52 protein-coding genes and 1 riboswitch (2 of these 53 running past the window's edge) are annotated in these 57,671 nt (G+C 40.6%); of the genes, 31 read left to right on the forward strand and 21 right to left on the reverse strand.

The window, feature by feature from the left end:
• Together B5Y40_RS17245 and B5Y40_RS17250 are read right to left on the reverse strand one after the other, a co-directional pair.
• A protein-coding gene (locus B5Y40_RS17245; RefSeq protein ID WP_079688021.1) for a mannose-1-phosphate guanylyltransferase crosses the window boundary here: on the reverse strand, positions 1-606 show its 5' portion. Its footprint begins 474 nt before the window's first position; the window shows 606 of its 1,080 coding nt (coding positions 1-606); it begins with the start codon at positions 604-606; its stop codon lies off the left edge, out of view.
• Positions 607-678: 72 nt separating this feature from the next.
• Positions 679-1,647: a KpsF/GutQ family sugar-phosphate isomerase gene (locus B5Y40_RS17250; RefSeq protein ID WP_079688482.1), complete on the reverse strand. Its 969-nt coding sequence runs from the start codon at positions 1,645-1,647 to the stop codon at positions 679-681.
• A 58-nt stretch (positions 1,648-1,705) separates the two neighbouring features.
• On the opposite strand from B5Y40_RS17250, the gene recQ reads away from it, so the two are divergent.
• The 4 genes from recQ (at position 1,706) to B5Y40_RS17270 (ending at position 7,348) form a co-directional block, all read left to right on the forward strand.
• On the forward strand, positions 1,706-3,895 hold the full coding sequence (recQ, locus tag B5Y40_RS17255) for a DNA helicase RecQ (RefSeq protein WP_079688481.1): 2,190 nt from the start codon (positions 1,706-1,708) through the stop codon (positions 3,893-3,895).
• Between the two features lie 212 nt (positions 3,896-4,107).
• Positions 4,108-5,394 carry a phosphoribosylamine--glycine ligase gene (gene purD / locus B5Y40_RS17260; RefSeq protein ID WP_079688022.1) on the forward strand — a complete coding sequence of 429 codons (1,287 nt, stop codon included), beginning with the start codon at positions 4,108-4,110 and terminating at the stop codon, positions 5,392-5,394.
• Positions 5,395-5,399: 5 nt separating this feature from the next.
• Positions 5,400-6,875: a PSP1 domain-containing protein gene (gene ricT, locus B5Y40_RS17265; protein ID WP_079688023.1), complete on the forward strand. Its 1,476-nt coding sequence runs from the start codon at positions 5,400-5,402 to the stop codon at positions 6,873-6,875.
• On the forward strand, positions 6,872-7,348 hold the full coding sequence (locus tag B5Y40_RS17270) for a gliding motility lipoprotein GldH (RefSeq protein ID WP_079688024.1): 477 nt from the start codon (positions 6,872-6,874) through the stop codon (positions 7,346-7,348). The genes ricT and B5Y40_RS17270 overlap by 4 nt, the downstream gene beginning before the upstream one ends.
• A 76-nt stretch (positions 7,349-7,424) precedes the next feature.
• Here B5Y40_RS17270 and B5Y40_RS17275 read toward each other — a convergent pair whose 3' ends face one another.
• The 7 genes from B5Y40_RS17275 to B5Y40_RS17300 all read right to left on the reverse strand — a co-directional run bounded on the left by B5Y40_RS17275 (position 7,425) and on the right by B5Y40_RS17300 (position 15,247).
• Complete coding sequence (locus tag B5Y40_RS17275; protein WP_079688025.1) at positions 7,425-8,501, reverse strand: transporter; 1,077 nt, start codon at positions 8,499-8,501, stop codon at positions 7,425-7,427.
• A 103-nt stretch (positions 8,502-8,604) separates the two neighbouring features.
• Positions 8,605-9,003 (reverse strand): hypothetical protein, encoded by a 399-nt coding sequence (locus B5Y40_RS17280; RefSeq protein ID WP_079688026.1) that lies wholly within the window; start codon positions 9,001-9,003, stop codon positions 8,605-8,607.
• A gap of 268 nt (positions 9,004-9,271) precedes the next feature.
• Positions 9,272-10,501, reverse strand: a complete 1,230-nt coding sequence (locus B5Y40_RS17285; RefSeq protein WP_079688027.1) for a homoserine dehydrogenase — start codon at positions 10,499-10,501, stop codon at positions 9,272-9,274.
• On the reverse strand, positions 10,498-11,544 hold the full coding sequence (locus B5Y40_RS17290; protein WP_079688028.1) for a homoserine O-acetyltransferase family protein: 1,047 nt from the start codon (positions 11,542-11,544) through the stop codon (positions 10,498-10,500). Before B5Y40_RS17290 ends, B5Y40_RS17285 begins: the two co-directional genes overlap by 4 nt.
• A gap of 74 nt (positions 11,545-11,618) precedes the next feature.
• Complete coding sequence (locus tag B5Y40_RS17295) at positions 11,619-12,941, reverse strand: O-acetylhomoserine aminocarboxypropyltransferase/cysteine synthase family protein (RefSeq protein WP_079688029.1); 1,323 nt, start codon at positions 12,939-12,941, stop codon at positions 11,619-11,621.
• A 137-nt stretch (positions 12,942-13,078) separates the two neighbouring features.
• A complete protein-coding gene (locus B5Y40_RS29680; protein WP_159453726.1) occupies positions 13,079-13,222 on the reverse strand; it encodes a hypothetical protein in 144 nt (47 codons plus the stop codon).
• Between the two features lie 7 nt (positions 13,223-13,229).
• A riboswitch (SAM riboswitch) is annotated at positions 13,230-13,350 on the reverse strand.
• Positions 13,351-13,483: 133 nt separating this feature from the next.
• The gene (locus B5Y40_RS17300) at positions 13,484-15,247 is read right to left on the reverse strand and encodes an ATP-binding protein (protein ID WP_079688030.1); all 1,764 of its coding nucleotides are present in this window, start codon (positions 15,245-15,247) and stop codon (positions 13,484-13,486) included.
• A 247-nt stretch (positions 15,248-15,494) separates the two neighbouring features.
• Between B5Y40_RS17300 and B5Y40_RS17305 the strand changes: the two genes are divergently transcribed.
• Complete coding sequence (locus B5Y40_RS17305; RefSeq protein ID WP_079688031.1) at positions 15,495-17,204, forward strand: GMC oxidoreductase; 1,710 nt, start codon at positions 15,495-15,497, stop codon at positions 17,202-17,204.
• An 86-nt stretch (positions 17,205-17,290) separates the two neighbouring features.
• Entirely contained in the window at positions 17,291-17,893 is a 603-nt protein-coding gene (locus B5Y40_RS17310; protein WP_079688032.1) for a gluconate 2-dehydrogenase subunit 3 family protein, read from the forward strand.
• 152 nt (positions 17,894-18,045) lie between these two features.
• Here B5Y40_RS17310 and fabG read toward each other — a convergent pair whose 3' ends face one another.
• Complete coding sequence (fabG, locus tag B5Y40_RS17315) at positions 18,046-18,792, reverse strand: 3-oxoacyl-[acyl-carrier-protein] reductase (RefSeq protein ID WP_079688033.1); 747 nt, start codon at positions 18,790-18,792, stop codon at positions 18,046-18,048.
• Positions 18,793-18,967: 175 nt separating this feature from the next.
• On the opposite strand from fabG, the gene lpdA reads away from it, so the two are divergent.
• Entirely contained in the window at positions 18,968-20,359 is a 1,392-nt protein-coding gene (gene lpdA, locus B5Y40_RS17320; RefSeq protein WP_079688034.1) for a dihydrolipoyl dehydrogenase, read from the forward strand.
• Between the two features lie 77 nt (positions 20,360-20,436).
• Here the strand turns inward: lpdA and B5Y40_RS17325 are convergent, their stop codons facing one another.
• The 4 genes from B5Y40_RS17325 to B5Y40_RS17340 form a co-directional block, all read right to left on the reverse strand.
• The gene (locus B5Y40_RS17325) at positions 20,437-21,231 is read right to left on the reverse strand and encodes a DUF3050 domain-containing protein (protein WP_079688035.1); all 795 of its coding nucleotides are present in this window, start codon (positions 21,229-21,231) and stop codon (positions 20,437-20,439) included.
• Positions 21,232-21,357: 126 nt separating this feature from the next.
• Complete coding sequence (locus tag B5Y40_RS17330; protein ID WP_079688036.1) at positions 21,358-23,613, reverse strand: TonB-dependent receptor; 2,256 nt, start codon at positions 23,611-23,613, stop codon at positions 21,358-21,360.
• Positions 23,614-23,788: 175 nt separating this feature from the next.
• Positions 23,789-24,160, reverse strand: a complete 372-nt coding sequence (locus B5Y40_RS29785; RefSeq protein WP_079688037.1) for a hypothetical protein — start codon at positions 24,158-24,160, stop codon at positions 23,789-23,791.
• 136 nt (positions 24,161-24,296) lie between these two features.
• The gene (locus B5Y40_RS17340; protein ID WP_079688038.1) at positions 24,297-27,263 is read right to left on the reverse strand and encodes a glycosyltransferase family 117 protein; all 2,967 of its coding nucleotides are present in this window, start codon (positions 27,261-27,263) and stop codon (positions 24,297-24,299) included.
• 142 nt (positions 27,264-27,405) lie between these two features.
• Between B5Y40_RS17340 and B5Y40_RS17345 the strand changes: the two genes are divergently transcribed.
• The gene (locus B5Y40_RS17345) at positions 27,406-28,521 is read left to right on the forward strand and encodes a DegT/DnrJ/EryC1/StrS family aminotransferase (protein ID WP_079688039.1); all 1,116 of its coding nucleotides are present in this window, start codon (positions 27,406-27,408) and stop codon (positions 28,519-28,521) included.
• Positions 28,522-28,724: 203 nt separating this feature from the next.
• A complete protein-coding gene (locus B5Y40_RS17350) occupies positions 28,725-29,993 on the forward strand; it encodes a sugar MFS transporter (protein ID WP_079688040.1) in 1,269 nt (422 codons plus the stop codon).
• Between the two features lie 58 nt (positions 29,994-30,051).
• On the opposite strand, the gene B5Y40_RS17355 is transcribed toward B5Y40_RS17350, so the two are convergent.
• Entirely contained in the window at positions 30,052-30,690 is a 639-nt protein-coding gene (locus B5Y40_RS17355) for a hypothetical protein (RefSeq protein WP_079688041.1), read from the reverse strand.
• A 67-nt stretch (positions 30,691-30,757) separates the two neighbouring features.
• On the opposite strand from B5Y40_RS17355, the gene B5Y40_RS17360 reads away from it, so the two are divergent.
• Entirely contained in the window at positions 30,758-31,990 is a 1,233-nt protein-coding gene (locus B5Y40_RS17360; RefSeq protein WP_245840608.1) for a tetratricopeptide repeat protein, read from the forward strand.
• A gap of 80 nt (positions 31,991-32,070) precedes the next feature.
• On the forward strand, positions 32,071-33,399 hold the full coding sequence (locus B5Y40_RS17365; protein ID WP_079688043.1) for a hypothetical protein: 1,329 nt from the start codon (positions 32,071-32,073) through the stop codon (positions 33,397-33,399).
• Here the strand turns inward: B5Y40_RS17365 and B5Y40_RS17370 are convergent.
• Positions 33,351-34,427 carry a glycosyltransferase gene (locus B5Y40_RS17370; protein ID WP_079688044.1) on the reverse strand — a complete coding sequence of 359 codons (1,077 nt, stop codon included), beginning with the start codon at positions 34,425-34,427 and terminating at the stop codon, positions 33,351-33,353. The two genes, B5Y40_RS17365 and B5Y40_RS17370, sit on opposite strands and share 49 nt — an antisense overlap.
• A gap of 188 nt (positions 34,428-34,615) precedes the next feature.
• On the opposite strand from B5Y40_RS17370, the gene B5Y40_RS17375 reads away from it, so the two are divergent.
• The 18 genes from B5Y40_RS17375 (at position 34,616) to panB (ending at position 53,071) form a co-directional block, all read left to right on the forward strand.
• Complete coding sequence (locus B5Y40_RS17375) at positions 34,616-35,449, forward strand: ABC transporter permease (RefSeq protein ID WP_079688045.1); 834 nt, start codon at positions 34,616-34,618, stop codon at positions 35,447-35,449.
• Positions 35,446-36,639 (forward strand): ABC transporter ATP-binding protein, encoded by a 1,194-nt coding sequence (locus tag B5Y40_RS17380; RefSeq protein WP_079688046.1) that lies wholly within the window; start codon positions 35,446-35,448, stop codon positions 36,637-36,639. The genes B5Y40_RS17375 and B5Y40_RS17380 overlap by 4 nt, the downstream gene beginning before the upstream one ends.
• Positions 36,632-37,330 carry a TylF/MycF/NovP-related O-methyltransferase gene (locus tag B5Y40_RS17385; protein WP_079688047.1) on the forward strand — a complete coding sequence of 233 codons (699 nt, stop codon included), beginning with the start codon at positions 36,632-36,634 and terminating at the stop codon, positions 37,328-37,330. Before B5Y40_RS17380 ends, B5Y40_RS17385 begins: the two co-directional genes overlap by 8 nt.
• Positions 37,327-38,058 (forward strand): class I SAM-dependent methyltransferase, encoded by a 732-nt coding sequence (locus B5Y40_RS17390; protein ID WP_079688048.1) that lies wholly within the window; start codon positions 37,327-37,329, stop codon positions 38,056-38,058. Before B5Y40_RS17385 ends, B5Y40_RS17390 begins: the two co-directional genes overlap by 4 nt.
• A 2-nt stretch (positions 38,059-38,060) precedes the next feature.
• Positions 38,061-39,077 carry a glycosyltransferase family 2 protein gene (locus tag B5Y40_RS17395; RefSeq protein ID WP_079688049.1) on the forward strand — a complete coding sequence of 339 codons (1,017 nt, stop codon included), beginning with the start codon at positions 38,061-38,063 and terminating at the stop codon, positions 39,075-39,077.
• A 1-nt stretch (position 39,078) separates the two neighbouring features.
• Positions 39,079-40,932, forward strand: a complete 1,854-nt coding sequence (asnB, locus tag B5Y40_RS17400; RefSeq protein WP_079688050.1) for an asparagine synthase (glutamine-hydrolyzing) — start codon at positions 39,079-39,081, stop codon at positions 40,930-40,932.
• A gap of 99 nt (positions 40,933-41,031) precedes the next feature.
• Positions 41,032-42,057 carry a glycosyltransferase family 2 protein gene (locus B5Y40_RS17405; protein WP_079688051.1) on the forward strand — a complete coding sequence of 342 codons (1,026 nt, stop codon included), beginning with the start codon at positions 41,032-41,034 and terminating at the stop codon, positions 42,055-42,057.
• A 130-nt stretch (positions 42,058-42,187) separates the two neighbouring features.
• The gene (locus B5Y40_RS17410; protein WP_079688052.1) at positions 42,188-43,126 is read left to right on the forward strand and encodes a hypothetical protein; all 939 of its coding nucleotides are present in this window, start codon (positions 42,188-42,190) and stop codon (positions 43,124-43,126) included.
• A 13-nt stretch (positions 43,127-43,139) separates the two neighbouring features.
• Positions 43,140-44,198, forward strand: coding sequence for an acyltransferase family protein (locus B5Y40_RS17415; protein WP_079688053.1), 1,059 nt, complete (start codon positions 43,140-43,142; stop codon positions 44,196-44,198).
• 47 nt (positions 44,199-44,245) lie between these two features.
• Positions 44,246-45,067, forward strand: coding sequence for a glycosyltransferase family 2 protein (locus B5Y40_RS17420; protein ID WP_079688054.1), 822 nt, complete (start codon positions 44,246-44,248; stop codon positions 45,065-45,067).
• A 21-nt stretch (positions 45,068-45,088) separates the two neighbouring features.
• A complete protein-coding gene (locus B5Y40_RS17425; protein WP_079688055.1) occupies positions 45,089-45,991 on the forward strand; it encodes a glycosyltransferase family 2 protein in 903 nt (300 codons plus the stop codon).
• Positions 45,988-47,100, forward strand: coding sequence for a glycosyltransferase family 4 protein (locus B5Y40_RS17430; RefSeq protein WP_079688056.1), 1,113 nt, complete (start codon positions 45,988-45,990; stop codon positions 47,098-47,100). The genes B5Y40_RS17425 and B5Y40_RS17430 overlap by 4 nt, the downstream gene beginning before the upstream one ends.
• A 40-nt stretch (positions 47,101-47,140) precedes the next feature.
• A complete protein-coding gene (locus B5Y40_RS17435; RefSeq protein WP_079688057.1) occupies positions 47,141-48,037 on the forward strand; it encodes a glycosyltransferase family 2 protein in 897 nt (298 codons plus the stop codon).
• Between the two features lie 4 nt (positions 48,038-48,041).
• A complete protein-coding gene (asnB, locus tag B5Y40_RS17440) occupies positions 48,042-49,910 on the forward strand; it encodes an asparagine synthase (glutamine-hydrolyzing) (protein WP_079688058.1) in 1,869 nt (622 codons plus the stop codon).
• A complete protein-coding gene (locus tag B5Y40_RS17445) occupies positions 49,907-51,085 on the forward strand; it encodes a glycosyltransferase (RefSeq protein WP_159453729.1) in 1,179 nt (392 codons plus the stop codon). Before asnB (B5Y40_RS17440) ends, B5Y40_RS17445 begins: the two co-directional genes overlap by 4 nt.
• A gap of 84 nt (positions 51,086-51,169) precedes the next feature.
• Positions 51,170-51,652, forward strand: a complete 483-nt coding sequence (locus B5Y40_RS17450; protein WP_079688060.1) for an Lrp/AsnC family transcriptional regulator — start codon at positions 51,170-51,172, stop codon at positions 51,650-51,652.
• A gap of 51 nt (positions 51,653-51,703) precedes the next feature.
• Positions 51,704-52,210, forward strand: a complete 507-nt coding sequence (locus tag B5Y40_RS17455; protein ID WP_079688061.1) for a phosphoribosyltransferase family protein — start codon at positions 51,704-51,706, stop codon at positions 52,208-52,210.
• 42 nt (positions 52,211-52,252) lie between these two features.
• The gene (gene panB, locus B5Y40_RS17460) at positions 52,253-53,071 is read left to right on the forward strand and encodes a 3-methyl-2-oxobutanoate hydroxymethyltransferase (RefSeq protein WP_079688062.1); all 819 of its coding nucleotides are present in this window, start codon (positions 52,253-52,255) and stop codon (positions 53,069-53,071) included.
• A 41-nt stretch (positions 53,072-53,112) separates the two neighbouring features.
• Here panB and B5Y40_RS17465 read toward each other — a convergent pair whose 3' ends face one another.
• From B5Y40_RS17465 to B5Y40_RS17475, 3 genes are read right to left on the reverse strand one after another with little or no spacing between them, the layout of a single operon-like run.
• The gene (locus B5Y40_RS17465; protein ID WP_079688063.1) at positions 53,113-54,009 is read right to left on the reverse strand and encodes a methylated-DNA--[protein]-cysteine S-methyltransferase; all 897 of its coding nucleotides are present in this window, start codon (positions 54,007-54,009) and stop codon (positions 53,113-53,115) included.
• Between the two features lie 50 nt (positions 54,010-54,059).
• Positions 54,060-54,311, reverse strand: a complete 252-nt coding sequence (locus tag B5Y40_RS17470; protein ID WP_079688064.1) for an Ada metal-binding domain-containing protein — start codon at positions 54,309-54,311, stop codon at positions 54,060-54,062.
• Complete coding sequence (locus B5Y40_RS17475) at positions 54,308-55,006, reverse strand: 2OG-Fe(II) oxygenase (RefSeq protein ID WP_079688065.1); 699 nt, start codon at positions 55,004-55,006, stop codon at positions 54,308-54,310. Before B5Y40_RS17475 ends, B5Y40_RS17470 begins: the two co-directional genes overlap by 4 nt.
• 159 nt (positions 55,007-55,165) lie before the next feature.
• Here B5Y40_RS17475 and B5Y40_RS17480 point away from each other — a divergent pair, with 159 nt between their 5' ends.
• Both B5Y40_RS17480 and B5Y40_RS17485 read left to right on the forward strand, forming a co-directional pair.
• On the forward strand, positions 55,166-56,050 hold the full coding sequence (locus tag B5Y40_RS17480) for a DNA-3-methyladenine glycosylase family protein (protein WP_143785803.1): 885 nt from the start codon (positions 55,166-55,168) through the stop codon (positions 56,048-56,050).
• A gap of 65 nt (positions 56,051-56,115) precedes the next feature.
• On the forward strand, positions 56,116-56,442 hold the full coding sequence (locus B5Y40_RS17485; protein WP_079688067.1) for a DMT family transporter: 327 nt from the start codon (positions 56,116-56,118) through the stop codon (positions 56,440-56,442).
• A 70-nt stretch (positions 56,443-56,512) separates the two neighbouring features.
• Here B5Y40_RS17485 and B5Y40_RS17490 read toward each other — a convergent pair whose 3' ends face one another.
• Together B5Y40_RS17490 and B5Y40_RS17495 are read right to left on the reverse strand one after the other, a co-directional pair.
• Complete coding sequence (locus tag B5Y40_RS17490) at positions 56,513-57,595, reverse strand: beta-ketoacyl synthase N-terminal-like domain-containing protein (RefSeq protein WP_079688068.1); 1,083 nt, start codon at positions 57,593-57,595, stop codon at positions 56,513-56,515.
• Between the two features lies 1 nt (position 57,596).
• Positions 57,597-57,671, reverse strand: the end of a protein-coding gene (locus B5Y40_RS17495; RefSeq protein ID WP_079688069.1) for a beta-ketoacyl-[acyl-carrier-protein] synthase family protein. The gene runs 1,134 nt beyond the window's last position; the window shows 75 of its 1,209 coding nt (coding positions 1,135-1,209); its start codon lies off the right edge, out of view; it ends in the stop codon at positions 57,597-57,599.

Consider the following 57,671-nt stretch of genomic DNA (forward strand, 5'->3'; position numbering starts at 1 on the left):
TCCCCAAATGAAAACTCCTGAGTTCCATACAAAATCTCCACTCTCTAAAAATTTCTTTGCAAGAGATAGCTCAGGCTTTTCAGTAAAGGTCTTTACTTTTTTTGCAAAGGTTTTATCTGTATGATATTGTATATAGCCATAGCCTGTTTCAGGTCGTGTAGGAGTGATGCCTAAGGTCATCAATTTATCTTGTCCCTTCGCTTGATCGGCAGCCTTCTTGATCACATCCAGAAACTCCTGCTCCCGAAGTATAAGATGATCGGAAGGAGTTACTACTATGATAGCATCTGTACTTCGCTGTGCAATCTTATAGCTGGCATACGCTATACAGCAAGCTGTATTTTTTCGCATGGGCTCTGTTAGAATCTGCTCGTCCTTTATCTCCGGAAGCTGCTGCTTTACAAGCTCTGCATGTTCTTCATGCGTCACTATATAAATGTTCTCTGCTGGACAAATGGGGAGGAAGCGTTCGAACGTAGATTGAAGTAAGGTTTTACCGGTGCCAAGAACATCTAGAAATTGCTTCGGTTTAGAGTTACGACTGTATGGCCAAAAACGGACTCCGACACCACCGGCCATTAGCACTACATATAAATTTTTGTTCATTTAGTTTTTAGACGTAAGACGTTTTACAAAAGAAGTCAGTAACAGAATTTTATAAAAGAAATATTTGAAATATTAGACGATTCCTTCTTTCAGAAGGTCATGTAAATGTACAAAACCGACAACTCGCACTCCGTCCATGACAGGTAGTTGGGTAATATTTCCCTCTTGCATCTGATGTAAGGCTTTGACTGCAAATTCATCTTTTTCGATATTTTTTGGATTACGCGTCATTATAGCGGAAGCTTTTATACCACTTAGGTCAGTATTCTTTTCAAGCATACGTCTAAGATCCCCATCAGTTATGATTCCTAATAAATTTTGGTGTTCATCCACTACTGCAGTACAACCAAGACGTTTAGACGATATTTCCAATATAACATCCTTAAGTGGAGCGTCTGGACCTACAAGTGGTAATGCATTATGACTATAAACATCTGATACTTTTAAATATAGTTGCTTGCCCAATGAACCTCCCGGATGGTATTCAGCAAAGTCGCGACTTGAAAAATCCCGGATCTCCAACAAGCATACAGCAAGAGCATCACCGAGTGCAAGATGTGCAGTAGTGCTCGTAGTCGGTGTAAGATTATGAGGACATGCTTCTTCTGCAATCGTTGCATTTAATATGAAATCAGCTTGTTGCGCTAAATATGAATTTGTATTGCTAACTAAAGCAACAAGCTTCGATCCTCTGCGTTTGAGTAGTGGAACCAATACTTTGACCTCTGGAGTGTTGCCACTCTTGGAGATACATATAACAATGTCATCTTTCTGAATCATGCCGAGGTCTCCATGTATAGCATCAGCAGCATGCATGAAAAGTGAAGGAGTTCCAGTGGAGTTTAACGTAGCAACAATTTTATTGGCGATGATGGCACTTTTGCCAACGCCTGTAATGACAACGCGGCCTTTCGCAGAATAAATTTCTTTAACACAGGCTTCGAAATCGTCATCAATAAAATTGGTGAGATTCTGAATTGCTAAGGATTCATTTATTAATACATCCCGTGCAATTTTTTTAATATTTTTTCCTAAATTCAATGCCTTTTCAAAATTAGCTTTGTCTGTGGACAAAGATATAACTTATCAAGACGAAATGATGTTGGTCGAAGAGAAAGATGCACTAAAAGAAAGACTCAAGGAGATATTTGGGTATAGCCAGTTTCGTGGTAATCAGGAAACGATTATCCGTAATTTGCTGGATGGAAGAAATACATTTGTAATCATGCCAACAGGAGCAGGTAAATCACTGTGTTACCAGTTACCTGCTATGATCAATGATGGATTAGCGATTGTTATATCACCACTCATCGCGCTAATGAAAAACCAGGTTGATCAGATGAACGCATACGGTGTTAACGCGCGCTTCCTCAATTCTACATTAAGCAAAAGTGAAATCACCAGGTTGAAGAAAGAGTGTATGAACGGTAACGTAAAACTTCTTTACGTTGCACCGGAATCACTCAACAAAGAAGAGACTATAGAATTTCTCAAGAAAGTAAATGTCTCTTTCGTTGCTATAGATGAAGCACACTGTATATCTGAGTGGGGACATGACTTCCGTCCGGAGTATAGAAGAATCAAAGCAATGATTCACAACTTAGGTGATATGCCTGTGATTGCACTTACAGCAACGGCTACACCGAAAGTACAAATCGATATTCAGAAGAACCTTCAGATGGAAGAAGCAGATGTATTCATCTCTTCATTCAATCGTAAAAATCTATACTACGAAGTTCGTCCGAAGAAAGAAACGAAAAAGCAACTGATCAAATTCCTGAAAGACCACAAAGGTAAATCTGGAGTGATCTATTGTCTCAGCAGAAAGAAGGTTGAAGAGATCGCACAATTACTAAATGTAAACGGATTTAAAGCTGCACCTTATCATGCTGGTCTTGATCCGGATGTGCGTATGAAAAATCAGGATGACTTTCTGAATGAAGAAGTAGACATCATCGTTGCTACTATAGCATTCGGTATGGGTATAGATAAACCAGATGTTCGCTTCGTAGTACATTACGATGTTCCTAAATCACTTGAAGGATACTATCAGGAAACAGGTCGTGCTGGTCGCGATGGATTAGAGGGCCTCTGCTTAATGTTCTATAGTCATAATGATTTGAACAAGCTCGAGAAATTCAATAAAGATAAACCTGTACAGGAAAGAGAGAACGCGCGTATTCTTTTACAAGAGATGGAATACTATGCGGAGTCTCCTGTGTGTCGTAGAAGACAACTGCTTCATTACTTTGGTGAAGAGTATAAACAGGAGAACTGTGGCATGTGCGATAACTGTGTACATCCGCGCGAACGCTTTGAAGGTATGGATGCTGTGGGACTTGTAGTGCAGGCAGCAAAACTTACCAACGAGCGCTTCGGACTTAATCACCTTGTAAATGTTATACGCGGTGTTGAAGATGAGTATGTAAAAAGTTACGGACACTTTGATCTATCTGTATATGGTAAAGGAGCAGATGAAGATGCTGACTATTGGAAATCAGTAATCCGTCAGACATTGATATACCAGTATCTTGAAAAAGATATTGATAATATAGGGGCGTTGAAGGTTACGAAGCGAGGAGAAGATTTCATCAAGAAACCTCACTCGATAGAACTTGCCCGCGATCATGACTTTACTACCGAGGTAGATGAAGAAGAAGAATCAGCTGAACGTGTACCGGTGAATACAAAATCGTATGACGTTAAGTTGTTCGAGATTCTTAAAACACTTCGCAGGAAAATAGCGAAGGAAAAAAATCTTCCTCCGTATGTAATTTTCCAGGATCCTTCATTGGAGGAAATGGCTACAACGTATCCTACAACCAAAGATGACCTTGCGCAGGTGAATGGTGTAGGTATGGGTAAAGTGAATAAGTTCGGAAAGGAATTTCTGGAAGTTATTCAAAACTATGTAGACGAAAATGATATTGAGACTGCTAGCGATGTAATCGTAAAAGCTTCTGTTAATAAGTCGAAGACAAAAATCTTTATCATTCAGCAAATCGATCGTAAGGTAGATCTTGAAGAAATAGCAGAGACGATCAGTCTTTCATTTGAAGACATGCTGACAGAGATCGAGAACATTTGCTATTCGGGTACAAAGCTTAACTTGAATTACTATATCGACCAGGTGCTGGATGCACACAAGCAGGAAGATATACATGACTATTTCATGAATGCAGAAACCGATAGCCTTGAAGCAGCTCTGAACGATGACTCAATTGCTGACTACTCGGAAGAAGAAATCAGAATGATGCGCATCAAGTTTATGTCAGAATATGCAAACTGATTAACGTTATCAACATATAGCAGAAACGTGAATGGATATTCCCATTCACGTTTTTTGTTTATAGCCATCCTGATCGTTATCCATCATGGTTGTTTTAGCTTCTTCACTTCTAAACAATTCGCAATTGGCAGATAACGATTCACAGTTAACTTCTCCCCGTTTTATTTAACCGATTTCGCGGCTATCTTTGGGATTCAACTGATTTGACCTCAATGAATATACTTATAATCGGCAATGGTGGGAGAGAACATGCTCTCGCCTGGAAAATAAAGCAAAGCCCTCAGTGTGATAAGCTCTATGTTGCGCCAGGTAATCCAGGTACGGCAGAGATCGCTGAGAATGTATCCATCGCTGTCCATGAATTTTCTAAGCTCGGACAATTCTGTCTGGAGAATGCAATAGAACTTGTTATAGTCGGTCCTGAAGCACCACTGGTAGATGGCATCCGCGATTTCTTTGAAGCTGATCCAAAGCTTAATAACATCCTGATGGTAGGCCCAGGTAAGGTTGGAGCACAACTGGAAGGAAGTAAAGATTTCTCCAAACAGTTCATGCTCCGCAACAACATCCCGACAGCAAAAGCAAGAACATTTCAAGTGACTGATCTTGATCAGGCTTTCGACTACATTTCAACGTGCAAACCTCCAATCGTTTTAAAGGCAGATGGACTTGCTGCCGGTAAAGGCGTTATCATTAGCCTTAGCCAGACAGAAGCAAAGGCAGTGGTAAAAGAAATGCTGGTGAATAAAAAATTCGGAGCAGCAAGTGCGAAAGTATTGATCGAAGAATTTTTGAATGGTATAGAGCTGTCTGTTTTTGTTTTAACGGATGGTAAGGACTATGTCATTCTCCCTGAAGCGAAAGATTATAAACGCATTGGTGATGGTGATACTGGCCCGAACACCGGAGGCATGGGCGCTGTGTCACCAGTAGTGTTTGCTACAAGTTCATTCATGAAACGTGTAGAAGAAGAAGTAGTGAAGCCGACTATAGAAGGTTTGCAGAAAGATGGTATAGACTATAAGGGCTTCATCTTTGTCGGGCTGATGAATGTTGGAGGAACTCCATACGTCATCGAGTATAACGCACGTATGGGTGATCCTGAAACGCAGGCCGTGATGCCTCGCATTAAAAGTGATTTCCTGGAATTGTTGATAGCAGCCGCATCGGGTTCTTTAAAAGATAAAACGATCGAGATCGATGATCAGCATGCTGTTACGATAGCGTTAGTTTCAGGTGGATATCCGGGTGACTATGAAAAAGGGAAAGTTATCCGCGGTCTGCAGAATCATTCCAAGGCATTGGTCTTCCATGCAGGAACCAAACAGCATAAGGAAAATGTAGTAACAGAAGGAGGACGTGTACTGGCTATATCTGGTAAAGGAAACTCCCTGGATGAAGCACGCGAGGAAGCGTATGAAACGGCCAAGCAGATCCAATGGGATGGCTTGTATTTCCGCAATGATATTGGACAGGATTTATTGAACTATAAAGTGTAAGCCGGATGGGATGCTCATGTGGATCAACAAAAGATAAAGACGGCAAAACAGCTGGTTGTAATAACAATGGAGCCTGTAGTACCGGTGGATGCAATAAAATGAACGTGTTCGATTGGCTGTCCAATATGGATATGCCAACGGAAGATCGATTCAATGTTGTTGAAGTGCGTTTTAAAAATGGCAGAAAGGAATTCTTCAGGAACTCCGAGAAGCTAAACCTGACAACAGGTGATGCTATAGTTGTGGAGGTTCCGAATGGACATCATATAGGACATGTATCGCTGCAGGGTGAACTTGTTCGACTGCAGATGCAAAAGAAGAAAGTTGCCAACGATGGTGAGATTAAAAAGGTATATCGTATAGCGCATCAGAAAGACCTCGAGAAATTCGAAGAGGTGAAGAAGCGTGAGATGCCTACACTTTATCGTACGCGCGAAATCATTCGCGACTTGAAACTGGAAATGAAACTTTCTGATATCGAGTATCAAGCCGATAATATGAAGGCAACATTTTTTTATTCTGCCGATGATCGCGTTGACTTTCGTGAACTGATTAAACTCCTTGCGGGTGAATTCAAGATCCGGGTAGAGATGCGTCAGATCAGCTTGCGTCAGGAAGCCGGTCGTCTCGGAGGTATTGGTGTATGCGGACGTGAACTATGTTGTTCTACATGGCTCAGTGATTTTAAAAACGTAGCAACGAGTGCAGCGCGCTATCAGAACTTGTCATTGAATCCCAGTAAACTCTCTGGTCAGTGCGGAAGATTAAAGTGCTGCCTGAACTATGAGTTGGAAACCTATATGGAGGCATTGGAAGATATACCGAAAGTAGAAACTCCATTGCTCACAGAGAAAGGCGAAGCGGTTCTTCAGAAGACAGATATATTCCGGAAGATCATGTGGTTCGGCTTTAAAGAAGAGAATACGTGGTATCCGCTAAATATAGAACGCGTGAATCACATCCTTCGCATGAACAGTGAAGGGAAGCGTCCTGCTACATTAGAGATAGATATAGTAGAAGAAAAAATAATGTCAGGTCCGCTGAATAGCGATCTTGATCAGATGGACAAGCGATTCAAAAGTAAATCGCGCAATAAGAAAAAGCCTGGTAACAAAGGAGGTTCTCCGAATCCCCAGAATCCACAGGGCCCACCAACTGGACAAGGTAACCAAGGCAACCGTGGTGGTGGTAACAAGGGCAATCGCGATAACCGTCAGAATCGTCCGAATAAAGATCAGGGTGATATACAGGGGCCTCGCGAAAATCGTCAAAACCGCTCGAACCAAAACGATATACAAGGACCGCGCGAGAATAAACCCAATCGTCCTAATAACCAGGGACAGAATGATATTCAGGGGCCGCGCGAAAACAGACCACAGCGCTCGAATCAAGGACCGCGTGAGAACAAACCGAATCGCGATAATCGTGGCGGTAATCAAAATCCAAACCCGAATAAACCAAAGCCAGGCAATCAGCCATGAGAGTTTTCTGGACAGTTATAGTCTTAGTGATCCTCGTAACAGGATGTGAAGACAATCGTATTTATGAGCAATATATAGACTTCGAAGAAGGATATTGGTTGGTGGATAATAAGCCGGAGTTTGAGTTTGTTATAGATGATACGAATGTACGCTATACACTCTATGGCAATGTACGTAATGCGGTTTCATATCCATGGTCGAGATTATTCATGACGTACTATCTGCAGGATTCGATTGGCAATCAAATTCACAAGAGTCTCATCAGTGATTACTTGTTCGAGTCCAAATCAGGTGAACCGCTTGGCACCAGCGGACTGGGAGATATATATGATCACAGACTGATGTTGCTGAAAGATTATCAATTCAAAGATGCAGGTAAGTATAAAATAAAGTTCGAGCAATTCATGCGCACCGATACATTACAAGGTGTACTCGCTGTAGGATTAAGAATCGAAAAATCGGTTAAGCCTTAATAATAACACAGTATATAACTAAAAAAGGGAAGAACTATATTTAGTTCTTCCCTTTTTTGTTCATGTATGTCGTTGTCTATTTCGAGAGTCTGTAAGCGTAAGAGATTGATATCAGCCAATCTGCAAAAGCGGCATCGCCATGCTGATAAGTCCCTGTAATTTTTGTTCTCTCTTTGTCGATAACGCTCTGCGTGCGATTTCTTTCCAATGCGATTGGGAGATTTGCACCGAAGGAATGCTGTCCTGTAGTAAAGGCAATGGCAGGTTCAACAGATATAATATAGCCAGGTCTGCGAAAGCCATCACTATCACCAAAGACATCTTTATAAGGTATACCTTCATATCTTCCTCCAAGAGATAGTTGAATCTTTTTGATAGAGTATCTTGCTCCCACACGAAACAGAAATTGATCTACTACTGACATCTCGTTTGACAAAGGAATATTGTTTGTTAGCGTTTGACTTCTCAGCGTGCCATTTGTATTTCGTGGATTGAATAAATATATACCAGTTGCATACCCGTGCCATTTGATTCCGAGTTGTTGTGAGAAATCAAACTCCGTGATTATACCTGTGCCGCCATCTCCAAGCTGGATGGATTGATCAACAGGTAAATGTTGAATGCCATCGGCCTTGTGAAAGTCATCTTTATAATTATAATTTCCCGTAGGGAGTTTAACTCCCAATCCAACAAGTAAATGTGTTTTACGAGCGTGAGGAAGAGCCGATAAATAACCCATTACACGTATATCGCCAAGCCCTTTAGAAGATGTATGGTAACGTTCTCCGCTGGTGTTTCCTTTGTGCTCATATAGCGATGAGCGATCAATGAATATGAGAGGTATTGTTGCAGAGAAGCTCCATCGTCTGTTTAAAGTATAGCTTACTCCCAGCAATAGTGAATTGTCATTATTGATTACTTCAGTCCCATTGTCAACTCTGTTTTTCTCTTCTTCTTTACCACGGAAATGGCGAAAGGATTTGAAGTACCGATAATTCATGGAAAGCTGCCATGACTTATTTACGGTTGAATCGAAAGACAATGAGCATGACGACATATTTCGAACGGCAACACAGCCTTGTGCAAAGCTGTTTGTGTTAGCAAGTAATACAGCAAACAGAAGTATATAGATTGAGTAAAATTTTACGTTCATAAAGTAGTAGAGTTAATATTCCAGTATATAATATAAGTATACGCGTATGTAAAACTACATGCGTTGTTATAGCATCATGAAGAGTTGATGCTGTTAAGAAAAATTACGACAGGAATATCTTGGGAGGAGGAGTATCAATTGAATGCAGACCCTGGAGTACAGCGGGGAAGATCGTTGTCTCCAGTTTTTTTAACACAATGGTATAGCCAACAGTAATGATTGCTTTGCTTTCTGTATGAAAATCCTTGAAGAGCTTTGACAGGAAGTTAGAAGCTTGCTCTGATCCAACAGGAAGATTATTTGCCTGCTTTGAATAGTCGGATAGACTCTCTTCAATGAGCTTGGCTTCTTTATCTTTTACACAAACTATAAATAATGTGTCGTTTTCAAGTTTTTGTTTTACGAGTTTGTAGTACTCACCGGCATATTCGAAATCGCCATGAACACGCTCGTAGCTTCCTTCGGAAACCTGATAAGGTAATGAGAAAGGTATAGTAAGCACTATAGATTCTTCTTTGCTATAGCTGGACGCATTTAAACGTTCCAGTAGACTTTCTTTAGCGTGCTGTTTGATTCCCCAGTAAACAAGATAGTAGCCTCCTGTGTTGAACAGAAAGATGAGCAGAAAGAATATCGATGCTAATCTTTTCAGGGTTTGGGTTTTTGGTCTTTAGCATAGTTATCAAAAAAGCCTGTTAAAAGCAAAAGAGACCGTTGATGTACGGTCTCTTTTGCAATTTTTTTATTACAGCTTGGCCTGAGGCGAATTTTTATGCTAAAAGCGCTTCCTGCTTGGATGAAGTTTTAACGGGAATGAACTGACTGTTTGGAGCCAGGATGATTCCCACGCCATCCGCCTGCGACCATTCTTTTAACTTCGAAAGTTTCACCTGTCCTACCATATATTGTTTTCCGTGTGCCGCATAGCCGGATTGGAACACTTCAAAATCATTAATCGTAATCTTAACACTTTCATCAAAGCTGATATAGGCTTCTACAATAAGTTCGTTTGAGAACTCGAAGCGATCGGCCTGATGAAGTTTTTTATACTCATATATATAGTCATACGACAATGCCGAAAGATCAGACAACACAGCAGACCCGGTCGGGTAACTTCCTGCGCCTTTGCCTATAAAGAGTTGTTTCTCAGCAAAGGCGCCCTGCACTTGCACCGCATTATACTCGTTGCGTACAGATGCTAACGGATTGGTTGCTTCAATGAATTGAGGCGCTACAAATCCATATACTCTGTTATCAAGTCTGAACGAACGGGCAATAAGCTTTATAGTATAATTGTTTTCGCGTGCGAATTTCAGATCCAGATCCGAAATTTTATCGATGCCTATATTGATCACATTTTCCGGTTGTATGAATAATCCGAATGTGTGTGCAATGGCAATTACCAATTTATATTTTGGATCATACCCTTTTACATCCAGGCTCGGATCACTTTCAGCGAAGCCAAGCTCTTGTGCTTTTTTCAAAGCGTCCGCATAGGTCTTCTTCTCCTCGAATACTTTAGTAAGTATATAATTGGTAGAACCATTGAATATACCTTCTATACTATTGAGGAGGTCATTATCATAATACTCTTCGAGATTACGAAGTATAGGAATGCTTCCGCAGACAGCGCCTTCATAGAGCACTGGCTTTCCTGATTTCTGCTGAAGCTCATATATTTCTTCAAGATGTTCGGCTAACATTTTTTTGTTAGCAGTAACAACAGCTTTACCGCGAAGCAATGCAGTCTTCACAATTTCATAAGCAGCGTTGGCATCATCAATCAACTCAACAACAACATCGATCTCCGGGTCATTCAAAATCTCATCTTTGTCGAATGTGAAGAAGTCTTCCTTTACAGGACGTTCTTTATTCTTGCTCTTCACGCATACTTTTTTGATCTCCGCCTGGACACCGCCATGGGTTTCGTGCAAAACGTGATACAGGCCCTGACCCACACATCCAAATCCAAAGAGACCTAACTTTAATTTTCTTCTCATGATAATACCTTTCTTAATGTTTTCTGATTGTAAAACTGTTTTATGATCGTGTCCAATTGTTCGAACTCTACTAAAAATCCATCGTGTCCATAGAGAGAAGTAAGCTCAGCGTACTGTGCATGCGGAATATTCTCAGCCAGGAATTTCTGCTCGCTTACAGGGAAAAGAAAATCCGTATCGATTGCCACTACCAATGCTTTTGCGCGAATGGAATGCAACGCTTCTTTTATACCCAAACGATTCCTTCCTACATTATGGCTGTCCATAATTTTAGAAAGTGTATAGTATGTAAAGGCATTAAAACGATTTACCAATTTTTCTCCCTGGTATCGCTGATATGTAGCAGCTCTGAATTCTCCAAGCTTGTCGTTGGTTTTTTCGGCCTGCGTTTGATTGAAGGTTTCGTAATAACGATACGAGATCATACCAATGGCACGAGCTGCTTTCAATCCTTCTGATCCTGCACGAAGATCGTTTTCTTTCCACGTTGGATCCGCTTCTATTGCCAGGCGTTGTGCTTCGTTAAACGCTATACCCCAGGGTGAATGAAATGCATTGCACGCCAGCGGAATGATATACTCGAATACATCTGGTTGTTGTATAGCCCACTCAACAACTTGCTGGCCACCGAGTGAGCCACCAAGAAGAGTATATATCTTTTCAATCTTCAGTTCTTGTCGTAACAGATCAAAAGCCTTTACAACATCGCGATTGGTAAGCAATGGAAACGTATGGTAAAATGGTTTACCCGTTTCCGGATTGATGGAAAGAGGTCCGGTAGAACCGTAGCATCCTCCCAGAATATTCGCGCAGATAATAAAATGTGTATTCGGATCGAAGGCACTTCCTTCACGAAAGAGATCGCCCCACCAGTCTGTAAAGTCAGAGCTTCCCGTTAACGCATGGCAAACCCAAACTATATTTGAGCGGTCGGCATTTAACTTTCCAAGTGTAGTATATTTTAACTGAAAACCCGGAAGTGTTTCTCCGCACTCAAGGTTAAAAGAATGATTGTAATGAAAGGTGTGATCGTGTTTCTCCATGATGGTGGTGGTGCTTCACCCGTTACCCCTCTCCCTGGCAAGGAGAGGGGACGGATACTTATACTTAACTTTAACTAGGATATTAATTCGCCTTCGTATACTTTTTGAAAAGCTTCCTGAAGGTCTGCTTTGATATCATCGATATGTTCAATACCTGCAGATATTCTTAATAAGGTTGGCAGTACACCCGCGGTGATCTGTTCTTCTTCGCTTAACTGCTGATGCGTTGTAGCGGAAGGTTGAATGATAAGTGTTTTTGCATCACCAACATTTGCAAGGTGACTGATGAGTTTCAAGCTATCTATAAACTTAGCAGTATGCTGCTTGGTGCCTTTTAACGTAAAAGAAAGGACAGCGCCAAATCCATTGCGTAAATATTTTTTGGCAAGTTTATGATAGGTGCTGCTTGGTAAGCCCGGGTAATTTACACTTTCGACAAGCTCATGTTGTTCAAGCCATTGTGCTAACGCCAATGCATTGTCTACAGAGCGTTGTACACGCAGGGAAAGTGTTTCTAATCCTTGCAACAGAAGGAATGAGTTGAAAGGACTCAATGCCGGACCGAAGTCGCGTAAGCCTTCTACACGGGCGCGAATGATGAATGCTATATTTGGTAAACCCAGTGGATTACCCTCACCAAATACTTCCCAGAATTTTAATCCATGATAACCTTCGGATGGTTCTGTGAACTGAGGAAATTTACCATTGCCCCAATTATAGTTTCCGCCATCTACAATAACACCTCCTATAGATGTACCATGGCCACCGATCCATTTTGTAGCAGACTCTACTACTATATGTGCGCCATGTTCGAGTGGTCTGAATAAATATCCGGCAGCGCCAAAGGTGTTGTCAACGATTAACGGCAGGTCATGTTTTTTTGCAAGCGCAGCAATCGCTTCAAAATCCGGAATGTTGAAGCCGGGATTTCCGATCGTCTCGAGATATAGGGCTTTTGTTTTTTTATCGATATGCTTTTCAAAAGATTCCGCCTTATCGCCTTCAGCAAAACGTACATCTATACCAAGGCGTTTAAAGGCTACTTTAAACTGGTTATAGGTGCCGCCATATAAAAATGAAGTCGATACAAAGTTATCACCCGCCTGAAGTATATTATTCAAGGCGATGAATTGAGCGGCTTGTCCGGAGCCGGTAGCCAATGCAGCTACTCCACCTTCGAGCGCAGCAATACGTTTTTCAAACACATCATTCGTGGGATTCATGATGCGCGAGTAAATGTTGCCGAATTCTTTCAGCGCAAAAAGATTTGCACCATGCTCGGCATCTCTGAAGGTATAGGAAGTAGTTTGATAGATTGGTACAGCGCGTGAACGGGTTGTGGGATCTACTTCTTGACCTGCATGTAATTGGAGGGTTTCAAAATGTAAGTTCGACATAACTATATATTATTAAGTTTAGAGAGGATGACTAAAAATTATTTCTAAAAAGGATTTTGCTATAAGAGCAGACGTAGTCGTAATCATACCTGTCACGTGGCAGATCGTAAGACTAGTGTGTTGCTGAAAGCGGTGTGCTAGAGATTGGCAGCAACAGCACGGTAACAACAACATGCGTTGTTACACATGCAATTGTTAATAATAATAGTTACAGCGTTGGAGAAATAAGCACGAAGGCTATTGAAGCCTGTCTTAGTGATGGTGGTAATGATGCTTTTCATTTTCATCGGTTTATATTTCCCGACCTGGACCATCCAAGCCGGAGTCAGGATTTAGCACCTTTTCCTTATTATAGGGAGTGGTTGCTAGCGCTTCTCAGAGCCTGTCTCTCCGCGCTTCTTTATAAATCGATCAAGCAAGAGTGCTTATTCGACTTTGATACCACAAACGTAGAGTCCACAAGAGTTGTTTCCAAGTCTTGCATGAAATTTTTTTTATGACTATACGCGTACAACCGTTAGTAATATTGTTGGAATATTAGTTTATGCGCGAAAAAAAGGCAATCGCACCGTAAATGTCGTGCCCTGATAAACTTCGCTTTTAAAAGAAACGTCACCCTGTAATCGCTCAACTGCGCGCTTCAATATATAAAGTCCAAGGCCTGTTCCCTCAACATGGTCGTTGGCGCGAAAGAACATATTAAACACTTTGGACTGCAATTGTGGATTTATACCCATGCCGTTGTCTTCGACCACGATCGTTAAGAATTTCTCATCACGCAAAATGGATATGTGTACAACAGGCTCTTTTTCGGGCATGGAGTACTTGATAGCATTTTCAATCAGGTTTTGTAATATAGTATTGATAATTGCCCACTCCGAATAAAACTCCAGATCAGGTGCTATATCTATACTAAATTTGATTCTCTTAAAGTTGTCGAGGAATTGGTATGTATTGATACAATCGTTCAGTAATGTTTTGAAATCTATTTTCACCCGGTTTACTTCCGAATGATTCATGCGCGTTATATTGATCAGGTCGAGTACAATGTTATCAATTCTCAGAATCTGCGATTGATACATATCTATATACTTCAGCGCCTGCGGATCTTTAATTTCATATTTCATCAGGTTGTTCAAGCCAAGCAATGATGAGATCGGTCCTTTCAGATCATGCGATACGCGATAGAAAAATGAATCAAGTTCTGCATTTTTCTTTTCAATGATCTCCGTTTTACTCCGCTGTATTTCTGCTTCCAGCTCCAGGAATTTCACCTTCGCGATTGCCTCATAGCTTTTAACAGCATTGTAAGTATGCGCTACTACCAGCGTTTCCTTAATCACTATATATTGCTCAAGGAAATCAAGTGCTTCATTGACGTTACCTTCACTACGCGCCACCAAATGAAGATTATACAGTGATTTATAACGGATAAACCGAATGTTGTATTGATCAGATACTTGTTTGGCAAGCACTAAATGTTCACGTGCTTTATCATACTGCTCCAGCGCATGATATAGTACACCAAGCTTGTTGTAAGCCATGGAGATACCCAATTGATCGCCTGCCTCCAGGTGAATATTCAAGGCTCGGTTCAGATCATCAAAAGCCTGATCAAATTTTTTAAGCTTGATATATACTTTGCCACGTCCGTAAAGTGAATAGGCAAGACCACGTATATCATTGGTTTGTGTTTTCAGTGTTATGCTCTTCTCGATCGTAGCCAGCGCCAGGTCAGTCATGCCACGTTTCAGATATATACCTGAAAGCGGATTGTATGCATTTGATTCAAGGTTAGGATCATTCGTGAGTCTTCCTGCTGAAACACAGCTTAAGTATGAGCTGATCGCATTTTCCTGGTCATCCAGGTATTCATAAATAGTACCGATCGATTTTAATACCCGTGCTTCATTATAGTGATCATGAAGATTGCGATATATAAAAAGACAATCAAGCAGGTATACCAGACCAAAGTGAAAGTTGTCGGTTTTGTAATGCACACCGGCAATAGCATATTTAGCATCTGCTATACCTTTTAGATCTTGCTTATGGTTGAAAAAAGTCAAGGCTTCTTCGGCAAATGCAAGCGATCGTTGGTAATCACCGCGAATCATGGAATACAAGGCAAGTTGATTTTTTGCTAAAGCACCAAGCGCTTCATTGGCTAACTGCTCGCTCGTAGTAATTACTTGCTGCGCAAGTGCTATACTTTTTTGCAGATCGTAAGTTCTGCATGCAAAGGCTTGTACCAACAGTGCTTTTGCTTCTTCTTCAACACTATTTTTCTCCGTTTCAGTCTGCTCCATAAATAAAAATGATCCTGACGTATTGCTATACAATGTATGTACCTGCCGATAGCTCGTTAGGTATATAATCTGTATTAAAATCGCATATAGTAAAGAAATGTTTTTCTTATATGCGAATCATGAAAGATCAACACGCAACTAAATTACATTAATCTATTCTAAAAGACTCTCCTGCGATAAAAAGCTGTTTAAATATTTTCAAACGAGTATTAAGTCGTTAACTTCACTTTCAAACTCTACCAGAACTATGAACCTGAATATTGAAGCGCAAAAGCAAAACACCTATGATGCCATTGTAGTAGGTACTGGCATTAGCGGAGGTTGGGCTGCCAAAGAACTCACACAGAAAGGATTAAAAACACTTGTGCTTGAACGCGGTCGCGATGTAAAGCATCAGGTTGATTATCCTACCATGACAAAAGATCCATGGCAGTTGCCACACGCAAATAAACTTACGGAAGAACAACTGAAATTTTATCCGGTGCAATCCCGAACGAATTGGGTGAACCAGGCAAATAAACATTGGTGGGTAAACGATTTTGAAAATCCATACACAGAAGTTAAACCTTTCGATTGGATCCGCGGCTATCATGCAGGAGGTCGTTCCATTATGTGGGGTAAGCAAACGTATCGTTTATCTGATCTTGATTTTGATGCCAATGCGAAAGAAGGTATTGGTGTTGATTGGCCAATCCGGTATAAAGATCTTGCTCCGTGGTACGATCATGTTGAATCGTATATAGGAGTAAGCGGTCAGATGGAAGGCATTCCACATCTCCCCGATGGAAAGTTTCTTCCTCCTATGGAATTAAATTGCGTGGAAGAAGTTTTTCGCGATAAGCTTTCTGAAAAGTTTAACGGAAGGAAGGTTACTATAGGTCGCGTGGCACACTTAACAGCTGCACTTCCGCACGATCCAAGCCGCGGTGTTTGTCAGTCGCGTAACATGTGCGATCGCGGGTGCCCGTATGGTGCATACTTCAGTAGCAATGCTTCAACATTACCAGCAGCTATAAAAACCGGTAACATGACGTTGCGTCCTCATTCTATTGTACACTCTGTTATATACGATGAAAAGAAAGGAAAAGCTATAGGCGTTCGTGTACTGGATGCCAATACAAAAGAAGAGATTGAATTTTATGCGAAGATCATTTTCCTCAACGCATCTACATTGGGAAGTACATTTATTCTGCTGAATTCTACATCTCCGAATCATCCCAACGGACTGGGTAACAGCAGCGGACAACTGGGGCATAACTTAATGGATCATCAATACCGCACCGGTGCTGAAGCAGATGTAGAAGGATTTGATGATAAATACTATGTGGGGCGCAGACCCAATGGTATATATATACCACGTTTCCGAAATATAGGCAACGATAAACGTACTGATTTTCTAAGAGGCTTTGGATACCAGGGAGGTGCAAGTCGAGAGAGCTGGGCACGTGGCGTTGCTGAGATGTCGTTTGGTGCTGATCTTAAAAGTGCTTTGGAAAATCCGGGTCCTTGGAAAATCGGTATCACGGGCTTTGGTGAATGTTTACCCTATCATGAAAATAAAGTATCGATCAACAAAGACAAGAAAGATATATATGGATTGCCTACGTTGAACATCGATGCCGAGTGGAAAGAGAATGAGAAGGCGATGCGCAAAGACATGAAAGCTTCCGCTGCAGAAATGCTTGAAGCCTCGGGCTTTAAAAATGTAAGAACATATGATGTAGCTGATAATATGGGCTTGGGTATTCATGAGATGGGAACTGCACGCATGGGTAAAGATCCGAAAACATCCGTGTTGAATAAATGGAATCAAGTGCATGATGCGCCAAATGTTTTTGTTACCGATGGTGCCGCGATGACATCCTCTGCCTGCCAAAATCCATCGTTAACCTATATGGCGCTTACGGCACGCGCTGCAGATTACGCTGTAAGTGAATTGAAAAAGAGAAACCTGTAATTTAGAAGAACAAGGTTCAATAGCTATAGATATAGCATTGAACCGATACGAGTACGTGAACTATATATCTTTAAAGAAATACGATAATGAACAGACGAGAAGTATTACAAAGAACAGCGCTTGCCCTCGGGTATGCTGTTACTGGCCCGGCATTGTTAGGGATGCTGCAGGGTTGCAAGGCTGCTCCTGAACTCACCTATACACCTGAATTTTTTACACCCGAGCAGGCATTGCTCGTTGCCGAATTAGCGGAAGTATTAATTCCGAAGACAACAACACCAGGAGCAAAGGACGCAGGTGTCCCTGCTTTTATTGATGGTATGTTGAAAGAAGTATATCCGCAGGCCGATAAAGATAGATTCGTAAAAGGACTAGCCGCTTTTGACGAAGAAGCGAAAAAAACATACGGTGATCGTTTTGCAGAATGCAAGCCCGAAGAACAAATAGCACTTGTAAAGAAACATCACGAAGCAGCACTCGCGAATTCAACAGGTGGCGGATCTTTTGGATGGTGGCGTGCTGGAAGCGGAGGAGAGAAGCCCTTTATACTGGAGATGAAAGAGCTTGCACTCCTGGGTTTCTTTACGAGCCAGGCAGGAGCAACACAAGTACTGCAATACAATCAAGCACCTGGTCCTTACAAGGGATGCGTTCCGGTAACAGAAGTAGGGAAGGCATGGGCAACATGAGGAATGCTCGAACTGTTAAACTATAACGTTGAGTCAGGATATACTATATCTGCATGAAGTATATAAAAAAGAGTGCACGCTTTTAAAGCATGCACTCATATATAGTAACGAATACGTTCGGGACCCCGAAGCTGTAACTCGTAAAAATTAGCTTAGGTCAGCATTCCACCATCAACCTGAAGGACTTGTCCTGAAATATAGGTTGACATATCAGATCCAAGAAAAACACAGGCGTCAGCAACATCTTCTGGTTTGCCACCACGTTTTAGAGGAATAGCATCGCGCCATGTCTGAACCGTTTTCGGATCGAGTACAGCAGTCATTTCAGTTTCGATAAAACCAGGAGCAATAGCGTTGGAACGAATTCCGCGTGAGCCTAATTCCAAAGCAACAGATTTAGTAAAGCCAATGATACCAGCCTTTGATGCAGCATAGTTAGCCTGACCTGCATTTCCTTTTATTCCCACAACCGAAGTCATGTTAATAATGGAACCGCTCTTTTGTTTCATCATCGGTTTAGTAGCAGCCTTCACGGTATTGAAGCACGACTTCAGGTTAACGTTAATAACCTTATCCCACATCTCTTCTGTCATGCGCAGCAATAAATTATCTTGTGTTATACCGGCATTGTTCACTAACACATCGAGCGAACCGAAATCAGCAACCACATCATTTACTAATTTTTCTGCCTGAGCATAATCTGAAGCATCAGACCTGTAGCCCTTTGCTTTTACACCTTTGGCGGTAAGTTCCGCTTCGAGGGCTTGTCCTTGTTCTACACTGGACAAATATGTAAAAGCAACGTTAGCTCCTTGCTCAGCGTATTTTAACGCGATTGATCTTCCGATACCTTTTGAAGCCCCGGTAACGAGGGCAGTTTTTCCCTGTAAAAGTTTCATGTTTTAAAATCAAGATTTAGCGTTACAAGCCATCTGCCTGTCAGAATAAGCGCTCAAAAATAGACAATTCCTGTAAAATCAGATTAAATGCATATTGTAAGCAATCCTTTTTTAAACGTTTATGTAAATGTAGCGTCAGCGATTATCTTTGGCAGCGAATTTTAAATACTATGCTATGTCAAAATATGATCTGATCGTAATCGGGAGTGGTCCTGGCGGATATGTGGCTGCTATTCGGGCGTCTCAACTGGGAATGAAAGTGGGTGTGGTAGAGAAAGCTGAAATTGGAGGTATCTGTTTGAACTGGGGTTGTATCCCTACGAAAGCTTTGTTAAAGAGTGCAAATGTTTTTGAATACATCAAGCATGCAAAAGATTATGGTATTGAAGTAAAGGACTTCAAAGCAGATTTCGATGGTATTATAAAGCGAAGCCGTGATGTTGCGGCCAGCAATAGTAAAGGTGTACAGTTCTTGTTCAAGAAAAATAAGATCGATCTGATCGAAGGTTTTGGTAAGCTGAAGAAAGGCGGAAAAGTTGAAGTAACAGATGCTGCCGGTAAAAAAGCTGATTACGAAGCGAAACATATCATCGTTGCAACAGGAGGCCGCTCACGTGAATTGCCAAGCATGAAGATCGATGGTAAAAAAATTATAGGATATCGCGAAGCAATGGTGCTGAAAGAAATGCCAAAGAAATTATTGGTAGTAGGATCAGGCGCTATAGGTGTTGAGTTTGCTTACTTCTATAATGCATTGGGTGTTGAAGTTACGATCGTTGAATTCCTGCCGCGCATCGTGCCGGTAGAAGATGAAGAAGTTTCTAAGACATTAGATAAGATCTTCAAGAAAGAAGGAATGAAGATCTATGTGAATTCGGAAGTAACAAAAGTAGATACAGCTGGTAAAGGATGTGTAGCTACAGTGAAAACTCCGGACGGAGAAATTAAACTTGAAGCGGACATTGTTCTTTCTGCGGTAGGTGTTGCAACCAATCTTGAAGGTATAGGCCTTGAAGATGTAGGTGTGAAAACTGAAAAAGGAAAAGTTATCGTTGATGACTTCTATAAAACAAACGTTGCTGGAGTATATGCTATAGGCGATATTGTTAAAGGACAGGCTTTGGCGCACGTTGCATCGGCTGAAGGTATAATTTGTGTTGAGAAGATTGCCGGTAAGAATCCTGAGCCGCTTAACTATAACAATATACCTGGCTGCACATATTGCACACCTGAAATCGCTTCGGTTGGATATACAGAAGAAGGAGCCAAGAAAGCGGGCTATGAAATTAAAGTAGGTAAGTTTCCATTCACAGCATCCGGTAAAGCAAAAGCAGCCGGAGCAACGGATGGTTTTGTAAAGGTGATCTTCGATGCTAAATATGGAGAATGGTTAGGTGCTCACTTTATTGGTGCCAACGTAACGGAAATGATTGCAGAAGTAGTTGCTGCCCGTAAACTGGAAACTACAGGACATGAAATTATTAAATCGGTTCACCCTCACCCTACTATGAGTGAGGCGATCATGGAAGCAGCTGCTGCTGCCTATGGTGAAGTGATACATATATAGTATAGCAAACACGAAAACAAAAAAGCCCACGCAAGTGGGCTTTTTGTTTTATAGGTACATCGATAATTTAGTTGTCACTATAAGGCTGATACCAGCTTGTTCTTTTTCTGGATTTCAGATTGAATGGAATTCCATAAGTTTATTCTAGCGGTAAGTGAATTTTTAACAGCCTCTGTTGCTTCCTTCCACTTGTCCTCATCCGCTCCACAAAGTTGAATGGTCATTTCCTGTGCAAGGTGTGAATGATGATCGCCATCGACTTCAATATGCCGCTCGAGATAATACTGGAAGATCGAGATACGATCTTTTGTTTGCGTGTTGATTTCTTTAACCAGCGATATAAACATTCCCGGGATAAGATCTTCGCGGCCAAAAGTAAATACAGCAGCCTGTAAAAAAGATTTGCCGGAATTGATAGTATCAAATGTATTCTGAATGAAATCTAACGCTGGCTGAGGTATAGCACGATCTTGCAATGCTATAGGAAGTGACAACCCCTTTTGCAGTTTATCTGTTAAACTTGTTATGATAGATATATTGCAACCTGCTTGTTTCATCGCCTGAAGGTATAGTTCAAAGTGACTGACCCGGTTTCCCTCCTGATCAACATCACTTTCTTCTCCTGTTACAATTTCATTAATGAGATAACGCGTGGCAGCATTGCCTGTTGGTATCCATGGGATGTCAATACAGGTTAACTGACGTTGTAATGATTTTAACAACGACATGAAATCCCACACAGCAAATACATGGTGATCCATAAACACATTCAGATCATGAAGCGTGTTAATCTTTCTATAGATAGGATGATTAATTAATTGTTGACGTAAAGGCTCGATCTCCTCTTTTAATCTACTCAGGTTATTGGTCATATATATGATTTCGCGATGTTACATGTTGAGTGGAGGCGCAAAAATAAGCTTTACTTTTGGAAACCAGGAATGATAAAGTTCACGATTGATCATGGACTTTATCAATAGGATAGAGTAATCTCTTCACTAAAAGAAGAAGCTGACACCCGCTTTAAAAAAGAAGGGAGTTCCCGGTGTAAAATTGATTTCTGAAACCGGATTCGTTTCGGTATACAATCTTGACTCCGTATCGAACTGCGCTTCTTTCCAGGCCACATTGAAAATGTTTTCAGTTGTAAGGCTGAGTTCGAAACGCGGCCGCGTATACTTTAGGACTGCATCTGCCAGAAAATATCCTTTCGCAACAACGGTATTATCTTCATTCGCAGCGCGGTCTCCCTGGTAACGATAGCGCAGACTTCCATTCAGTCCATTCTTCATCCGGAATGTTAGCCCACCTATACTGGTAAATGTCGGTGCCAGCGGAATATAGTCTTGTCCTTCCGGAGAATCTTCAGCTTTCGGATCGGTTAAATTTACATCGGTATCCAGATAAAGCCAGGGAACAATCTGGTATCGGACTGACAGATCTATTCCTTGTCGGGAAGTTTTGCCGCTCGGTTCTACAATTCCTTCATCGCCTACGTAAACAAATTCCTGGTCGAGGTCAAGTCTCCAGAGAGCCGTGTTTACGAGTATATGATTGCCAATTTTAAACGTGCCGCCTATATCTATACCATAAGCTTTCGATAAAATTTCTTCACCGCTTTGAACTGCCACTACACGCGTATCGTTTGAATGAAATCCAATACCACTCTTGACGAACAAGTTTATATTTTGTGTTACAGTATAGCTTACATTGAACTTGGGAGTAAGAATGGATTTGCTTATACTTTGTCGTTTATAGTCTGGAGTAAGGGCATCGGCATAGTTGAACGTGAAATGATCTAATCGCATCGCAGCATTCAACGAAAGCCTAGGGGTTAAATAAAGCTTCTCATTTATATAGGCAAATAGATTGGTTTCATCGATGTCACCACGCGATACATCATTCAGAAATTGTTTTCGCGATCGGGTATGATACAGATGTATATCATTGACATCATCGTACCGAAATCCAATACCGATTTTGCTTTGCAGTGATTTGTTTCCTAACTGCGATTCCCGCGAGTAACTTCCATGATACCCATAGATATTCCTTGATTCACGTTGTGTGATCTGATCACCATTGACAGGATCATTCAGGAAGAAAGTGAAATTGGAAATAAGATTAAAATCATACTTGGTATAGTATAATTGATTTTCAAAAATGCCTCCATCGGTTTGCGTATTTATATACTTTACCCAGGCATTGGTGCGCGAAGTCTCACCGCCTTCTGTAGGATCGATTGAGCCGAAACGTGTAATCTCTCCACTTTCAACAGCCCGTTCTGGAATTTGACCGGAAGCGTCCCAACTGCTGGTAAAGGTTGAAAGCCCGATGGTCAGCATCTCGTTGTCGTTGATACGAGTGCTATATCTACTCATCAGGTTCAGTCGATTGAAATGCTGGTTGTTGTCAAGGTATCCATCCGTACGAAAGAATTCTGATGCTATATATAGGCTGCTTTTTCTTTCTTCTTTTGTGTCCTTTAAAAGATTAATAGCATTTACATTTCGTAATGTTCCAAATTTGCCTCCTTCTATTTTTGCCAGATTCTGATCAAGTACATCTTTTGTAATGAATGAAGCATAGCCAGCGGTAGTAAAGTTTCCTTTATCCGCATAGTAAGGGCCCTTGTTGAAATCAACATGCTCTACAATTTCAGGAATAAGAAAATGAAGATCTGAATATCCTTGTCCATGCGCGTGCGATACCATGTTTACGGGTAGCCCATCAACTTCAAGGTTGATGTCCGTTCCGTGGTCTATATCAAATCCGCGCAGAAAGATTTGTTCCGCTTTACCTCCGCCAGCGTGCTGGGCAATGAATAGACCAGGTACCATACGGAGTATATCCTGAGACGTATTGATAGGGCGGAGCTTGATATCAATCTGTGCAATCGTGTTGACGTCCCGATCAATCTGATCTGTTATCACCACGTCGGATAAAAGTAAACCTCCAGGTGATAAGGCTTCTTTAATGGCAGTAACTTCTTCTTCTTTGATTTCAATGGTTTTTGATGAAGATATATACCCGATGAACGATATACTGATATCATACTGACCGGGGGGCACGTTTTGGATTTTAAAGCGACCAAACTTATCGGTAGCAGCACCACGTTTCAATTGGTGAATGTAAATATTCACATCTGTCAGCGGTACATTAGCTGAATCTGTGATCACTCCAGTAAATGTTCCTTGTGCTTGTGCATTAGACAACGCAAACAAAAACACACCGAAATGAAGCAGGTAATATTTCATTTGTATATGAATTAGTCAATAAAAAATAAGCTTCACTTACAGAGAATCCAGTAAGGCACAGTGCTTCGCAAAGAATGCAGCGTGTCTCTTTAATTGGTCTCTATAAAATATAGTATATGACGAAGTGTGCTGTCGAAAAAATGTATCAACAGAGATACACTTCATCAGGTGGTTGTCAGGCCGCGATCGGTGGTGGTGTAGGCGGTGTTTTATAGATATACTTCAAAGGGAAAACGTTGTTACTTTCAAGAATCTCTGATAAGGATCTATAGAACTGAAACTTAGTTTCCTGCTGATAATAACCGAAGAAGTGAATTAAGAAAGGCAACTCAGTTTGGTCCGCATCGTGAGAGTCATCTTGTGCAACATGATCGTGGTGATGCTCGTGATCCTGAAAAGTATGGTGATGACCATGATCGTGATCATGAATTCCTGAGTGATAGTGGCTTGCCATCCAGTGCAATAGATCGTGCGTCATCTCCAGCGATCCATAGCTCAGCATGGATATCGAATAGAACGTCAGAATTATAGCAGCGATTTTGTTCACAAAATAGCCGGCTTAATATAGCTCGGCCTGTAAAGTTCTGCAAACGGGAGATAAATCAAAAGATTTAGCGATGATGGATATAAATGAAGCGATTAAAAAACCCTTCGGGGTTTCCGAAGGGTTTCGTTATTATCTTTTAAAAGTTTGATCGATCGAGTTGTTGAAAGGCTGCAGTGTGTTTAGAGTATGCATCTTCAATCTTTTTAGCCAACTCTTCTTCACCATAGCGATGCAGTGCATTTTGCAGTTCACCCAAGATCACAATGCTGATCTGCAGGTCGCGGCCGTACTCACGCTTACGGATATAGTAGTCGGCCAATTGATCGGCACGAACCCACATCGTGTTGGCAACTTCAATTGCTTTTTCTTTTTCACCAACTTCAAACAGGAAGCTTACTGCTTGTGCTGAAGTATAGTCATATCGGATAGAGGCATCCGGCATCTTCGCCAGACTGAACAATAACACTTCACGTGCTTTAGCAGAGTCACCTTTCTTAATGAATGCTTCTGCGAGAGAATTGAAACTGCTCCGGTGATTCAAAATAAAGTTACGGTAATCCTGCGTATAGTATACGGACGGATCATCTACATTTCTAAACTGGAACTTCTTCGTCATGTTCTCAAAACTCACCTTTGTATTTACAAGTTCTGATTGATTGAAAGGCTTCGGATTCAGTACCGGTAAAATGCGATATGCATTTCCTTCCTGTACTACATAGCGACTCAAGTCAACGTTGAATTGTGCAAGCGAGGTGTTGTTTACATAGAGGGGACGTTCCCAGTTAGCAGTTGCCAGTAAATCCAGCATGGCCAGATCTTTACGCTCAAGGGAATTCCCTTTTACACGCAAGTGCATTTCCGCTACCACAAGACTATCCATTCCTTCCGGAATAATACCGAGTTTTCTTACTTTATCAACATCTACTTTTAATACTATATCTTTTGTAGGCAACATATAGCGCTCACCACGATATTCCGGATTCAACAAGCTCTTGTTGTTATCACGTAACAGTTCCAGATACTTGTTCAGATCCATCTGCTTGATACCCGCATTGTAGTACGGTATATATTGCGTTTTATCGTCACGGTAATTCTGGAGCGTAAGTGTATAAGGGAACGGTTTCGAGATATATGCATTGCGTGTAGTCTGTTCGATATACCAATCCGTGTTGTAATAGCTCAACACAATAACACGTAAATCCTGGCGCACTTCTTCAACATCCTGTGCATACCATAACGGGAAGGTATCATTATCACCACCGGTAAAGAGAATTCCATCCTGCGCACAAGACTGTAAATAGTTTACAGCGGAATCAACAGAGAAATAACGGTTGGCGCGGTTGTGATCGTCCCATCCTTGCTGGGCCATTAAAACGGGTGCAGGAAGCGCTATCAAGGTTGCAACGATGCCGGCAGTTCTCAGATTCTTGAGGTACTTCCCTAATGTTTCCGCGATAGCAATCACAGCGAAACCAATCCAGAAGCAATACGCATAATACGAACCGGTATAGATATAGTCACGCTCGCGTGGCTCTGTAGGCGGTGAGTTCAGATATATAACTAAAGCAACGCCCGTGAGTATAAATAACAAGGCTACTACGACAAAGTTACGGGTGTTATGAACGGATTGGTAGAACATTCCGATCAACCCGAGTATAAATGGAATCATGAAGAAATTGTTTCTTCCACGATTTTCTTTCAGAATAGGAGGGAGTTCTTCAAACCACTGTGATGGGCCCATCCAATCTGCATTTTGAATATCACTCTCACGCCCCGCGAAGTTGAAAAAGAAGTAACGAACGTACATCCATCCAATCTGGTGATTCACCATGAATCGAACGTTATCAACGAAGGTTGGCTTTTCACCTTCACGAAGTCCAAGACTTTCCCGGTATATCTGTGCATGATCCGGATCACTGCTATAGATACGTGGAAATATAGTTTGTTGACCGGGCTCATATTCGTATTCAAACTTATGATCCTTGATTTCGTATTTGTCTTTTCCTTTTTTATAGATAGCGCCACCTTCTTTTATACCGATCGGTTGTGCCGTAAAGTACGGACCATATAGTAACGGACGGCTTCCGTACTGCTCACGCTTCAGGTAGCTTACGAAGCTCATTACATCCGAAGGGTCGTTTTCATCGATCGGAGGATTGTCGTTAGAACGTATTACCACAAGAGCATACGATGCATACCCTATCAAAACAAAAGCAAGTGCATTAAGTGCAGTATTTAATAGCACACGTTGATTTTTCTGAGAATAGTAAATTCCCCAAACCAAGGCCCCCAACAACAGTAGTGTAAAGATCACGGCACCTGAACCGAACGGCAAGCCTATAGTATTGATGAAGAAAATTTCAAATTTACCGGCAAGGGTTGGCAAGCCTGGTATAATAATATCGTTGATCAGGAAAATGATACCGAGGCTGACGAGCATCGCTGCAATTACACCCCAGGTAGAAGGTTTGTATTTTTTGAAATAATATATCAGTGCCAACGCAGGGATCGTAACCAGGTTCAGCAAGTGAACACCGATGGAGAGACCCATCATATAAAATATAAGCAATAGCCAACGGTTTGCTTTGGACTCATCTTCGATAACATCCCACTTTAACATAGCCCATACAACGAAGGCTGTGAAGAAAGATGACATCGCATATACTTCGGCTTCAACAGCAGAGAACCATGCTGAATCTGTAAAGGTATAGGAGAGTGACCCGATGAGACCGGCACCCATCAATACCCACATTCTGTCAACCGTGAGTTCTTCTTCTGTTTTGATCTTCATAAGCTTGCGACCAAACAAAACGATTGACCAGAAGAGGAACATTGCGGTAAAGGCACTGGCCAGTACACTGCTGAAGTTGATCCAGTAAGCAACTTTAGTTACATCGCCCAGAGCGATGAAAGAAAACATTCTTCCGAGTAATAAAAAGAACGGAGCTCCGGGAGGGTGAGGCACCTGTAATTTATAGGATACAGAGATAAATTCACCACAATCCCAATAGCTGGCGGTTTCCTCCATGGTGAGCCAATACGTAATGAGGGCAACGGCAAAAACGATCCAGCCGGTGATGTTATTGGTTTTCTGAAAATTCATGTTGTATGAGATGATGCTAAAAATAAAAGCCCGAAAATAATGGAAATTTTACTTTTTCCGTGGATTAGATTTATAGAACGGCTCCCGGTGATGCAGACGTGTATCTTTGGAATACGAAAGTTAATTTTTATACTGTGACCTGATGAATAATCCGCGCATACCATTTCTATCCCTGGACCTCCAGCATAACACGGTGAAGCAGGAAATTCAGGCTGCGATCCAACGCGTTTACGACTCGAACTGGTTTATACTGGGAAAAGAGGTGGAAGCTTTTGAAAAAGAGTATGCTGCCTATAACAAGATGTCGTTTTGTGTAGGCGTTGGTAATGGACTGGACGCATTGACGATGAGCTTGTTGGCTTGCGGGATTGAGACGGGCGATGAAGTTATCGTGCCTGCACATACATACCTCGCTACCTGGCTTGCCATAACCAGAACGGGTGCTACTATTGTTCCAGTAGAGCCGGATGAGAACACCTTTAATATAGATGTATCACGGATCGAAGCTGCGATTACTGCCAGGACGAAAGCGATTTTGCCGGTACATCTATATGGCCAGGCTTGCGACATGACAGCCATCATGGAGCAGGCTGAGCAACATAATCTTTTTGTTATCGAGGACAATGCGCAGGCTCAAGGCGCGCGTTGGCTGCAAAATCTGACTGGAAGTTTTGGTCATGTAAATGCAACAAGTTTTTACCCGACTAAAAATCTGGGAGCGCTTGGTGATGGAGGAGCTGTTACAACGCCAAATGAAGACAAGGCCCAGTTTGTAAAACAGTTTAGAAATTATGGCTTAGCCGAAAAGAATATAGCGGTACGTTCAGGAATAAATTCCCGGCTTGATGAAGTACAGGCCGCTGTACTAAGGATCAAACTGAAACACCTCGATGAATGGAATGAACAACGCAGACAGATCGCTTCGCTTTACCTGGAGCAATTGAACGGTATAGGGGATATAGTGCTGCCATTGTCTGATAAGGAAGCATACCATGTATATCATTTGTTTGTAATACGAACGGAGCATCGCGACAGGCTACAAAAGCATTTGGCGAATGCAGCAATCGAAACGATGATTCATTACCCCATACCTCCGCATTTACAACAATCTTATAGCGGACTACATTTTAAAAAAGGAGAATTTCCGTTGACTGAGAAAATTGCAAATACATCCCTGAGCCTTCCTCTGTGGCCAGGAATGACATCGGCCGATGTCGAGCGCATCGGTGACGAGATTAAAGTTTTTTTCTTAAGGTAGGTCCGAAGCAGAGAAATGATCGAAGAAGAATCGATTGAGCTCGCGAACCCTTTGATATAACTGTGTGTGAATTGTACACAGCGCTTATTGCTAAATATACATACAGGATATACTATACACTGTAAGTTTTTTTGTTGGTGTTCCCTGATGTTTTCTTATCTTCAATTTTTACCGTCCTCTACAGATAAACCTTCACCAGCATCATGAGCGATTCCAAAAAGTATTTCATGCCAATGATTATCATCGGCATTTTATTTTTTATCTATGGATTCTTCACATGGCTGAATGGAACTTTGATTCCTTATCTGAAAATTGCTTGTCAGCTTGAAAGTGATTTTGAATCCTTCCTGGTAGCTACGGCATTCTTTATAGCCTATACTGTGATGGCTATACCATCATCGTTCGTTCATAGAAAAATCGGCTATAAAAAAGGCATGGCCTTAGGGTTAATAATAATGGCCCTTGGCTCGCTGCTATTTATACCGGCTGCCAATGCAAGAAATTTTAATATGTTTTTGATCGGACTATTCATCATCGGCACCGGGCTTGCATTGCTACAAACTGCCTCAAACCCCTATATATCTTTAATCGGCCCTATTGAAAGCGCAGCGAAGCGCATCAGTATTATGGGTATATTTAATAAATGTGCAGGTATACTTGCCGGCCTTGTATTCGGGTATATTGCCCTGAGCGATGCAGACGGCATCGAAGCAAAACTTGCTGCCCTGGATGCAGCAGCCAAACAAGAAATGCTTCAGGAGCTGGCGAGTCGTGTTATACTTCCGTATACAATAATGGCAGTTATACTCGTGGCATTTGCTATTTGCATAATGCTGTCCTCATTACCAGAACTGAAAGAAGAGGATGACGATATGTCATCGCAGAATACGATATCAGGTAAAACGAGTATTTTGCAATTCCCACATGTAGTATTGGGAGCATTAGCAATCTTTCTATATGTAGGCGTAGAAGTAATGGCTGGCGACACCATTATCAGCTATGGAAAATCATTAGGATTTGAATTGTCTAAGGCCAGATTTTTTACTCAGATCACGCTCTTCTTTATGCTGGTCGGATACGTTATTGGTATATTCACCATTCCTAAATATTTCTCTCAGTCGTTTGCTCTACGCGTGTGCGCTATACTCGGTGTAATCTTTTCTTTTGGCGCAGTAGTGACGAATGGATTTACCTCGGTACTTTTTATTGCATCACTAGGTCTTGCAAACTCGCTTATGTGGCCCGCGATTTTCCCCCTGGCCATTGATGGATTAGGAAGATTTACGAAAAGCGGTTCGGCACTTCTGATCATGGCACTTGCCGGAGGTGCTATACTACCACTTCTTTATAGTAAACTCTCTGAGTCCACTGGAACACGGCTGGCATACATAATCATGGTGCCTTGCTATCTATATATACTTTACTTTGCTGTAAAAGGTCACAAAGTTGGCAAGCCCATAGCGAAACACTAATCCTAACTCTCCGACTTCCCGACTTTCGGTCTTCCTGTCTTTTCACATGGCACATCTCTCAATCATATACCACTGCATAAAATCCCAGCCACAAAACAAATAATAGAATATACGAGCACGCCACGATAATCCAGACGTACGTTTTGTCTTTACGCGCATAGTGGTGAATGCCTTCAACCAGCATGAACCAATACGCGACTTCAAATAAATTCAGTGCACGTAAAGGATAAGCCCATCGTTTATCGATCTCGTAATAATCAAAAAAATGCATCAGAGAGAATGGATAAAATGCACCAATGTCGTTATAGGCTGGATCCGTTTCGAAGACCATAAACCATACGATTTTCAGCACCTCCGGTACCAAAAAAATATACTCGGCCCCGATAACTACGCCCCAACATTGTCCGTATGTAACGCGGTAGCCGAACATAAAGCAACCCACCCAGATAACGAACGCGATCACGGTGAATTTCCATAGATAAATAATAGGAACTGAAAACAGTTTTAATCCGCTGATTAAGCGTAAAATCATCCCTTCGGGACGGTCTTGCAAAAATTCAAAAGCGGCTGTTTCGTTTTCAATAAAGGCAATTTTGATGTACAGTAGCAGCAACGTTGTTACGCATAAGAGAACGAATAACAATCTTTTGTCAGTACCAAAGAATGATTTAGTTTCGGGTTCGGGGAAAGTGGTCATGAGGAGTCGGGTATTTCGGCTGACAGCAGACTGTAAACCGTAGACTAATAAAGTTTAAAATAAATAAATGATAAAGCGTTCAGGGTTTCAAATGTATAAAGGTTCGTTATTCTGTGGAGTCTTGACAGTGATTTTTCTATTAGTAGCATCGATCGGCTCAAAAGCACAGTTGACTACCAGAAAAGATACAACGATCATTTTGCTCTCCAGTGTGAGTGTTCAGCTGGAATGTACACAGGCCTTGAACGATCTATACAATTTCAAGTTTGAGAAAGCAGAATTCCAGTTTCATTATCTGCGGGCTCGCTACCGCTGGCATCCGCTTCCCTATTTTTTAATGGGACTGATTGAGTGGTGGAAGATCATGCCGAATACGAAAGATACTTCACACGATGATACATTTCTCGCCTATATGGACTCAACCATCGAAGTAGGTGAAAAGTTGTATGACGATTATCCCGCGTATCGCACAGAAGCTGCATTTTTTCTTGCAGCAGCATACGGTTTTAAGGGAAGGCTATACGCAGATGAGGAGCGGAAGAATTGGCGGAAGGCAGCGTCTGCCGGAAAAGACGGTCTCGATTACCTCGAAGAATGCAAAGAGAAACAAGATTTAAGCCCCGAGCTGTTATTTGGAGATGCGCTCTATAACTATTTCTCCGTATGGGTTCCGGAAAATTATCCAGCTTTAAAACCTGTGCTTTGGTTTTTTAGAAAAGGAGACAAGGCTTTGGGTTTGAAGCAACTCAAAGAAGTATCATACAACGCCTTCTATACACGCACGGAAGCAATGGTGTGGTTGATGCGCATCTTGAACAGTTATGAGAATGATCAGTTCGGTGCTTTTCAGATCAGTGAGTATCTATACCAGACGTACCCAGACAATCCGTATTTCCACCGGTATTATGCACGGATGCTATATTCGATGGGACGATTTACAGAAGCAGAGCCCATGTGTAAAAATATTCTCATGCGCATTGATAGTGGTATGGTAGGTTATGAAGCAACCAGCGGAAGATATGCTTCATTTTTTCTCGGCCAGATCAACGAGGCGCGTAAAAAACTGGATGAGGCGAAAGCATACTATAAGCTATGCATGAAATTCGCTGAGCAGATCGATGCAACAGAATCAGGTTACTATATGTATTCAATGATTGCCCTTGGAGAAATAGCCCAGAAGCAAGGCGACAAAGCGGAGGCAAAACGATGGTTCAACCTGGTAAAGAAAAAAGCGGGTCGCAAAGACGAAGCTTATAAAGATGCAAAACGAAGGTTGAAAGGATTGGAGAAAGGTGATTGATACAATACATACTGTGAAAATCTCATGTTTGTATAATCACCGATAAACCTTGAACTTTATACTTTGAAGATTACCAGCACTTGGAACTCCGCGACTTTATAGTTACACCGATTATTATCCTTCTTGTTTATACCGTTGCGTATATACTTCGCAGCAGTGTAACGGATTCTGTAACGCGGCCCTATTTTTTTCCCGCATTGACTGCGAAAATTCTGGGTGCTCTTGCGCTCGGCTTTATATACCAGTTTTATTATAGCGGAGGTGACACCTATAATTTTCATTCGTATGGAAGCCGTCATATTTGGGAAGCATTCATGGAAGATCCGGCTGCAGGATTCAAGCTGTTGTTTGGTGATGGTTCGAATGAATTAGGGATCTACAAATATTCTTCAAAGATTGCATTTTTTCACGATCGCCAGTCATTCATGGTAATCCGGATCGCTGCCGTGTTTGACTTGCTTACATTCTCCTCGTATTCCGCAACAGCAGTTCTCTTTTCCATCATTAGTTTTATAGGACTATGGATGTTGTTCGTTGCCTTTTATGAATTGAAACCCGAGTTGCATCGATGGATTGCCATCGCTACTTTATTTATACCATCGGTTGTGTTTTGGGGGTCGGGTCTTTTAAAGGACACCATTACGCTGGCATGCCTTGGAATTGCTACGCTCCTTACCAAGAGAATTTTCATTGATAAGCGATTCAATATCGTTCAGGCACTGTTGCTGTTACTTTGCTTCTATATCATTTTCTCTATTAAGAAGTATATATTACTGAGTTACCTTCCTGCACTTATGATTTGGGTTTATGCAACAACTTTAGCGAAGGTGCGATCCACTGCATTTAAAGTTCTGATGCTTCCGTTCGTGATCATTATTGCTGCAGTGTCTGGATACTTTACTATAGCGCAGGTTGGTAAAGACGATCCTCGATATGCGCTGGAGCAAATCGGGAACACGGCCAAGATAACAGCCTATGATATAGCGTACCTTACCGGTCATGATGCTGGAAGTACATATTCATTAGGTGAACTTGACGGGTCATTCTCTGGGCTTTTGAAGCTTGCACCGCAGGCAATAAACGTTTCGTTGTTCAGGCCCTATATCTGGGAGGTACGCAATCCACTTATGCTGATGTCTGCTGTTGAGTCGATCACCTTACTGGCACTAACTATTTTTGTAATCTTTAAGCGGGCCGCTACATTATTCGCAACTTTGCTTAACCCACACATAATTTACTGCATGGTGTTTAGCTTAACGTTTGCCTTTGCAGTAGGCGTATCCACATTTAACTTCGGAACACTGTCACGATATAAAATTCCTTTGCTTCCTTTTTATGCGTTAGCATTGATCTTTATATACTATGAAAATAAAGAAACGAAGTTGGATGAATTTGAAAGTACAGAGTAATGTTCGATTACTTTTTTTCTGCCTTGTATACCTATAGATTCACGAAGCGCTTTGTTTTGAATAAGCTTATCGATGGCGTCAAACCAGTCTTGTTGAGAGGTACATAAAAAACCATTTACCCCCGAATCAATAATCTGTGTATTAACTCCAACAGGAGACGCTACTGCCGGAATTTCAAGCGCCATATATTGCAAAGCTTTAAATCCACATTTACCTTTTGCCCAGATATCATCGGTCAAAGGCATTATCCCGATATCGATCTGACTCAGATCTTCAATCTCTGAATTTTCTTTCCAGGGTATAAAGACAAAATCATTTAAGTCGAGATCAGGTTTCTTATTTGCAATCACCAGGAATTGAAAATTCTCGTTGTATTTTTTCTCAAGTTGTTTTAATACAGGGATAATCGAACCGAGATATTTTAATGTTGAGTGTGAACCTGTCCAGCCGACAGTAATCTTTTCATTAAACAATTTTGGATACCGTATGGGATTGTGATGCTGCTCGGTATCAATCGTAGTAGGATTAAGGACTGGCTGGGGATTAAACTGTTTTGCAAAATCGACCAGGTAATTATTTCCACAACTTACTTTATAACTCCATCTACAAATGGCTTCGGTCTTCGAATGCCATTTAATAAAAGATGCCACACGATTCTCATGCGAAGTATTTGGAAGCCAGATAGCATCATCGAAATCATAAATAATTTTCTTTCTGAATATTTTATAAATGATCCATTCAAAAATTGGTGGTCCAACAGGCATACATTCACGATGGATAAAAACGTAATCAGCTTTGCTCAGTTTAAAAAGGATTTGAAATCTTTTTAAAATTCCGGTGAGAAATCCAATCACCTTTCCGACCTCGTATCCTTTTTTATAGAGTATCTTCCACGTGCGTTCATTCCAGAAGGACTGTTTATAACAGTGGATGCCGGAATCCTCAAGGAGTTTGAAATATTGTTCAAATCTGAATCGCTGTGAAGGCGACTCACCGAGCGGATAAGGGAATAAAAAGATGACATTCATGATTACCTTTGTAAAAATATTCAAAGCGAGCAAACAAATCGATTGATGATGCTTTTTGTTATTGTGAGACAACTTCGATTTTTTTATCCCAAACAGGGAAGCTTGGTATTAGAAAACTTATCGAAGCCTTGTTATGGTGCAGCATTACCCAAAATGGCTTACATGTTGTAGTGAAAATTCCCTTTGTTATGAATGAACCGTACACCGAGACGATAATTGAACCAGCGAACCGACTCTCCTTCAATTTTAAGGAGTTGTGGAGTTATCGTGAGCTGTTTTATTTTTTTACCTGGCGTGATATAAAAGTAAAATACAAGCAGACTGTTTTGGGAGTGTTCTGGGTGATGCTTCAACCCCTGTTCATGATGTTGATTTTTACTTTCTTTTTTGGACAACGACTTGGTGTTAAGACAGAAGGAATTCCGTACCCGGTGTTTGCTTTTTCAGGATTGATACTTTGGAATTTTTTCTCGTCTTCTGTTACCAACGCAGGCAACAGCATGGTGCTCAACGCGCCTATTATAAAGAAGATATATTTTCCAAGATTGATAATACCACTATCTTCCGTATTGGCATCCCTGGTGGATCTGGTTGTTGCGCTAATGTTATTTATACTGTTCTTATTCTTTTATCCAGTTACAATCAATGCGCTGGAGCTTGTTATTTTCTGGCCTTTGGCATTTGCGCTTAGTCTGATCGGGGCCGTAGGCCTCGGTTGTTGGTTGGCCGCGTTGATGATCAAGTATCGTGATTTCAGATTTGTTGTATCCTTTGTTATGCAGGTAGCATTTTTTTTAACACCTATAGTATATCCTGTTTCCCGCGGAAGTCTTTCTGTGCTTGAATATATATTGGCACTCAATCCCATGTATGCGGCCATCACACTTTTTAGAATACCCATGACAACTGACGTAGTAGATCCTATATTAATAGCCATAAGCATCTGCTCTTCCTTTTTATCATTACTGTTGGGGCTTAACTATTTTAGAAAAACGGAATTATTTTTTGCAGACCTTGCATGAAGCCCATACTAGAAGTTCAAAATATCTCTAAGAAGTTTCTGATTCAACATCAGCAACTACCTTATTTGAGTTTTCGGGATAAACTATCAAGTCTTTTCAGCTCGAAAGAAGCTACCGAAGAATTTTGGGCGTTACGCGATGTCTCCTTTAATATACAACCCGGTGAATCGGTTGGAATTATAGGACGTAACGGTGCAGGAAAATCAACCTTATTAAAAATTCTTTCGCGCATAACACCGCCCACGAACGGTAGAATTACAGTACGTGGACGCATTGCAAGCTTGCTCGAAGTAGGCACAGGCTTTCATCAGGAGTTGACAGGCAGAGAGAATATATTCATGAATGGATCAATCCTCGGCATGAAGCATGCAGAGATTAAAGCGAAGTTTGACGAGATCGTTGATTTTAGCGGTACGGAAAAATTTTTGGACACTCCACTAAAACATTACTCTAGCGGCATGCAGCTTCGATTGGCATTTGCCGTGGCCGCACACCTCGAACCTGAGATATTAATAATAGATGAAGTGCTTGCCGTTGGTGATGCAGAATTTCAAAAGAAGTGTCTTGGTAAAATGGAAACAGTGAACAGGAGTGGTAAAACAATTCTGTTTGTTAGTCACAACATGGCAGCGGTTGGAAACTTATGCAAGCGTGCTATACTTCTCGATAAAGGTAAGCTTTTGAGAGAAGGCCCGATCACTGAAATCATTCATGAATATCAGGTGGCCGCGAACGGAGCAGACAGTTACGAGTGGACTCCTAAAAGTCCAGGTAATTCTGCAGCGTACTTGAATAAGGTAGCGTTGAATCTTCGTGGGGCACAACCTAACTATACTTTGACTGTTAAAAGTAACATCGTTTCTCAGTCCGCGCATAAGGATCTTTTTATAGCATACGATATTTCAAATTCTGTTGGCATTCCTATACTTCAGGCAATCCCGCAGTTACAGCCCTTCATTAAATTTTCCGATGGCGGGCAAACTATTGAAACTGAAATTGAGTTACCTCCCATGATTCCAGACCAATATAAAGTATCCGTCTGGATCGGAGCACACAACGCAGATACTATGTGCTGGGAAAAAGAAGTGGTTGCTTTTGAGATCTCTGAGTCGCCTGCGAAAGGGAGAAATTTTCCACATTCACATAACAATGGTTTTATAGTTCCAAACTCCAGAATCATAAATGGATAAATCACTGATAAAAAAAGCACTCCAGTTGGGTGGAGTTGATATCAGACGCTATAACAAAGAGTTTGATAGTTATGCAAAGATGTATGAAAAGTACAATCGCTATACCATGATTCATCAGGAACACTTTGCTCTTAATCTTGAACTCTGCAATGCTTTTAAAAATATACAAGGTCACTATGTAGAGTGTGGAGTTTGGCGCGGTGGTATGAGCGCGGCTATAGCGGAAGTACTGGGTAAAGAAAAAGATATACACTTGTTTGATAGTTTCGAAGGACTACCGCCTGTAAAAGACATTGATGGTAAAGAGGCTATAGCCTGGCAGCAGGACACTACTTCTCCGGGGTACTATAACAATTGTGCGGCTGAGGAATCTTTTGCACATGAAGCCATGAAGCTTGCTCAGCATAGTCGTTATAAAACATACAGAGGATGGTTTGAGAATACTTTGCCTGCATACGAAAAGCACCCTATAAGTATTTTACGACTGGATGGCGATTGGTATGATTCAATTAAGACCTGTCTTGATAATTTATTCCCGTACGTTGTAGAGGGAGGGATTGTTATTTTGGACGATTACTATACGTGGGATGGCTGCACGAAGGCCGTGCATGACTATCTTTCAGCTGTCCACTCACCCAGCCGGATATACCAATGGAGAAATACAATTGGGTATATAATTAAGAAAAATTGAGTACCCTATACATCCATACTGAAAACGTTCACAATCTAACGGCTCCACGTGAAGTTGCTCCGTTAATATCTGATTTGATAAAACCTTCCAGTATACTTGATGTTGGATGCGGCATCGGAACCTGGCTCAAAGCTTTTGAACAACTCGGTATAACGGATTATATAGGAGTAGACGGAAGCTACGTGAATAAAAGCCTGCTCCAAATTCCGCTTGAAAAATTTCATGCACAAGATCTGAGAGAAGCGTGGAGTCTTGATAGAAAATTTGACTTGGTCATGTCATTGGAGGTAGCAGAGCACCTGGATAAACAATTCGCGGAGCATTTTGTTAATACGCTCGTAAGGCATGGCGATCTCATCGTATTTTCTGCGGCTATTCCAAAGCAAGGGGGACAAAATCATATTAATGAACAATGGCTTTCATTCTGGAAAGAAAAATTCAATGCAGTTCACTATACACTATATGATGTGTTGCGTCCCAAAATTTGGGCAAATGAAAAAGTAGATGTTTGGTACAAACAGAATATGGTAATCTTTTGTAAGGAAGGACATCCTTTAAATGAGCAATTGAAGGTAATGTCTTCCGGATACATAGATGTAGTGCATCCTGATCTGTTTGATTTCTACAGGTATCAGGCCGAGCGGGCGGAGCTATACGAGCAAGGTAAATTAGGTCTTAAGTCTGCTTTCAACGCATTCCTTAAAGCATTGGTCAATAAACTAAAATAGGTATGCCTGCTATATCAGTGTTGATGCCCGTATATAATGCCGAGCAATACTTGCGGGAATCCATTGCCAGTATACTATCACAACGGTTTGTTGACTTTGAATTTTTCATTTTTAATGATGGCTCAACGGATCGGTCAAGAGATATAATAACTTCCTTTAATGATCCAAGAATTCACTTCATTGACTTTAGTGATAACCGGGGATACGTAACGCTGCTAAATTTAGGTCTACAAAAAGCACAAGGTAAATATATTGCCCGAATGGATGCGGATGATGTTGCTCATCCTGATAGATTTCAAAAGCAATTTGATTTTTTGGAGACCAACCCGGAATATGTAGTCTGTGGTACACGATTCAGCGTGATTGACAGACAAGATGTTGTCGAGTTGCCAATCGATAACGATGATATAAAGTTGAAAATGCTTTATATTACCCCCTTCTGCCATCCTTCGGTGATGATGCGAGCAAATACATTGCAAAGCCACGATATAGTATACGATGAATACTATATGCCCGCAGAAGATCATGAACTTTGGGTACGGCTTGCTGGCTATGGAAAATTTGCAAATCTGCCAGAGGTATTATTGAATTACAGAATTCATGATAACAACGTCAGTTTAAAGAAACGCGATCACAATCAACTTGAATCTCTCTATAAATCACGGCTAACCTATATCAATGATTTTTTTATTGATGTATCACTGAAACCCGCGGAGGCTGCGACTTTGCATACATTATTTTTTAAGGAAGAAAGTTTCAGTTATGACGAGCTATTAACATGTGGCGAGTTGTTACAGCGTATAACATTACGCGATCATACGTATCCTGTTGCTTCAGAGAAAGTAAATGATTTGCTGGCGGAGCGATTTTTCTACCGGTGTACCACCTCTACAGATATAGGAATAAAATCATTTATTCTTGCCAGAAAATTTGAATTTGGAAGTCAGTCATTCACAGCGAAGCTTAAATTATTAATAAAGGCTTTACTTAAATATAGTAAGCCAGTCGGGGGAAGATGATATGTGCGGAATTCTAGGTGCTATCGGTAAATTTGACAAACATGTTTTTGAAACAGCATTGGATCGACTCGCACATCGCGGGCCCGATGGCTTTGGTGTATGGGAGGATACCGATAGCAATATACTATTCGGACACAGACGATTGTCTATACTTGAGCTATCCGATCTGGGCAAGCAACCCATGACGGATGGAGACCTTACTGTCATTTTTAACGGTGAGATATATAATTACAGGGAAGTAAAGAAAGTTTTAGAAACAGACGGACATCGCTTCCATTCTAACTCAGATACAGAAGTTATTTTAAAAGCATATCGCCAGTGGGGTCATCGCTGCCTTGAGAAATTTAATGGGATGTGGGCTTTTGTTATATGGGACAATAAGCAGAAGAAATTATTTATAGCACGTGACAGGTTTGGTGTTAAGCCTTTGTTCTATGCGTTTACGCGTAACGGTTTTGTGTTTGGATCGGAGATGAAAGCTCTTGCACCACTTCTGGATGAAATAACTATAAGCGATGACTTTACATGGTGTAAGGAAAATATATACGAGTACGAGACTTCAGACAAATCATTACTAAAAGATATACGAAGATTTTCTGCAGGCCATTTTGCTTATTTTACTCCTGGCGAGAAAATTATTAAACCTCAGCGTTACTGGAATACATTGGACCATGTCAATCCTGTTCAGGAAGACTATAAAAGTCAGGTTGAGCGTTTCAGGGAATTGTTTTTTGATTCCTGTAAAATCAGAATGAGGTCTGATGTAAAGATCGGTACAGCATTAAGTGGAGGTCTTGATTCCAGTTCTGTTGCTGCAGCCATGCATTATTGGGGGAACAATGCCGACACCATTGAAGAACGAAATCACCCTGAAGATTGGCAGAATGCATTTGTTGCAACATTTACAGGAACAGAGTTAGACGAGAGGGAGCACGCCAATAACGTTATCACATCTTTAAATTTGAATGGACATTTTTGTGAAATAGATGCCACGAAGGGAATTGATACCTTAAGTGAATACCTATGGTTTTTCGAGGAGCTATTTCAAACAAGTCCTATTCCAATGATTGAAATATATAAAGCAATCAAGGCTAATGGTGTATCGGTGAGCTTGGATGGACACGGTGCAGATGAGCTACTTGCAGGATACGGTACAACAATTTTCAATGCAGTAAAAGATGCTCCGTTTGATATTCCGGGAATAAAAGAAATAGCAACAACATATAAGCAGTTGAGAGGAATTGATCGAAGTGATTTTAATGTTGTCGTTGATGGATTTGCAGGTCGGAAAAATATGCTTAAATTCTACCTCGCAAAACTGCTAAAACTTACCAGGGGTCAAGATGAATTGGTTAATCAGCTTGGATATTTTAATGCTGCGCTTTATAAAGAATTTCATTACTATATATTGCCCACATTGCTGCGAAATTATGATCGATATTCTATGGCAGCAGGGGTTGAAGTAAGGATGCCTTTTATGGACTACAGATTGGTGTCCTATAGCTTCTCTTTGCCATGGCAAAGTAAATTAAGAGATGGATTTACAAAGGCAATTTTGAGAGATGCAATCGAACCTGTTCTGCCTGCAAGTGTAGTTAGAAGAAAAACTAAAACCGGTTTCGGAACTCCTTTTACAAATTGGTTTTTAGGCCCTTGGAAAGAATTTATACAAGATACCATCAATTCAGGTGTTTTTAAAAATTCGAACGTGATAAATGCCAGGCAGGTTAAAGTACATGTTGATAATTTTTACAGTAAGCCGAAGCCTACGTTTGAAGAAGGCCTTGAACTCTGGCATGAGTTGATGCCTTTTTTTTGGGAAATTTCTTTTTACAGAAAAGTGAAGACGTTGTAATAAAGTTTTAATCTTAGACCATCTCTTATGATTAGGAATGTATTGGTATTATTGATTTCTCAAGAGTCAGGTAACATGTTGTGTGCATTTCTTTAGACCATGATGCCTGCTATTTCTGTTCTAATGACTGTCTACAATTCTCAGCAATACCTGCATGAGTCAATCAATAGTATACTATCGCAGAGTTTCAGCGATTTTGAATTTCTGATTTTCAACGATGGCTCGACTGATGGTTCAAAAGAGATCATTGAATCCTTTAACGACCCAAGAATCAAATTTTTTGACTTTAGTTATAATCAGGGTTATGTGCCGCTGTTGAATATAGGTCTGGAGAAAACTCGCGGAAAGTATATAGCGCGAATGGATTCAGATGATATAGCGCATCCCGACAGGTTCCAAAAACAGTATGCATTTCTTGAAAACAATACAGAGTATATAGTATGTGGATCACGCTTTGATTTAGTAAGTGTAAATAGAATGGTCCCACTTCCCGTTGATAATGATGATATCAAACTTAAATTATTATACATAACTCCCTTCTGTCATCCTTCGGTAATGTTCCGTGCGAGTATATTTCGAAGTGGTTCAATTCGCTATAGCTTACACCATATGCCATTTGAAGATCATGAGCTTTGGGTACAGCTTTCTCATCTTGGAAAATTTAAGAACTTACCCGAAGTGCTGCTTCATTATCGTATTCACGACAATAATATCAGCTTGCGAGAACGTACAGAAGATCAAAAGCGACTTAAATACGAAACTCAGATTAAGTATATTAATAAATTCTTCAGCAGCATTAACCTTACGCATTCAGATACTTTGATGATGCATCAATTGTTATTTAAAGACTCAGATTTTAGCTTTCAAGAGTTAAATCTTACAGGCGGACTGATTCGAAACATCATGGATAAGCACGGCGACTATATTGTACCTGCAAAAATGGTACACAACTTTTTAATATATATGTATTTCTATCGATGCACCACGTCAACAGCTATCGGTCTGCAATCATTTGTACTTGCGAATCAATTCGGCTTTGGAAAAATACCAGTTGTACGGAACATTCGACTTTTCATAAAGTCTATTTTTAAATACAAGACAAAGCGAATGTCTGAGTATGCATAAAGATTTTGTCGTGGTTAAATTTGTCAACATTGTGAGCCTCGGATTTTTATTAGAGATAAGCCGTAAATCCTATTGCAGAGCTATATTTGTATACGAACCGGTTTTTAAATAGATCGAAAGACTTGATAACATGACTGCAACGCCCATTATAAAGGTTGGTTTCTGTGTTTCATATGATTGGGAGCTTCTTAAAAAGTCGGTGCCCAGAATATATGCCGATGCCGACATCATCTGCCTTGCTATAGATAAAGACCGAAAATCCTGGACGGGAAATCCATATGCTTTTAATGATCAGGAGTTTTATGACTTTATTTCAACTATCGATGTTGATAAAAAAATTATCGTATATGAGGATTGCTTTTCTTTACCAGAATTAAACGCGCGACAAAATTGTAATCGCCATCGCATGTTGATTGCCGAAAAGATGGGCAAAGGTGGTTGGCATATTCAAGTTGACAGTGACGAATACTTTTTAGACTTTAATTCCTTTGTCAAGGAATTAAAAAAAATCAATCCCAATCCTACAGGAAAGGAAAAACCCCTGAATGTCTGTGCTTGTTGGGTTCCGCTTATAAAGAAAACGGCTACAGGTTATTTACATGTTATTTTTCATAATGGTATTCCGGAAACAGTACCGATGGCGACTACTTTTCCGGACTATCAGCGCGCGAGACATAACGATCATTTCAATGTTATTACTCGACATTATGTTATTCACGAAACGTGGGCACGGTCTGAAAACGAGCTTTGGTTTAAGATAAATAACTGGGGCCACGCAGCAGAAGAACTCAGTGAAAAACAGAGAAGATTGAGTTACTATAATCTTTGGAAATCACTAGACGAAAACAACTATCAGTATATATCAAATTTTCATCCGGCATCGCCCACCACATGGCCCGCTTTAAATTTTTGTATAGGACAATCTGTTGAAGAGTTCATTCGAAATTTTGTAAACCAAAAATTTCCGTTGTCAACATTCCAATTATTATTGAAGAATAGCCGGAATGTTAGCAGAGTAAAATTCTATACAGGTAAATTATTATCTATAATCAATACATCGCAAAAGTGAGAGAGCAATAGCAATGGGGTTAATCCGATTTTTACTTGCAATCTCCGTGCTTATTGTACATTCCAGCCCTGTGTTTGGTATTGAACTTATACCTGGGTACCTGGCTGTGCAATCCTTCTATATTATTTCTGGATTTTATATGACCTTGATATTCACAGAAAAGTATGAGGGCACAGCGCGGCCGTATTATTATTTTTTATCAAATAGAATATTAAGACTATATCCACTCTATGCGCTTGTAGTCGTAATGGTTATTGTGCTAAGTATAGTGTATGGCGTATGGCTCGGCTCCTATGGCAAGCTTCAATATTATATGAATGAATATCAAAGGCAGCCTGATAGCCTGGGAGCTTTGCTTACAGTCCTTTTCTTTAATGTCTCATTAGTTGGCCAGGACTGGGTAACTTTTTTTGGTATAGATAAGCTTGGCGACCTTTACTTTCTTGGTCTAAGAGGTAATATGAAAATGCAAGAGCTTTTGTTTATACCCATTGCCTGGACAATTTCTGTCGAACTATTCTTCTATTTACTCACACCATTCATAGTCACCAAATCAAAAGGTGTTATTATATACTTTATATTAGGTGTAATTGCATTCAGAGTATTTTTATACTTCATTTTTGACATTGGTGGAGGCTTTGCAATATACAGATTTGCACCTACTGAGTTGTTTTGGTTTTTATTGGGCATTCTATCCTACAAACTCTATAAACGAAAATGGCTACCGGATAAACGATATGGAGTCTGGTTGTTGATTGTCTTAATAGTAAGCTTATTTATATACCGAATGGTGCAATTGGATTGGGTCTTCTTTAGCATGATTTTTTTATTTACTCCTTCAGTGTTTTATAAAGTCTCCAATTTTAAATACGATCGTTTTTTTGGAGAGTTGACGTATCCTCTATACATCAGTCATTGTTTCTTTTTAATGATTATAGGCGCGAATGCATTTCCTAAACCTTACGGAACCGGACTGCCCTTGATTGTTATGACCGTGATATTTTCAGTATTTGTATATCATTATTTCTTGCAGCCTCTCGATCGCTTCAGAGCTTCGCGTATTAAATCATGATGAGTATATTTAGGAGTAAATTGACAATGTGAAAATGAAAGGCGCAAATGATTTCCAGTAGTCCACAGGTATCAGTCGTTATCATAAATTATAACACCTTTGAATTAACATGTGGGTGTATTCAAAGCGTTGTTGAAAAAACTTCGGGATGTACCTATGAGATAATCGTAGTGGATAATGCATCTACAGAGGGAAGAGTAAAGGAGTTCTTGGTACGCTTTCCGTTTATTACGTTAATTGAGAGCAAAGTGAATGTTGGTTTTTCAAAGGGAAACAATATAGGGATTGAGCAAGCCAAAGGTGAATTTATATTGTTATTGAATAGCGATACGGAGTTACAGAATGATGCACTTTCAATTTGCCAGGATTTTATTAAAAAGGATAAAAAGGCTGCGGCCGTAAGTGCTCTTCTTAAGTATCCGGATGGTGCCATACAGCACAACTGTCAACGTTTCCCGTCAATAAAGTATAAACTATTCGAGCTTTTTAGGTTGCAGAAATTTGTCCCGAGGAGAATAGGAGGAAGAGTTTTATTAGGTTTCTTTTTTGATTACAATGAGGTTGTATATCCGGATTGGATATGGGGTACTTTCTTTATGTTCAGAAGAGAATCTTTAAAATTACTACCGCAAGGAAAATTGGCCGATGATTTTTTTATGTACGTAGAAGATATGCAATGGTGTATGGAGTTTCGTAATTTAGGATATAGTATAGCATTCCAACCCGCTGCACAAGTAGTGCATTATATGGGGAAGAGTGGCGGGGCGAAATCTGAGTTGATAGACCAAAATATAGATCGGTTCATGAGTAAATACTATTCTCCTTTTGAGAGACTATGTATACGTTGGTTAGACCGGATATTACTTTAATTTATTATTCCAGTGAAAGTGATGACGGCAAGCGTGATTATCTCAACTTATAACGGAGCAAAGAAGATAAGCAATATATTAAATGCCATGCTTCAACAGACTGATCAAAGCAGTGAAGTATTGGTTGTTATTGATGGGTCAACCGACAATACATTGGAGGTTGTTAAATCTTTTGTTCCGAAATTGCCACGTCTTAGAATTATAGCGCAGGAGAATAAAGGGAGGGCCGGTGTCCGTAACCGCGGAGCAGAAGAGGCCACAGGAGATATACTTATATTCTATGACGATGACATGACACCAGATATTCACTCTGTAAGTCTTCATAAATACTTCCATTCAAACTATACAGGTATAGTAAGTGGAAATTCTATTGAACCTGTAACGCCTGATAAAACGGATATTCAAAACTATAAAGGATATCTCACTGGTCGTTGGACGGAAAAATATATTGAAGGCATAACTCAATTGAATAAGTCTAATTTCTTTTTCACAGCCGCAAACTGCTCTTTTAAGAAAGAAACATTTCAGTCCCTGGAAGGTTTTGATAAACGACTAACCGATGCTGAGGACCATGACTTAGGGTATCGTGCATTAATGGATGGTATTCCTGTCTTCTTTGATAAGAGCAATCGGGCTGTCCACTATGACCCGATTACATGTGCAAGCTATATTAAAAGATTACGTGCATATACACGGGCGCATCGTAAGCTCGCAATACTCTATCCTGAACGTTATTCTGAATTTAGTGGTAACCGTTCATCTTTAATGAAGCGAATGGTGTATAGGGTTTTTGCTTTTCCATTTTGGGTGCGATGGATTGACAATGGAAATGTATTTCAGATTATCCCACGTTCACTCCGGTATAAATTTTATGACGTTGTAATACAAGCTTTGGCGGTGGAGTTTACACATATACCTGTATGACAAAGAAGAAAGTGATCTATATAATTTCAGATATTGAAAAGTCACTTTCATTTGAGTGGACAGCAAAGCACCTTGCTCTAAAATTTGACCTCTTGTTTATTCTGATTGGAAAAGAGAAGACTGCGCTTTCATCGTTTTTGGAGTCGATGGATATCCGTGTTGAGATTGTTTCTGATGAGAAATTTCCTTCCTACATTAAAAAGTGGTTACGGATTTATTCCATTTTGCAGTTAGAGAGACCCGCTGCAGTTCATGTCCATTTGTGGCGCGCAATGTTGCTTGGCCTTACAGCAGCATGGATGTCTGGCGTTAAGCGAAGAGTACTAACCCGTCATCACGCAACAATTCATTATGTGGACTATCCTTCCGGGAGAAAGTGGGATATACTTTGTAACACGTTGGCGACAGACATTGTTGCTATTTCGGAAAATGTGAAAGATATACTTACACAATGGGACAAAGCCAAAGCTTCGAAAGTTTCAGTAATATATCATGGCTTTGATCTTTCTTATTTCAAGAACATCGATCTGCAACGTGTCAATGGATTGCATGAGAAGTACAAACTATATAGTCGCCCGGTGATAGGTGTCATTTCACGTTACATGAAGATGAAGGGGATTCAATATATAATTCCTGCATTTAAAAAACTGAAAGAAGATTTTCCGGATGCACACTTGGTTTTAGCAAATGCACAAGGCGACTACACTGCAGAGATTAGAACCCAGCTTCGTCAATTGCCGGAAGGATGCTATACTGAAATTCAATTTGAGCATGATCTCGCTGCACTCTATAAAGTGTTTGATGTATTTGTTCACGTCCCGGTTGATGCGCATGCAGAAGCTTTTGGACAGACTTACATAGAAGCTTTGGCAGCAGAAGTACCATCTGTTTTTACAATATCAGGTATAGCGCGTGAGTTTATAGTGAATGAGTATAATGCGCTGGTAGCGAATTATCAGGACGCTGAAGACATTTACGTCAACATGAGGAGAATTCTTAATGATGCGAAGATACGATCTGTAATAATTGAAAATGGAATGAAGAGTTTGGAAGCTAAATTCAATCTGCCCATCATGATTGATAAACTCACATATATCTATAACAAATGATTTCGGCACGATTATTATATATTAACAACTGGCGTAATAAATGAAATCTTTCTCTCCAATTCTTATTTCTGTTGTTATACCTACATATAATCGTGCAGGATATATAGGTGACACAATCCAATCAGTTTTAAAGCAACAGTATACTAATTTTGAATTGATCATAGTTGATGACGGAAGTACAGATAATACGGAGGCTGTTGTTTTTTCTTTTAAGGACGACCGGATAAAATATTTTAAAAAATCGAATGCCGAGCGTGCCGCAGCAAGAAATTTTGGTGTACAAAAAGCGAACGGAAGCTATATAACATTTCTTGATTCTGACGACCTGTTAAAATCAAATCACCTTTCTGAGGCTATAGATTTTATAAATGAGAATGCTGATGCAGTTATTTTTCATTTAGGATACAACGTCATTCAACCGAATGGTACAATAATTTATCCGTGGAAAGCTTTACCAGATCCGGTAAATGAAAAATTAGTAGAAGGAAATTTTTTGAGCTGTCTCGGTATATTCGCCAAACATGATGTGCTTCTTCAATATCCATTTAACGAAGACCGTGAGCTTTCAGGCTCTGAAGATTATGAATTGTGGATACGATTAGCCGCCCGTTATCCAATCCGTACGCGAGCTGTTGTAACAGCTTCGCTGGTAAACCACGAGACGAGGAGCGTGTTGCAAATTGATGTTACTAAGTTTCTTAAAAGGATAGCGTTAATAAAAAGGTTTTTAAATGAAGATTCACAAGTGACGACAACATACGGATCCAAAACAAAAACGATATTCGCTTACCTTGATCTGTATGCTGCTCTACATTTGGTAATGGCTGGCTTCAGGGCCAAGGCATGGAAATTTCTGCTCGGTTCACTTTTTCAGCAGCCGTCTGTTATTTTCAATTATCGGTTTCTCGTAGTTGTGAAGAAAATTATTCTATTTTAGAAATATGTGCGGTATAGCTGGGATAATTTCAAAAGAACCTCTTGATCAACACGCCGTTTCTGCGATGGTGGAAGGGTTGCTTCATCGCGGACCAGACGCCAATGGTATTTATACAGACGTTTCAAAATCAGTAGCGTTAGCACATACACGGTTAAGTATTATCGATCTGAGTACAGGCGCTAACCAGCCATTCTACTCTGGTAATCAACGCTACGTAGTAGTCTTCAATGGTGAGATATATAATTTTCAAAAGATCCGCCAGGAGTTAATCTCTCAATATTCGGTTACGTTTAAAACACATTCCGATACGGAAGTTATTGCAGAAGCTTTCGTTGTATGGAAGGAAGAAATGGTTAAACGCTTCGAGGGAATGTTTGCCATCGCTATATTCGATCAGCAAATTGAAAAAGTATATCTCTTCCGGGACAGGGTGGGTAAAAAACCCATTTTCTATTTTCAGTCGGACAAATTAATTGCTTTTGCATCAGAGATAAAATCTCTTTTAAAACATCCTGTTATACGCGCACAGGTTAGAGTCAATACGAGCGTTATCACTACATTTTTGCATCTCGGATATATACCGGAGCCCGATACTATATATTCTAATATTTATAAATTTCCGGCTGGCCATAGCGGTACTATAGATAGAAGCCTTCACTTGCACACCGCGTCATATTGGGATATCAAAAGCAATATCAAGCCAAGGGCTATAAAATCAGTGGACATTGCTAAAAAGCAGCTTCAGTCTTTGCTTCAGAATGCCGTAGAAGAGCGATTGATCAGTGATGTTCCGCTGGGAACATTTCTTAGTGGCGGCACGGATTCATCGCTGGTATCTGCCGTTGCCTCCAAACACACATCGTTGCCTCTAAAGACTTATAGCATAGGTTTTAAAGAAGCTAAATTCGATGAGAGTAAATTTGCAAGAGCGGTGGCCGGGCATCTCGGCACGGACCATTCTGAGTATATATTAACAGAGCGGGAGGCGATTGATATTCTGGAAACATACCTTCGCCACTTTGATGAGCCCTTCGCTGATACATCTGCTATCCCAACGATGCTTGTATCGAAGCTGGCAAGAAAGGAAGTGAAAGTTATACTTACTGGTGATGGCGGTGACGAATTGTTTCAGGGATATGGAGCATATACCTGGGCGAATCGCCTGGCTAATCCTATAGCTGGTTTTATTCGGCAACCTTTAAAAATGTTGTTGAAGGCTACTGGTAAAAGTCGCTTTGAGAGAATTGCTCAGGTATTGGAGCCAGTAAATATAGGGAGTATACGGAGTCATATTTTTTCACAGGAGCATTACTTCTTTTCACAGCAGGAAATCAGAGACTATTTAGTAAAGGATAAAAGCTCTTTTAAACCATTTGAATATAATGAGTCGGCTTTGCTTGAGATGGACTTGACGGCAGGGGAGCGGCAGGCTTTGTTTGATTTGCAATACTATTTAAAAGATGATTTACTTGTAAAAGTTGATCGCGCATCCATGTACTATGCTTTGGAGTGCAGGAGTCCCTTACTCGATCATAATATAGTAGAGTTTGCTTTTTCGCTTGATTTTGCACTCAAAGTGAAAGATGGAAAACAAAAGTGGTTGCTAAAGGAGTTACTGCGTGCATATTTACCAGGTGATCTGATTGACAGACAAAAATGGGGTTTCAGTGTGCCTGTTGCTTCCTGGTTAAGGAATGATCTTCGTTATCTGATTGATGCTTACTTAAGTGAAGAAGTGATAGGTGAGGTGGGTTTATTCAACGCCTCCTATATAAAGAAGCTTATTGCTGATTTTTTTGCAGGTAAAGATTATTTATATAATCGTATTTGGGTGCTTGTTGTTTTGCATAAATGGATGAAGGAAAATCAATGAAAGCATCATCCTTAAAACAAGTGCTATATCTCTCATATGATGGACTCACGGATCCATTGGGACAGTCGCAAATATTGCCGTATCTCGCAGGTCTATCTGCGAAAGGTTATTTGATTACCATTGTCAGTTTTGAGAAGCCGGATAAATTTGAAGCATCTTCCCGGAAGATCACGCAGTATTGTGCAGAAAACAATTTGTTATGGGAACCCTTGGTGTACCACAAAAGCCCTCCCGTGTTTTCTACAGCCTACGATCTCCTCGCCTTACGAAAAAAGGTTCAACAACTTCACCGCGAAAGGAATTTTTCAATTGTTCATTGCAGAAGCTATATCACTGCATTACTAGGACTATGGTTGAAGAACAAGTATAGTATCCGGTTTATTTTTGATATGCGGGGCTTCTGGGCTGATGAGCGTGTAGAGGGCGGCTTATGGAATTCGGGAAATCCACTCTATAAGTATATATATACTTTCTTTAAGAAAAGGGAGAAAGCATTCCTTCAACATGCCGATGCTGTTATCGTGCTTACCGAAGCTGCACGTGAAGTTGTATTAACATGGAGTCCGAACTATAAAGTAACGGTGATACCTTGCTGTGTTGACCTTAATCTTTTTGATCCATCGAAAATAATGGACACACAGAAAATAGCATTACGAACGAAGCTGGGACTGTCAGCAGATGATTATGTGTTGCTTTATCTTGGATCGATTGGTACCTGGTATCTGTGGAATGAAATGGTGGCATTCTTCAGAACATTGCAAGAGCACAAGCCATCTTCGAAGTTTCTTGTGCTAACACCGGATCGAAATCTTGTTGAAGGCGACAAAGACTTTATTGTATTGTCGGTAGCCCGTGAAGAGGTGCCACTATATATTAGTGTTTCGAATCTTTCGGTGTGCTTTATAAAGCCATCTTTTTCCAAGAAAGGATCTTCAGCGACGAAGATGGCGGAAGTGCTGGCCATGGGAGTGCCTGTTGTTAGCAACGCGGGTTGGGGCGATGTCGAATTTTTTCGCGATCGATTAAAAAATATGTATGTGTCGGAAGACACAAAGGAATTGCCACCTTTAAATCACTATCGTTCTGAAAATCAAGATGAATTTTTCCGTGATCTCTTCTCTCTTGAAAGTGGAATAATGAAATATGATCAGGTTTACAGAACATTATTAAGTTAAATTATTAACGTCTGTTAGCCATATAATTACATTTTTCTCTTATTTTTGGCCAAATTTTATTTGGGAAATGAACCCTCATCTACTATGAATATTAAGAATAATATTAAGCTCGATGCTACCGATCGCAAGATCCTTGAAATCCTTCAAAAGAATTCAAACATTACCAATGCGCAGTTGGCAAAAGAGATCGGTCTTTCTCCAGCCCCTACGTTGGAACGTGTAAATAAATTGGAGACCTCTGGTGTAATCAGAAGCTATCATGCTGTTATAGATCCCGCCAGTGTGGGTCTTGGTGTGAGTACGTTTGTTATGGCTTCCTTAAAAGGACACAACAAAGAAAACATCAATAAATTTATTACCGCTATAAAAATGGTGGATGAGGTTGTGGAGTGTCATCACATCACCGGTTCTGGCGATTTTATTCTGAAGATCGTTTGTGCCGACATCGCTGCTTACCAGCAACTCATGCTCGACAAAGTATCTAACATTGAAGTCGTTGATAGCCTTCAGTCCATGGTAATTTTGTCAACATTCAAGGATAGCAAATCATTACCTATTCCGGGCTAAACCATTGCCTGTGGATTTTCGTTTTTTGATGATTGGAACTTACCTACTGTCATGACTGCAGAAAAAAGTTTAATACTCGATGCCGATCAGGTAAAGCAGAAGATAAAGCGAATGGCGTTCGAGATCTATGAGCATAACTTTAAAGAAAAGAATATTGTCATTGCCGGTATAGATGGTCAGGGATATGTACTCGCCAAACTATTGGCGAAGCAAGTAGAGAGCATTTCTCCTATAGAAGTTAAGCTTGTAAAGATCAACCTAGACAAACTTGCTCCACAGGAAAGCGATATTACGTTGGACTGTGACTTAAAGGAAGTTAAAAAGAAGACCATTGTGTTGGTGGATGATGTATTGCATACAGGTCGTACGTTTACCTACGGTATGAAACCTTTCTTGAACATCGAAGTTAAAAAGATAGATACTGCAGTACTCATCAATCGTGGTCATACACTTTTCCCTATATATTCACTTTATACAGGCTATGAACTTTCCACTACGATCAAAGATCACGTGGAAGTAAAGCTCAGTAAAGATGAAATGGCTGTGTACCTTCATTAGTATATCTTACGAAATCGTTTCGTTAAATTATAACCACCTATAATGTCTGTTCATAAACAAGATATCAAGCGTATAACCACGCATCAGTTACAGGAGATGAAGAATCGTGGTGAAAAGATCGCGATGCTTACAGCGTATGATTACAGTATGGCAAAGCTGATCGATGGAGCGGGTATAGATGTAATCCTGGTAGGTGACTCGGCATCCAACGTTATGGCTGGACATGAAACTACATTGCCGATTACGCTGGATCAAATGATATACCATGCAGCATCTGTTGTGCGGGCTGTAAAGCGCGCATTGGTTGTTGTCGATCTTCCTTTTGGTACATACCAGGGAAGCTCCGGTGAAGCACTGCGTTCTTCCATTCGTATTATGAAAGAAGCCGGTGCGCACGCTGTAAAGCTTGAAGGCGGAAGCGAAGTAAAAGATTCGGTAGAAAGAATTTTAAGTGCCGGTATACCGGTAATGGGACACCTTGGTTTAACACCACAGTCTATCTATAAATTCGGAACGTACTCTGTACGCGCCAAAGAAGAAGCTGAAGCAATGAAGTTGATAGAAGATGCTCAGCTTCTGGAATCATGCGGATGCTTTGGTATAGTATTGGAAAAAATCCCGGCTTCATTAGCGGGTAAAGTTTCTACGTCAGTACATATACCCATCATTGGTATAGGAGCAGGACCTGATGTAGACGGACAAGTGCTGGTAATGCAAGACATGCTTGGTATTACTCAGGAATTTAAACCACGCTTCTTAAGACGTTATGCTGATCTTAGTAGCATTGTAGCCGGGGCTGTTGGTAAATATGTGTCGGATGTAAAAGCGAAAGACTTTCCGAATCAGGAAGAGAAATACTGATATATATTCAACAAAAATAGGGAAGGCTGTTGGAGAACATTTTATTCTCCGACAGCCTTTGCCATTTCCCAGCCAATTATACTTTTCTTCTTTACTGAACTCCACCGGTACTCACCCAATATACCATCTTTACGTATCACACGATGACAAGGTATAAGATATGCAATGTGATTGGAGCCCACTGCTGAACCAATAGCCTGTAATGCCTTTGGGTTGTTAACGGAGTTTGCTATAGTCTGATATGTGGTAACACTTCCTGTTGGTATTCGCAGCAGTGCCTCCCATACTTTCACCTGGAAGTTTGTTCCCTTTACCAGTAAATGTAATTTTTGTGATGTTGCCGTTGGGGCAAAGATCTTTTCGATAAAAGCTTGTGTGAGGAATTGATCTTCATGAAAGACAGAGTTATTCCAATGGTGCTTCATGTTTTCAAGTTCAACACGAGGATCTTGCTCGCCTGTTAAAAAAGAAAGCCAACAGATTCCTCTCTCTGTTATACCGATGAGGCACTTCCCGAATGGTGTTTCATGAAATCCATATTCAATACGAATGCCAGAGCCGCGTTGTTTATACTCTTGTGGTGTTACCGCTTCAAGCGTTGTGAAAAGATCATATACTCTTGATTGACTTGAAAGCCCTGCGGCTTCTGCAGCCTCAACGAGATTTTTTGATTCCTGTAATTTTTCTTTCAGAAAATCTATCGTAAGAAATTGGAGAAAACGTTTTGGACTAATGCCTGCCCATTCCGTAAACATGCGTTGAAAATGAAATGGACTTACATGAATTTTCTCGGCTACTTCTTCCAAAGCGGGTTGACGCTGAAAATTTTCTTCCAGGTAACGAATGGCTTGCTCGATGCGCTGATAGTTGATCTGATTCTCCTCTGTCACAGAAGTAAAGGTAGTCACTGGTTGCCGGATACTATATATCGTGTTCATGATAGTTGTTGTTTATTGTTGAACAAAGGTCATGCAGCAACTCCCCGTATTCAACCTGCTTCTTGCTCAGATTTCCATTGGCGATATGCGGTTCGCATACAATGTCCGCAGGGACGAAAGTCGTAAAGAATTGCTTCTGCTTCATTTTGAAAGAAAACGCGATTTTCTTTTTTCATCCGTTTGCCGGAATTGCAATGCAGCGCTCCATATATTCTAAGGGATGCATTACCGCCCAGTGTAATTTGTGCATGCCTGATTTTTATAAAGAGGTCGTAGTCAGATATACCGGTATGCAATATCATTTCGCATCATGAAAAATGATTCCTAATGCATACCGGATTCCAGACTTAACTTCGCTTACACCATGCCGCATAGCAGCGCGATAATAGCCGCGTGTTCCTTTTACAGGTCTGAAGTTCGTTGTGAAGATCAGCGCATCGCCTTGGTTGGGCCGCACTACTTCCGCTTTTGACTGAGCACGAGGTATCTGTTCTGTTAGTACAAGTTCACCTCCCTCGTATTCTTTCCCATGTTGACTTAGTACAAACACCACCTGGAAAGGAAAGTAGACATCTCCATATAGATCCTGGTGTAGTGTATTAAATCCTCCCGATTCATAACGCAGTATCAAAGGTGTAGGTCTCAATTGTGCGACAGCGTGACAGCGTTCAATGAATTCGTGATGTGATGATGGGAATTGTATGTCGATCGATAGTTTTTGCATCCATTCATTTGCAAGGGTTGCTAATGGACTATATATAGTCTCACGAAGTTTTTGAATTGCCGGGGGAAGCGGATAGCTGAAGTATTTATACTCGCCTTTTCCAAAACGATAGCGCTGCATGTTGATAACGCTTCTATACAGATTTTCTTCATCGTATAATTTTCTCAGTTTCTCGCATTCTTCCTGTGATAGTACAGCGGGTATATGGGCATAGCCTTTATCATTCAACGACTGATAAAGGTTGGCCCAATGAAGATTGTGGATTGCCAGCATATTTTTTATCACAAATTTCCATGTTGGGTGAAAATAGTTCAACCTGATTCTTGCGATCTGTTTTATTTATCAGATTAAGTTTGGGAACCTTCTTTCGCTACAATTCATTTACTACTATTGTGGGCATCACACCCTTATTGCACATCCAAAGATATAGGCATGAAGACCTTTACAATTCCGACTCCATCAGAGTTCAACTTCAAGTTATCATTAGAGTTTCTGAAGCGTTCACCGCGGGAAGTACTACACCGTTGTGAAGAGGATAGTGTAACTAAACTATGGAAGGTAGAGGCAGAGCCAGTTCTGTTTAAAGTGAAAACGATCAATGAAGAAAATCTTCAGGTGCAGTTGCTGAATACAAAACTTACAAAGACGATTAAGACTTCATTGGAAAGCTATATTCGCGACTGGTTTGACTTGGACACGGATATAAAACCATTCTATACTTTGTCTGCCAAAGACAAATACATGAGCGACCTGGTCAACCGATTTCATGGATATAGGGTAGTAGGGCAACCGGATTTATTTGAATCCATTGTATGGGCTGTACTCGGCCAGCAGATCAATCTTCAATTTGCCTATACATTGAAGCAACGCTTTGTGGAACAGTTTGGTGAGAAGATGATCTTTGAAGGTAATGATTACTACCTATTCCCAAGGCCGGAAGTTGTATCCCTTTTATCAGATGATGTATTATTGCCGTTACAATTCTCGCGACAGAAAAGTAAATATGTAGTTAACATTGCAGAAGCTTTTGCGAGTAACGACATCTCGAAAGAAAAATTGACAGGGCTGTCCTTGCAGGATGCAAAAGAAAGGCTGATGAAGATAAAGGGTATCGGCAATTGGACTGCCAACTATGCATTGATGAAAACGTTTCATTATCCCGATGCATTTCCGTTGGAAGATGCGGGTGTTCACAATGCAATAAAAAATTTGAAACGCATGAAAGTAAAACCTACACTTGATCAGGTGAGAACATTCTATAAAAAATATAAAGGATGGGAGGCGTATGCTACACTATATTTATGGAAGAGTTTATAGGTGTAACGTTATAGCTTGATTTGTAAATTGTATTAGATTTTTACCAAAATAATTTCACTATATATATGAATTGGATCATATTGATTATTGCAGGATTATTTGAAGTAGGATTTACAACATGTTTGGAGAAGGCAAAAGAGACATCAGGTATGACGGCTCTGTTTTGGCTCATTGGTTTTTTTATAACCATGTCAACAAGTTTATATCTGTTATATCGTGCTACGTTAACATTGCCCATGGGTACAGCGTATGCTGTTTGGACTGGCATTGGTGCAGTGGGAACTGTGATTGTTGGAATAGTCTTCTTTAAGGAGCCTGCAGACTTCTGGCGCCTGTTTTTTATTGTAACACTGATCAGTTCCATTGTAGGACTGAAGTTCGTTTCACATTAATGTTACTTCATTTAATCTTACAGTCAACTATACCATAGTTAAAGTATCCGATAGATAGATGTACGGATGCTTATATATGTTTCAGTAGGAAGAAGGAAAAGTTTTTATTCATGTATTGATTGACGATCAACACAGACTTCAATCCTGAAAGATCACGCTCCTTATCGACTTTTAAGATCTCTGGCACCTGCTGATGTTTGAGTATAGATGCTCCCAGCCAAAGTGCGAAGGACGAAGCAGTACAAGACTCACCACATAAATGTTTGAATCGAACATGATATACTTCTTTGAAAAGGGTTTCTGAAAGAGTATTCATAATACGATCATATTCTACATCGCCGCTGGCGCCATCGATCCAAAGATCTATATCTTGTAGTGTAGTATTATTTGCAGCAAGAAATGAAGTGATACTTTCTGTTACAACTTCCGCGTTCGATGGATTATATACAAACTGCATGTCGCGAAGTATACACCATGTAGTATCGGAAGCTTTACCAGACAACATAAAGAATGCAGCACCTTCTCCCTGAATGGAGCCTTTAGTTGTTGTTTTAAAAAGATCGAGATTTTGGATGTGCTCAGTCTTGAAATGGCTGGCACGTATACTCGCGAGGTATTGAACCTCAGCAGCTTCGTCAAAAGCACCGATCAAAAAGTTGTGATCTTTATTTTCACGAAGGCGAAGTATAGCATCGTCCAATACATTTTCAAAGGCCAGGCCTTTGCTGACGTAGGTATTGTTATAGCCCATACATTTCACAGACAACGCAATTAGTCCAGCCAGTGCGTTATAAGTACTCTGCATGAAATACGTGGGCGTGAGTTGCTTCTCCTGTTGCTCTAATAACTCACGAAGGAATTTTGCAGTCTCATCCAGAAATCCGTAGCCGGTTCCGGTAATTATACCGTCCGGGCTCTGGACCTTTGCATCGCGCATGCATATCGTTGCTGCTGTGAGGCCAATGCGTAACATCCGGTTCAACCTGCGTAACTGGATCGGGTTAATATAGTCTTTGAACTCTGGTGTGATACACCGCAGTACATTCTGATCATAGGAGGTAATCTCAGTCAAAAAAGAATTGTTGTCGAAAGTCTTCTGTGGAGAAAGTATACCTATGCCGTTGATATAATAATGTACTGGTTGCTCGCTCATATTAAACCGATACTAATAATAAAGAAGATGTATTACCACCAAAACCGAATGAATTGGATAACACATTTCTGAGCAC

Origin of the sequence: Ohtaekwangia koreensis (assembly GCF_900167975.1) — a bacterium.
Taxonomy (GTDB): Bacteria; Bacteroidota; Bacteroidia; order Cytophagales; family Cyclobacteriaceae; genus Ohtaekwangia; species Ohtaekwangia koreensis.

What these genes read in the sequence shown, in the direction of transcription:
- asnB (WP_079688058.1), top strand. Translation starts at nt 48,042, where the DNA reads ATGTGCGGTATAGCTGGGATAATTTCAAAAGAACCTCTTGATCAACAC.
- B5Y40_RS17340 (WP_079688038.1), bottom strand. Translation starts at nt 27,263, where the DNA reads ATGAATTTTCAGAAAACCAATAACATCACCGGCTGGATCGTTTTTGCC.
- B5Y40_RS17375 (WP_079688045.1), top strand. Translation starts at nt 34,616, where the DNA reads ATGAATGAACCGTACACCGAGACGATAATTGAACCAGCGAACCGACTC.
- B5Y40_RS17370 (WP_079688044.1), bottom strand. Translation starts at nt 34,427, where the DNA reads ATGAATGTCATCTTTTTATTCCCTTATCCGCTCGGTGAGTCGCCTTCA.
- B5Y40_RS17420 (WP_079688054.1), top strand. Translation starts at nt 44,246, where the DNA reads ATGATTTCCAGTAGTCCACAGGTATCAGTCGTTATCATAAATTATAAC.
- recQ (WP_079688481.1), top strand. Translation starts at nt 1,706, where the DNA reads ATGTTGGTCGAAGAGAAAGATGCACTAAAAGAAAGACTCAAGGAGATA.
- B5Y40_RS17290 (WP_079688028.1), bottom strand. Translation starts at nt 11,544, where the DNA reads ATGGAGAAACACGATCACACCTTTCATTACAATCATTCTTTTAACCTT.
- B5Y40_RS17395 (WP_079688049.1), top strand. Translation starts at nt 38,061, where the DNA reads ATGCCTGCTATATCAGTGTTGATGCCCGTATATAATGCCGAGCAATAC.
- B5Y40_RS17380 (WP_079688046.1), top strand. Translation starts at nt 35,446, where the DNA reads ATGAAGCCCATACTAGAAGTTCAAAATATCTCTAAGAAGTTTCTGATT.
- B5Y40_RS17490 (WP_079688068.1), bottom strand. Translation starts at nt 57,595, where the DNA reads ATGAGCGAGCAACCAGTACATTATTATATCAACGGCATAGGTATACTT.
- B5Y40_RS17285 (WP_079688027.1), bottom strand. Translation starts at nt 10,501, where the DNA reads ATGAGAAGAAAATTAAAGTTAGGTCTCTTTGGATTTGGATGTGTGGGT.
- B5Y40_RS29680 (WP_159453726.1), bottom strand. Translation starts at nt 13,222, where the DNA reads ATGAAAAGCATCATTACCACCATCACTAAGACAGGCTTCAATAGCCTT.
- B5Y40_RS17425 (WP_079688055.1), top strand. Translation starts at nt 45,089, where the DNA reads ATGACGGCAAGCGTGATTATCTCAACTTATAACGGAGCAAAGAAGATA.
- B5Y40_RS17350 (WP_079688040.1), top strand. Translation starts at nt 28,725, where the DNA reads ATGAGCGATTCCAAAAAGTATTTCATGCCAATGATTATCATCGGCATT.
- B5Y40_RS17430 (WP_079688056.1), top strand. Translation starts at nt 45,988, where the DNA reads ATGACAAAGAAGAAAGTGATCTATATAATTTCAGATATTGAAAAGTCA.
- panB (WP_079688062.1), top strand. Translation starts at nt 52,253, where the DNA reads ATGTCTGTTCATAAACAAGATATCAAGCGTATAACCACGCATCAGTTA.
- fabG (WP_079688033.1), bottom strand. Translation starts at nt 18,792, where the DNA reads ATGAAACTTTTACAGGGAAAAACTGCCCTCGTTACCGGGGCTTCAAAA.
- B5Y40_RS17385 (WP_079688047.1), top strand. Translation starts at nt 36,632, where the DNA reads ATGGATAAATCACTGATAAAAAAAGCACTCCAGTTGGGTGGAGTTGAT.
- B5Y40_RS17295 (WP_079688029.1), bottom strand. Translation starts at nt 12,941, where the DNA reads ATGTCGAACTTACATTTTGAAACCCTCCAATTACATGCAGGTCAAGAA.
- B5Y40_RS17410 (WP_079688052.1), top strand. Translation starts at nt 42,188, where the DNA reads ATGACTGCAACGCCCATTATAAAGGTTGGTTTCTGTGTTTCATATGAT.
- B5Y40_RS17270 (WP_079688024.1), top strand. Translation starts at nt 6,872, where the DNA reads ATGAGAGTTTTCTGGACAGTTATAGTCTTAGTGATCCTCGTAACAGGA.
- B5Y40_RS17405 (WP_079688051.1), top strand. Translation starts at nt 41,032, where the DNA reads ATGATGCCTGCTATTTCTGTTCTAATGACTGTCTACAATTCTCAGCAA.
- B5Y40_RS17475 (WP_079688065.1), bottom strand. Translation starts at nt 55,006, where the DNA reads ATGCTGGCAATCCACAATCTTCATTGGGCCAACCTTTATCAGTCGTTG.
- B5Y40_RS17470 (WP_079688064.1), bottom strand. Translation starts at nt 54,311, where the DNA reads ATGATATTGCATACCGGTATATCTGACTACGACCTCTTTATAAAAATC.
- B5Y40_RS17480 (WP_143785803.1), top strand. Translation starts at nt 55,166, where the DNA reads ATGAAGACCTTTACAATTCCGACTCCATCAGAGTTCAACTTCAAGTTA.
- purD (WP_079688022.1), top strand. Translation starts at nt 4,108, where the DNA reads ATGAATATACTTATAATCGGCAATGGTGGGAGAGAACATGCTCTCGCC.
- B5Y40_RS17305 (WP_079688031.1), top strand. Translation starts at nt 15,495, where the DNA reads ATGAACCTGAATATTGAAGCGCAAAAGCAAAACACCTATGATGCCATT.
- B5Y40_RS17435 (WP_079688057.1), top strand. Translation starts at nt 47,141, where the DNA reads ATGAAATCTTTCTCTCCAATTCTTATTTCTGTTGTTATACCTACATAT.
- B5Y40_RS17275 (WP_079688025.1), bottom strand. Translation starts at nt 8,501, where the DNA reads ATGAACGTAAAATTTTACTCAATCTATATACTTCTGTTTGCTGTATTA.
- B5Y40_RS17485 (WP_079688067.1), top strand. Translation starts at nt 56,116, where the DNA reads ATGAATTGGATCATATTGATTATTGCAGGATTATTTGAAGTAGGATTT.
- B5Y40_RS17455 (WP_079688061.1), top strand. Translation starts at nt 51,704, where the DNA reads ATGACTGCAGAAAAAAGTTTAATACTCGATGCCGATCAGGTAAAGCAG.
- B5Y40_RS17300 (WP_079688030.1), bottom strand. Translation starts at nt 15,247, where the DNA reads ATGGAGCAGACTGAAACGGAGAAAAATAGTGTTGAAGAAGAAGCAAAA.
- B5Y40_RS17345 (WP_079688039.1), top strand. Translation starts at nt 27,406, where the DNA reads ATGAATAATCCGCGCATACCATTTCTATCCCTGGACCTCCAGCATAAC.
- B5Y40_RS17330 (WP_079688036.1), bottom strand. Translation starts at nt 23,613, where the DNA reads ATGAAATATTACCTGCTTCATTTCGGTGTGTTTTTGTTTGCGTTGTCT.
- ricT (WP_079688023.1), top strand. Translation starts at nt 5,400, where the DNA reads ATGGGATGCTCATGTGGATCAACAAAAGATAAAGACGGCAAAACAGCT.
- lpdA (WP_079688034.1), top strand. Translation starts at nt 18,968, where the DNA reads ATGTCAAAATATGATCTGATCGTAATCGGGAGTGGTCCTGGCGGATAT.
- B5Y40_RS17325 (WP_079688035.1), bottom strand. Translation starts at nt 21,231, where the DNA reads ATGACCAATAACCTGAGTAGATTAAAAGAGGAGATCGAGCCTTTACGT.
- B5Y40_RS17310 (WP_079688032.1), top strand. Translation starts at nt 17,291, where the DNA reads ATGAACAGACGAGAAGTATTACAAAGAACAGCGCTTGCCCTCGGGTAT.
- B5Y40_RS17465 (WP_079688063.1), bottom strand. Translation starts at nt 54,009, where the DNA reads ATGAACACGATATATAGTATCCGGCAACCAGTGACTACCTTTACTTCT.
- B5Y40_RS17360 (WP_245840608.1), top strand. Translation starts at nt 30,758, where the DNA reads ATGATAAAGCGTTCAGGGTTTCAAATGTATAAAGGTTCGTTATTCTGT.
- B5Y40_RS17355 (WP_079688041.1), bottom strand. Translation starts at nt 30,690, where the DNA reads ATGACCACTTTCCCCGAACCCGAAACTAAATCATTCTTTGGTACTGAC.
- B5Y40_RS17415 (WP_079688053.1), top strand. Translation starts at nt 43,140, where the DNA reads ATGGGGTTAATCCGATTTTTACTTGCAATCTCCGTGCTTATTGTACAT.
- asnB (WP_079688050.1), top strand. Translation starts at nt 39,079, where the DNA reads ATGTGCGGAATTCTAGGTGCTATCGGTAAATTTGACAAACATGTTTTT.
- B5Y40_RS17450 (WP_079688060.1), top strand. Translation starts at nt 51,170, where the DNA reads ATGAATATTAAGAATAATATTAAGCTCGATGCTACCGATCGCAAGATC.
- B5Y40_RS17445 (WP_159453729.1), top strand. Translation starts at nt 49,907, where the DNA reads ATGAAAGCATCATCCTTAAAACAAGTGCTATATCTCTCATATGATGGA.